The 56155-nt window shown below is 60.8% G+C and carries 51 protein-coding genes and 7 tRNA genes; 36 read left to right on the top strand and 22 right to left on the bottom strand.

Features of this window, described 5'->3' with window-relative positions; genetic code table 11:
- Positions 1–379: 379 nt before the first annotated feature.
- The 5 genes from ACSSNI_RS17890 (at position 380) to ACSSNI_RS17870 (ending at position 4634) form a co-directional block, all read left to right on the top strand.
- Positions 380–952 carry a GNAT family N-acetyltransferase gene (locus ACSSNI_RS17890; RefSeq protein WP_448259853.1) on the top strand — a complete coding sequence of 191 codons (573 nt, stop codon included), beginning with the start codon at positions 380–382 and terminating at the stop codon, positions 950–952.
- Between the two features lie 214 nt (positions 953–1166).
- A complete protein-coding gene (locus ACSSNI_RS17885; RefSeq protein ID WP_200637864.1) occupies positions 1167–1880 on the top strand; it encodes an AzlC family ABC transporter permease in 714 nt (237 codons plus the stop codon).
- Positions 1880–2206: an AzlD domain-containing protein gene (locus ACSSNI_RS17880; RefSeq protein ID WP_102834717.1), complete on the top strand. Its 327-nt coding sequence runs from the start codon at positions 1880–1882 to the stop codon at positions 2204–2206. The genes ACSSNI_RS17885 and ACSSNI_RS17880 overlap by 1 nt, the downstream gene beginning before the upstream one ends.
- A 97-nt stretch (positions 2207–2303) precedes the next feature.
- Positions 2304–4181 (top strand): MFS transporter, encoded by a 1878-nt coding sequence (locus ACSSNI_RS17875; protein ID WP_448259850.1) that lies wholly within the window; start codon positions 2304–2306, stop codon positions 4179–4181.
- 126 nt (positions 4182–4307) lie between these two features.
- Complete coding sequence (locus tag ACSSNI_RS17870; RefSeq protein ID WP_102834715.1) at positions 4308–4634, top strand: thioredoxin family protein; 327 nt, start codon at positions 4308–4310, stop codon at positions 4632–4634.
- Between the two features lie 85 nt (positions 4635–4719).
- Here the strand turns inward: ACSSNI_RS17870 and ACSSNI_RS17865 are convergent, their stop codons facing one another.
- The 3 genes from ACSSNI_RS17865 to rdgC form a co-directional block, all read right to left on the bottom strand.
- Positions 4720–5997, bottom strand: a complete 1278-nt coding sequence (locus ACSSNI_RS17865) for a hypothetical protein (protein ID WP_102834714.1) — start codon at positions 5995–5997, stop codon at positions 4720–4722.
- Positions 5998–6423: 426 nt separating this feature from the next.
- Positions 6424–6738 (bottom strand): quaternary ammonium compound efflux SMR transporter SugE, encoded by a 315-nt coding sequence (sugE, locus tag ACSSNI_RS17860; RefSeq protein WP_102834713.1) that lies wholly within the window; start codon positions 6736–6738, stop codon positions 6424–6426.
- A gap of 179 nt (positions 6739–6917) precedes the next feature.
- Entirely contained in the window at positions 6918–7838 is a 921-nt protein-coding gene (gene rdgC, locus ACSSNI_RS17855) for a recombination-associated protein RdgC (protein ID WP_102834712.1), read from the bottom strand.
- A gap of 213 nt (positions 7839–8051) precedes the next feature.
- Here rdgC and ACSSNI_RS17850 point away from each other — a divergent pair.
- From ACSSNI_RS17850 to ACSSNI_RS17840, 3 genes are all read left to right on the top strand, one after another.
- Positions 8052–8127 (top strand) — tRNA-Val (locus tag ACSSNI_RS17850).
- A 13-nt stretch (positions 8128–8140) separates the two neighbouring features.
- Positions 8141–8217, top strand: a tRNA-Asp gene (locus ACSSNI_RS17845).
- A 232-nt stretch (positions 8218–8449) separates the two neighbouring features.
- The gene (locus tag ACSSNI_RS17840) at positions 8450–9202 is read left to right on the top strand and encodes an FKBP-type peptidyl-prolyl cis-trans isomerase (protein WP_178114585.1); all 753 of its coding nucleotides are present in this window, start codon (positions 8450–8452) and stop codon (positions 9200–9202) included.
- A gap of 534 nt (positions 9203–9736) precedes the next feature.
- Here the strand turns inward: ACSSNI_RS17840 and ACSSNI_RS17835 are convergent.
- A tRNA-Asn gene (locus ACSSNI_RS17835) sits at positions 9737–9812 on the bottom strand.
- A 51-nt stretch (positions 9813–9863) separates the two neighbouring features.
- Positions 9864–11060: an amino acid aminotransferase gene (locus tag ACSSNI_RS17830; RefSeq protein WP_448259846.1), complete on the bottom strand. Its 1197-nt coding sequence runs from the start codon at positions 11058–11060 to the stop codon at positions 9864–9866.
- Positions 11061–11396: 336 nt separating this feature from the next.
- Here ACSSNI_RS17830 and uvrB point away from each other — a divergent pair, with 336 nt between their 5' ends.
- On the top strand, positions 11397–13412 hold the full coding sequence (gene uvrB / locus ACSSNI_RS17825) for an excinuclease ABC subunit UvrB (protein ID WP_448259844.1): 2016 nt from the start codon (positions 11397–11399) through the stop codon (positions 13410–13412).
- Positions 13413–13520: 108 nt separating this feature from the next.
- On the opposite strand, the gene ACSSNI_RS17820 is transcribed toward uvrB, so the two are convergent.
- Positions 13521–15071, bottom strand: coding sequence for an MDR family MFS transporter (locus ACSSNI_RS17820; protein WP_448259842.1), 1551 nt, complete (start codon positions 15069–15071; stop codon positions 13521–13523).
- Positions 15061–16095, bottom strand: a complete 1035-nt coding sequence (locus ACSSNI_RS17815; RefSeq protein WP_448259841.1) for an HlyD family secretion protein — start codon at positions 16093–16095, stop codon at positions 15061–15063. Before ACSSNI_RS17815 ends, ACSSNI_RS17820 begins: the two co-directional genes overlap by 11 nt.
- 103 nt (positions 16096–16198) lie before the next feature.
- Here ACSSNI_RS17815 and ACSSNI_RS17810 point away from each other — a divergent pair, with 103 nt between their 5' ends.
- From ACSSNI_RS17810 to ACSSNI_RS17780, 7 genes are all read left to right on the top strand, one after another.
- Positions 16199–17128, top strand: coding sequence for a LysR family transcriptional regulator (locus ACSSNI_RS17810; RefSeq protein WP_448259839.1), 930 nt, complete (start codon positions 16199–16201; stop codon positions 17126–17128).
- Between the two features lie 63 nt (positions 17129–17191).
- Positions 17192–18673: a glutamate--tRNA ligase gene (gltX, locus tag ACSSNI_RS17805; protein ID WP_319297926.1), complete on the top strand. Its 1482-nt coding sequence runs from the start codon at positions 17192–17194 to the stop codon at positions 18671–18673.
- Between the two features lie 168 nt (positions 18674–18841).
- A tRNA-Ala gene (locus ACSSNI_RS17800) sits at positions 18842–18917 on the top strand.
- A gap of 49 nt (positions 18918–18966) precedes the next feature.
- Positions 18967–19042: transfer RNA gene (locus ACSSNI_RS17795), tRNA-Glu, on the top strand.
- A 50-nt stretch (positions 19043–19092) separates the two neighbouring features.
- Positions 19093–19168 (top strand) — tRNA-Ala (locus ACSSNI_RS17790).
- Positions 19169–19217: 49 nt separating this feature from the next.
- A tRNA-Glu gene (locus ACSSNI_RS17785) sits at positions 19218–19293 on the top strand.
- A gap of 214 nt (positions 19294–19507) precedes the next feature.
- Positions 19508–19957, top strand: coding sequence for an acyl-CoA thioesterase (locus ACSSNI_RS17780; RefSeq protein ID WP_319297924.1), 450 nt, complete (start codon positions 19508–19510; stop codon positions 19955–19957).
- A 12-nt stretch (positions 19958–19969) separates the two neighbouring features.
- On the opposite strand, the gene ACSSNI_RS17775 is transcribed toward ACSSNI_RS17780, so the two are convergent.
- Positions 19970–20245 carry a hypothetical protein gene (locus ACSSNI_RS17775; RefSeq protein WP_319297922.1) on the bottom strand — a complete coding sequence of 92 codons (276 nt, stop codon included), beginning with the start codon at positions 20243–20245 and terminating at the stop codon, positions 19970–19972.
- Positions 20246–20642: 397 nt separating this feature from the next.
- On the opposite strand from ACSSNI_RS17775, the gene dinB reads away from it, so the two are divergent.
- The 4 genes from dinB to gspM all read left to right on the top strand — a co-directional run bounded on the left by dinB (position 20643) and on the right by gspM (position 24217).
- Positions 20643–21683, top strand: coding sequence for a DNA polymerase IV (gene dinB, locus ACSSNI_RS17770; protein WP_448259880.1), 1041 nt, complete (start codon positions 20643–20645; stop codon positions 21681–21683).
- A gap of 350 nt (positions 21684–22033) precedes the next feature.
- Positions 22034–22954, top strand: a complete 921-nt coding sequence (locus ACSSNI_RS17765) for an MSHA biogenesis protein MshI (RefSeq protein WP_448259837.1) — start codon at positions 22034–22036, stop codon at positions 22952–22954.
- Positions 22954–23559, top strand: a complete 606-nt coding sequence (locus ACSSNI_RS17760) for a PilN domain-containing protein (protein WP_448259835.1) — start codon at positions 22954–22956, stop codon at positions 23557–23559. Before ACSSNI_RS17765 ends, ACSSNI_RS17760 begins: the two co-directional genes overlap by 1 nt.
- On the top strand, positions 23552–24217 hold the full coding sequence (gspM, locus tag ACSSNI_RS17755) for a type II secretion system protein GspM (RefSeq protein WP_448259833.1): 666 nt from the start codon (positions 23552–23554) through the stop codon (positions 24215–24217). Before ACSSNI_RS17760 ends, gspM begins: the two co-directional genes overlap by 8 nt.
- A gap of 52 nt (positions 24218–24269) precedes the next feature.
- Here the strand turns inward: gspM and ACSSNI_RS17750 are convergent, their stop codons facing one another.
- On the bottom strand, positions 24270–24491 hold the full coding sequence (locus tag ACSSNI_RS17750; RefSeq protein ID WP_159968619.1) for a hypothetical protein: 222 nt from the start codon (positions 24489–24491) through the stop codon (positions 24270–24272).
- Positions 24492–24538: 47 nt separating this feature from the next.
- Here ACSSNI_RS17750 and mshL point away from each other — a divergent pair, with 47 nt between their 5' ends.
- The 12 genes from mshL to ACSSNI_RS17690 all read left to right on the top strand — a co-directional run bounded on the left by mshL (position 24539) and on the right by ACSSNI_RS17690 (position 39601).
- The gene (gene mshL / locus ACSSNI_RS17745; RefSeq protein WP_448259830.1) at positions 24539–26137 is read left to right on the top strand and encodes a pilus (MSHA type) biogenesis protein MshL; all 1599 of its coding nucleotides are present in this window, start codon (positions 24539–24541) and stop codon (positions 26135–26137) included.
- A gap of 8 nt (positions 26138–26145) precedes the next feature.
- On the top strand, positions 26146–27078 hold the full coding sequence (locus ACSSNI_RS17740) for an ExeA family protein (RefSeq protein ID WP_448259828.1): 933 nt from the start codon (positions 26146–26148) through the stop codon (positions 27076–27078).
- Entirely contained in the window at positions 27075–28481 is a 1407-nt protein-coding gene (locus ACSSNI_RS17735; RefSeq protein WP_448259826.1) for a tetratricopeptide repeat protein, read from the top strand. Before ACSSNI_RS17740 ends, ACSSNI_RS17735 begins: the two co-directional genes overlap by 4 nt.
- Complete coding sequence (locus ACSSNI_RS17730) at positions 28478–30202, top strand: GspE/PulE family protein (protein WP_448259824.1); 1725 nt, start codon at positions 28478–28480, stop codon at positions 30200–30202. The genes ACSSNI_RS17735 and ACSSNI_RS17730 overlap by 4 nt, the downstream gene beginning before the upstream one ends.
- Before the next feature lie 313 nt (positions 30203–30515).
- On the top strand, positions 30516–31754 hold the full coding sequence (locus ACSSNI_RS17725; RefSeq protein WP_448259822.1) for a type II secretion system F family protein: 1239 nt from the start codon (positions 30516–30518) through the stop codon (positions 31752–31754).
- Positions 31755–31919: 165 nt separating this feature from the next.
- Positions 31920–32423, top strand: a complete 504-nt coding sequence (locus ACSSNI_RS17720) for a type II secretion system protein (protein WP_448259820.1) — start codon at positions 31920–31922, stop codon at positions 32421–32423.
- Positions 32424–32448: 25 nt separating this feature from the next.
- Positions 32449–32922, top strand: coding sequence for a pilin (locus ACSSNI_RS17715; protein ID WP_448259818.1), 474 nt, complete (start codon positions 32449–32451; stop codon positions 32920–32922).
- Between the two features lie 13 nt (positions 32923–32935).
- On the top strand, positions 32936–33379 hold the full coding sequence (locus ACSSNI_RS17710; RefSeq protein ID WP_448259816.1) for a pilus assembly FimT family protein: 444 nt from the start codon (positions 32936–32938) through the stop codon (positions 33377–33379).
- Positions 33376–33849, top strand: a complete 474-nt coding sequence (locus ACSSNI_RS17705; protein WP_448259814.1) for a prepilin-type N-terminal cleavage/methylation domain-containing protein — start codon at positions 33376–33378, stop codon at positions 33847–33849. Before ACSSNI_RS17710 ends, ACSSNI_RS17705 begins: the two co-directional genes overlap by 4 nt.
- The gene (locus ACSSNI_RS17700) at positions 33840–34721 is read left to right on the top strand and encodes a PulJ/GspJ family protein (protein WP_448259812.1); all 882 of its coding nucleotides are present in this window, start codon (positions 33840–33842) and stop codon (positions 34719–34721) included. The genes ACSSNI_RS17705 and ACSSNI_RS17700 overlap by 10 nt, the downstream gene beginning before the upstream one ends.
- Positions 34711–35124 (top strand): hypothetical protein, encoded by a 414-nt coding sequence (locus ACSSNI_RS17695; protein WP_200637909.1) that lies wholly within the window; start codon positions 34711–34713, stop codon positions 35122–35124. The genes ACSSNI_RS17700 and ACSSNI_RS17695 overlap by 11 nt, the downstream gene beginning before the upstream one ends.
- 88 nt (positions 35125–35212) lie before the next feature.
- Entirely contained in the window at positions 35213–39601 is a 4389-nt protein-coding gene (locus ACSSNI_RS17690) for a DUF6701 domain-containing protein (RefSeq protein ID WP_448259810.1), read from the top strand.
- Between the two features lie 355 nt (positions 39602–39956).
- Here ACSSNI_RS17690 and ACSSNI_RS17685 read toward each other — a convergent pair whose 3' ends face one another.
- The 8 genes from ACSSNI_RS17685 to ACSSNI_RS17650 form a co-directional block, all read right to left on the bottom strand.
- Positions 39957–40358, bottom strand: coding sequence for an META domain-containing protein (locus ACSSNI_RS17685; protein ID WP_448259808.1), 402 nt, complete (start codon positions 40356–40358; stop codon positions 39957–39959).
- Positions 40355–40792: a hypothetical protein gene (locus ACSSNI_RS17680; protein ID WP_448259806.1), complete on the bottom strand. Its 438-nt coding sequence runs from the start codon at positions 40790–40792 to the stop codon at positions 40355–40357. Before ACSSNI_RS17680 ends, ACSSNI_RS17685 begins: the two co-directional genes overlap by 4 nt.
- Positions 40793–41239: 447 nt before the next feature.
- The gene (locus tag ACSSNI_RS17675) at positions 41240–42037 is read right to left on the bottom strand and encodes a dienelactone hydrolase family protein (RefSeq protein WP_448259804.1); all 798 of its coding nucleotides are present in this window, start codon (positions 42035–42037) and stop codon (positions 41240–41242) included.
- A 169-nt stretch (positions 42038–42206) separates the two neighbouring features.
- Complete coding sequence (locus ACSSNI_RS17670; RefSeq protein ID WP_019341552.1) at positions 42207–42803, bottom strand: cytochrome c3 family protein; 597 nt, start codon at positions 42801–42803, stop codon at positions 42207–42209.
- A 10-nt stretch (positions 42804–42813) separates the two neighbouring features.
- On the bottom strand, positions 42814–43296 hold the full coding sequence (locus ACSSNI_RS17665; RefSeq protein WP_102834686.1) for a nitrate reductase cytochrome c-type subunit: 483 nt from the start codon (positions 43294–43296) through the stop codon (positions 42814–42816).
- An 11-nt stretch (positions 43297–43307) separates the two neighbouring features.
- Positions 43308–45812 carry a nitrate reductase catalytic subunit NapA gene (napA, locus tag ACSSNI_RS17660; protein ID WP_148924828.1) on the bottom strand — a complete coding sequence of 835 codons (2505 nt, stop codon included), beginning with the start codon at positions 45810–45812 and terminating at the stop codon, positions 43308–43310.
- Complete coding sequence (locus ACSSNI_RS17655; RefSeq protein WP_102834684.1) at positions 45809–46069, bottom strand: chaperone NapD; 261 nt, start codon at positions 46067–46069, stop codon at positions 45809–45811. Before ACSSNI_RS17655 ends, napA begins: the two co-directional genes overlap by 4 nt.
- 73 nt (positions 46070–46142) lie before the next feature.
- Complete coding sequence (locus ACSSNI_RS17650; RefSeq protein WP_187433523.1) at positions 46143–46313, bottom strand: nitrate reductase; 171 nt, start codon at positions 46311–46313, stop codon at positions 46143–46145.
- A 285-nt stretch (positions 46314–46598) separates the two neighbouring features.
- Between ACSSNI_RS17650 and ACSSNI_RS17645 the strand changes: the two genes are divergently transcribed.
- Positions 46599–47783, top strand: a complete 1185-nt coding sequence (locus ACSSNI_RS17645) for an MFS transporter (RefSeq protein ID WP_200637915.1) — start codon at positions 46599–46601, stop codon at positions 47781–47783.
- Between the two features lie 12 nt (positions 47784–47795).
- Here the strand turns inward: ACSSNI_RS17645 and ACSSNI_RS17640 are convergent, their stop codons facing one another.
- The 4 genes from ACSSNI_RS17640 to ACSSNI_RS17625 form a co-directional block, all read right to left on the bottom strand.
- Positions 47796–48290 carry a SprT family zinc-dependent metalloprotease gene (locus ACSSNI_RS17640; RefSeq protein WP_148924831.1) on the bottom strand — a complete coding sequence of 165 codons (495 nt, stop codon included), beginning with the start codon at positions 48288–48290 and terminating at the stop codon, positions 47796–47798.
- A 54-nt stretch (positions 48291–48344) separates the two neighbouring features.
- Positions 48345–49010, bottom strand: a complete 666-nt coding sequence (locus ACSSNI_RS17635; RefSeq protein ID WP_102834681.1) for a Yip1 family protein — start codon at positions 49008–49010, stop codon at positions 48345–48347.
- A 138-nt stretch (positions 49011–49148) separates the two neighbouring features.
- Positions 49149–49748 (bottom strand): Yip1 family protein, encoded by a 600-nt coding sequence (locus ACSSNI_RS17630; protein WP_102834680.1) that lies wholly within the window; start codon positions 49746–49748, stop codon positions 49149–49151.
- Positions 49749–49886: 138 nt separating this feature from the next.
- On the bottom strand, positions 49887–50516 hold the full coding sequence (locus ACSSNI_RS17625; protein WP_159968606.1) for a DNA-J related domain-containing protein: 630 nt from the start codon (positions 50514–50516) through the stop codon (positions 49887–49889).
- Positions 50517–50629: 113 nt separating this feature from the next.
- Between ACSSNI_RS17625 and ttcA the strand changes: the two genes are divergently transcribed.
- Entirely contained in the window at positions 50630–51454 is an 825-nt protein-coding gene (gene ttcA, locus ACSSNI_RS17620; protein ID WP_448259798.1) for a tRNA 2-thiocytidine(32) synthetase TtcA, read from the top strand.
- A 216-nt stretch (positions 51455–51670) separates the two neighbouring features.
- Here the strand turns inward: ttcA and ACSSNI_RS17615 are convergent, their stop codons facing one another.
- A complete protein-coding gene (locus ACSSNI_RS17615; RefSeq protein ID WP_159968605.1) occupies positions 51671–53020 on the bottom strand; it encodes a class II 3-deoxy-7-phosphoheptulonate synthase in 1350 nt (449 codons plus the stop codon).
- A gap of 119 nt (positions 53021–53139) precedes the next feature.
- On the opposite strand from ACSSNI_RS17615, the gene ACSSNI_RS17610 reads away from it, so the two are divergent.
- Positions 53140–53889 carry a spermidine synthase gene (locus ACSSNI_RS17610; protein ID WP_448259796.1) on the top strand — a complete coding sequence of 250 codons (750 nt, stop codon included), beginning with the start codon at positions 53140–53142 and terminating at the stop codon, positions 53887–53889.
- 456 nt (positions 53890–54345) lie between these two features.
- Positions 54346–56007: a DEAD/DEAH box helicase gene (locus tag ACSSNI_RS17605; RefSeq protein ID WP_448259794.1), complete on the top strand. Its 1662-nt coding sequence runs from the start codon at positions 54346–54348 to the stop codon at positions 56005–56007.
- Positions 56008–56155 lie beyond the last annotated feature (148 nt).

Here is a 56155-nt window from a genome sequence, read left to right as displayed (position 1 = left end):
TAGATGGGAGGCTACCGGGATAGTGCTTGGGTGCTGCTCAAACTCTGCAGGTTTCGGATGGCCGGAATTACCGCTCGTTGATAGTTGAATGGGTAAAGTTTCGCAGTAAAACGGGGCGGCGTGTTGCGGCTGCGACCATGGTCGCATGAGCGCGGCAGGTATGGCTGGATCCGGCGCAAAGCCCTGCGATAGACAACCTGCTTGGTCATAGTGGCAATTTGCAGAGTCAGTACCGCGTGATTGCCGTTGAGCAGGAGCGAGCCACCGAGGTGCACGTCCGCTTGGTCGCGCCGCGCTGGTCATTCATGCCCCGGCACACTTACCGTCGCCGCTGAGATAACAGCAGCGCCTCATTCCATCCATGTCAGGAGAAACCGCGATGTTCATGCCAGGGCCAGTCACCTTGCAGCGGGGAGCGCTGCGGTTGGAGCCGCTGGTGGACGCCGATATCCCGGCCCTGGTCGAACTGGCCAACCACAACCGCGACGAACTGATCTACCTGAGCGGGCCTTTGCGCCCCGACTGGTATCGCCTGGCGCTCGCCGATCAGGATCAGGGTCGTGCCGTGGTCTTCACCCTGCGCATGGCCGGACGCATTGTTGGCACCACCCGCTTTGCTGATTTCAATCCTTCGCTGCCAGCCGCAGAACTGGGTTGGACCTGGCTGGACAAGGTCGAGCATGGCAGCGGGCTCAATGCTGCGATCAAATACCTGTTGCTCAGGCATGCCTTCGAGGACTGGCAGCTGGTGCGTCTGCAGCTGAAAACCGCGGTGAGCAATCTGCGCTCCCAGCGCGCCATCGAAAAGCTCGGAGCCCAGCGGGAGGGGCTTTTGCGCAATCACCGCCGCCTCGCCGACGGCCGCCTGGATGACACCGCGCTGTACAGCATCACCGACCGCGAGTGGCCGGCCGTCAAGCGTTTGCTGGAGAACACATGCGCTGAACCCTAGCTGGCCGCCCGAGTTCGGTTCGACTTTTTGGATTTCGGCCGGTATCAACACCTCAGGTGCCGGCCATCGCCCTCGGGCCTCGACTTGGGGTAATGTTGGGCCCCTCCAGCGCTGCTTCAGCGTTCATCCGCCTGTCTTCAACCTTCCCTATGCTCCGGCCACGACGGCGGTGCGTAGCTCATCATCGTTTGCGGTGCATACCTAAGGAGCCCCGATGTCCCGCTCGCAAGAGTTCTTGCACGGTTGCCGCGATATTCTGCCGCTTATCGTCGGCGCGATTCCGTTCGGCATCATTTTCGGAACCCTGGCCATAGGTGCTGGGCTGTCCGGCTGGCAGGCCATGGGCATGTCTGCCCTGGTCTTCGCCGGCTCGGCGCAGTTCATTGCCATCACCTTGATCACCGGTGGCGTTGGGGCAGCGGTGGTGCTGCTCACGACCTTCGTCGTCAATCTGCGCCACGCGCTCTACAGCGCCTCGATGCAGCCCTTCGTTCGGCACCTTCCTGGCCGTTGGCGTGTGCCGCTGGCGTTCTGGCTGACCGATGAAGCTTTCGCCGTGATCCAGCATCGATATGCGCGCGATGACGCATCGCCGCACAAGCACTGGTTCTTCCTCGGTGCTGCGCTGACCATGTACCTGAGCTGGCAGCTGGCGACACTGGCTGGTATCGCCTTTGGTCAAGCTGTGCCAAACGTTGCCAGTTGGGGCTTGGACTTCGCCATGATTGCCACCTTTATCGGCATCGCCGTACCCATGATGCGCACCCGCCCGCAGGTGGCATCAGCGCTGGTGGCAGCGGTCGTCGCGCTGTTGACCTGGGAACTGCCCTACAAGCTCGGTCTGATCGCCGCCGCGCTGGCCGGCATTGTCGTGGGTGTCTGGTTGGAGCGCCGGGCCGAGAGGCAGCTTCAAACGGAGGTGTGCTGATGCAGATCTGGCTACTTATTCTCGGAATGTTGGCGATCACCTTTCTGACTCGATTCAGCTTCTTCGCCTGGCCCAACCTGCGCTTTCCACGCCTGGTGGAGCAGGGGCTGCATTACGTGCCGGTCGCGGTGCTGACCGCCATCGTGGTGCCAGGAATGCTGATGCCAGCAGGCGAATGGTGGCTGGACTGGCGTAACGCCTATCTGCTGGCGGGCGTGCTGTCGATCCTGATCGCGGCCTTCAGCCGAAACCTGCTGGCAACTATCGCGGGCGGGTTGCTGGCCTTCTTTCTGTTGCGCTGGGCGTTCGGGCAGTTGCCGCTGTGACGTATCGCCCAGTCCGCGACACGCGCGTGGCAGTGCTGTGCTTTTGCCGGACCCTGGAGGCTCAAAGAACCAACATGTTTTCCATGGAAGCGGATCGATGACCAAGCCTCATTCCCAGTTCACTCTGTTCGGTAAGCGGCGCTTCTTGCCGTTCTTCCTGACGCAACTGTCAGGGGCCTTCAACGACAATCTGTTCAAGCAGGCGCTGATCCTGGCGATCCTCTACAAGATCGGCACGAATGCCGACAGCAGCCTGCTGATCAACCTGTGCGCGCTGTTGTTCATCCTGCCGTTCTTCCTGTTCTCGGCGCTGGGTGGCCAGCTTGGCGAGAAGTACGCCAAGGAGCGACTGATCCGGGCAATCAAAGCCGGTGAGATTTTCATCATGCTCGCTGGCGGCGCGGGCATGCTGCTCGGCAACCTGCCGTTGCTGCTGGCCGTGCTGTTCTGCATGGGCACCCAGTCCGCGCTGTTCGGGCCGGTCAAATATTCCGTATTGCCCAAGCTGCTCGAGGATCACGAGCTGGTCGGTGGCAACGCGCTGGTGGAGATGGGGACTTTTCTGGCCATTCTTGCTGGCACCATCACGGCTGGCGTCATGATGGCCACTGACGGGTATGCGCAGCTGATAGCAGGCAGCGTGGTACTGGTAGCGGTTGCCGGCTATCTCGCCAGCCGAGCCGTGCCTGCGACCGGTGCGTCCTTACCGACACTCGAGATGGACTGGAATCTGTTTCGTCAGACCGGCGCGATCCTGCGCATGGGCCTGGGACAGCGCCTCTCGGTGTCGCGCTCGCTGATTGGTAACTCCTGGTTCTGGTTTCTCGGCGCGACCTATCTCACGCAGATCCCGGCCTATTCGAAGGATCTGCTGCACGGCGATGAAACCGTCGTCACGCTGATCCTGACGGTTTTCTCAGTGGGCATCGCCCTCGGATCGCTGCTCTGCGAACGGCTCTCAGGACACAAGGTTGAAATCGGCCTGGTGCCGTTCGGTTCCTTTGGCCTGACGCTGTTCGGTCTGCTGCTGTGGTGGTGTTCGGGCGACTTTCCGCAGGCTGCAGTGCCTCACGACTGGCAAACGCTGCTGAGTATCGGGCAGGCCTGGTGGATTCTCGCCTCGGTGCTGGGGATCGGTGTATTCGGCGGGTTTTATATTGTGCCGCTGTATGCGCTCATTCAGTCGCGCACCGCTGAGCACGAGCGGGCGCGGGTGGTGGCGGCAAACAATATTCTCAATGCGCTGCTGATGGTCATTTCTGCGATTGTGGCGATCTTGCTGCTGAGTGTCGTGGGACTGTCGATTCCGCAGCTGTTTCTCGTGGTGTCGCTGATGAACGTGGCCGTGAGCGCCTATATCTTCAGCATCGTGCCGGAATTCAGCATGCGCTTCCTGGTCTGGTTGCTCGGCCACTCCATGTATAGGGTGCGCCAGCAAGGACTTGATGCGATCCCGGATGAGGGGCCGGCGGTACTGGTCTGCAACCACGTGTCCTTCGTTGATGCGCTGTTGATTGCCGGAGCGGTGCGCCGACCCGTTCGCTTCGTCATGTACTACAAGATCTTCCGCATCCCGGTGTTGAACTTCATCTTTCGCACGGCAGGCGCAGTGCCCATCGCTGCGCGACACGAAGACGAGGCGATCTACACCCAGGCGTTCGAGCGCGTCAGCCGCTACCTCAGCGATGGCGAAGTGGTGTGCATCTTCCCCGAAGGCAAGCTCACCACCGACGGCGACATCAACGAGTTCAAGGCGGGAGTCGAGCGCATCCTCGAGGCCAATCCTGTGCCCGTGGTGCCGATGGCCCTGCGAGGGCTGTGGGGCAGCTTTTTCAGTCGCGATCCGGATAAAGGCTTCTTCCGGCGGATCTGGTCGCAGGTAGATCTAGTCGCCAGTTCGCCTGTCGTCGCCAGCGAAGCCAGTCGTGAGCAGCTACAGGCGCAAGTCAGTCTGTTACGTGGCGACCGGCGCTAGGCAGCAAGTGTCTGCATTCAGGGCACCAAGGGTTAAGGCGTCATGCATCTCAGCGTGCTCAAGCAAGGGCATGGATCGCTCGCGTCGAGTCGGGGTCGATTAAGAGAACAGGACCGGAGATGAAGCATGGCCGACTTATACAAGACAGAAACCATCACACGTTCCGAGGTCGATTCGCTGGACGGGATAACAGTGCTCGACTTTGGCACCAATTGGTGCGGCCATTGCCGTTCCGCGGAGCCGCATGTCGAGCGGGCTTTGGCTGATTTTCCGCAGATCAACCACATCAAGATCGAAGATGGCCAGGGGCGGCCGCTCGGGCGCAGCTACCGCGTCAAATTGTGGCCAACGCTGGTATTCGTCCGCCTTGGGCAGGAATTGTCGCGGGTGGTGCGACCGACCAGTGCCGATGCGGTAAGGGAAGCCGCAGCCAAGGCTGCCGATCAGAGTTGATCTGAACCGGCATGTTAGGCATGGCAGCGGTTGATGGCGTATTGAAGATGTATGGCAGCCGACCGGAGGCCGGCTGCCATACGCATTACTGCTGAGTCACGGTGGCCATGTTGCCCGAACCCATCTGCGACACGATTGCAGAGTCGCCCATGCCGCTCTGGGTCAGCATCGCGTGGTTGCCGGCACCGCCTTGCATGACTTGCGCGAGATTGGCTTCGCCAGTCTGTGTCAGGCTGACCTCGTTGTCTGAGCCGTAGATCTGCTGAATGTCGGCCACGTTGAGGTCGCCGCCCTGCAGTACATCCACACGGTTGTTGTCGCCGTAGCTGGAGCCGGTCAGCTCGTTGCCATTTCCGGTTTGGGTCACCGTGAGCAGGTTGTCGGTGCCGTCCTGGGCGAAATCGATCAGATGATCGGTGCCTTCCTGAGTGACATAGGCCTCGTTGTATTCACCTGCCTGTCGCAGCGAAGCGGTTTGCATGCTGCCGTCTTGATCGACGATGGCATAGTTGTTGTTCCCGGTTTGCTCGGTGCTGGCGGTGTTGCCATCGCCTACCTGGAAGATGTCGGCGCTGTTGGCGGTGCCGTCCTGGTAGATCGATGCGGTCTGCAGCGAGCCGCTCTGGTCTATATAGGCTTCGTTCTGCAGTCCGTTGGACTCGATATCTGCGCTGTGATCGGTGCCTCCCTGCGTAACGGACGCGACCTGCAGATCACCTTGCTGGTCGATATCGGCGATGGAGTCCAAGACGTTCATCTGATAGACGGTCGCTTCGTTGCCGTTGCCTTCCTGATTGACCACGCCATCATTGCGCGCGCCGCCTTCCTGCCAGACCAGCGAGACGTTGTCATTGCCGACCTGGCGCTGCTCCGAAACGCTCAGCTCTGTGCTGCTCTGAATGGACTCGGCAAAGTTGTCGCTGCCGTCCTGGTCGATCACGGCGGTGCTCAGGTCAGCGGCGGTCTGTTCGGTGTATGCCGTGTTGAAGCTGCCCTGCTGGTACTGGCGGGCGGTGGCGCCGAAGGAGTCGCTCTGAACGATGCTCGCGTCATGGTTCTCGCCGTCCTGCAGCTGGATCGCTTCGGTTTGCTCGGTCGTGGTCTGGACGATGTCAGCGAAGTTCTGGTTGCCAGTCTGGGTTTGCACGGCATCGGACATCGTGGCCCCGGTCTGGGTCACCATGCCATCGTTGCCTGCCCCTGTCTGGGCCTGATAAGAAAGGTTGTCCTGACCGCCAGTCTGGGTGACTTCCACAATGTTGTCCGCACCGGACTGATTCTGTTCTGCGCTGTTGTCTGCGGCGTGTGCCTGGGTGGCCAGAATCGCGATGATGGCGGCTGCGAGGGGCTTGCACTTGAACATTTAATCTCTCCATGGATTTTGTATGCGTGTCGCTCCTGACTGGGCGGCTGCGCAGGTCTGCTAGGCGGCAGCTACTGCGAATCAGTCCTGGAACTTCATCAATCCTAGAAGTTGGTCGTGACAGATAAATGTCGATTCGCTTGTTTATCGACGCTTTTATGACGAGCGGTATGGTTGGGAGCTCGTGCAGAGGCTTGTTCCTAAGCTCTCTGTGGTGGACGGCCTCTATGCTTGGGCATCTGCCTCGGTATTACGCGGCGGGGAGTGGGTTGCGATTCGCTAGCGGCAGCGTCATGTCGCAACGCTTCAGCCGCGGCATTGGGTGGCTGGGAAGCGGCCGTATTGACTGGCCCTGCCCGCGGGGGGCATATCCCGCCAGTGCTGTTTGTATCCGACCGGTCTCTGTCGCCAGTCGTCCTGGTGCATTCAATGACTGAGCTTCAGGCCAAGCAGGCCAATGCAGATCAGCAGCACGCTACCCAGGCGAAGCAGGCTCATCGATTCGCCGAACAGGATGATGCCGGCGATCACCGTTCCCACTGCGCCCACCCCGGTCCACACGGCATAGGCGGTGCCCAGTGGCAACGTTTTCATGGCGAGCCCGAGCAGGCCCAGACTAGCGGCCATTGCCGCAATGGTCAGCAGCGTGGGAAGGGGACGGGTGAAGCCATCGGTGTATTTCAGCCCGACAGCCCAGCCGATTTCGAACAGGCCGGCAAGAAACAGAATGATCCAGGACATATGCACCTCGGCAGGACGGTGATTGGGTGGGGCCGTCCCCGGTGAGTGGTGCAGCCTGAGGTCGTCCTCAGCTGGCGCTATTGTCCACGATGCGATGGTCCGGGCAATGGGCCCGGCCCGGTTCGGCATATCAACGTGCGTCTAAGCCGCCAGTCTCAACCGGCGGCGCACAAGGCCGATCAGATGCCCTGCGGAATCTCCTCACCACCCAGCGCTTCGAACAGCGCCGGGAGGAACTCCTTGAAGGTCAGCATCATCAGCAAGAAGCTGGCGTCCTGCTGGCCGAGGTCGTCGTCGCCACCGTCCTGCTCGGCCTGATCCTGCAGCAGCTCTTCGAAGCGCAGACGCTTGATCACCATCTTGTCATCCAGCACGAAGGACAGCTTGTCCTGCCAGCCCAGCGACAGCTGCGTCACCTGCTTGCCGACTTCCAGGTGCTGTTGGATTTCATCGCTGGTGAGGTCCTGACGCTTGCAGCGCACCACGCCGCCATCTTCATGGGTATCGCGCAGCTCGCACTCGTCGAGGACAAAGAAGTCGTCCGCGGCTTTCTGCGTCTTGACCCAGTCGGTCATGGTGGCCGATGGGGCAATTTTCACGGTCAGCGGGCGAACCGGTAGCGAACCAATGGCTTCACGCAGCGTGGAAAGCAGATCTTCGGCGCGCTTCGGGCTGGAAGCATCCACCAGGATCAGACCTTGCTCCGGCGCGATGGCCGCGAATGTGCCGGACTTGCGAATAAATGCACGAGGCAGGAAGGCCTGGATGATGTCGTCCTTGAGCTGCTCGCGCTCTTTCTTGTAGACCTTGCGCATCTGCTCGTTTTCGATCTCGTCTACCTTTTCCTTCAGCGCGTCCTTGACCACGCTGCCGGGCAGGATGCGTTCTTCCTTGCGGGTGGAGATCAGCAGGAACCCCTGGCTGGCATGCACCAGCGGTGCATCCTCTCCCTTGCCGAAGGGGGCGACGAAACCGTAGGTACTGAGTTCCTGGCTGGCGCAGGGGCGGGCGGGCTTGGCGGCCAATGCGGTTTCAAGTGTCTCGACATCGAAAGGGATGTTCTGAGTGAGACGGTAGACGAGCAGGTTGCGAAACCACATGCGATGGAAACTCCGGTAAAAGCAAAGCGCGCATTATTCCCCTCTGGCGAACGCAGGCCAACCCTGCGCGGGAGCAATGCCGATGGAAACCACAAAAATGGCTCTTAAACAGAGTGTTTCCTAAGTCTTTGTAAGTTCTTCAATTTTTTTTTCAAAAGGGGGTTGCCAAGGTCCAGATCCATCTCTAGAATGCGCCCCACTTCGAGAGCAAACGGGTGATTAGCTCAGCTGGGAGAGCATCTGCCTTACAAGCAGAGGGTCGGCGGTTCGATCCCGTCATCACCCACCACTCGAGGTTTAGCGCAGCGGTAGTTCAGTCGGTTAGAATACCGGCCTGTCACGCCGGGGGTCGCGGGTTCGAGTCCCGTCCGCTGCGCCAAATTTGCCATCAAGGACCACTGAACGCCTTGATAGCTCAAAAAAAGCGACCTTAGGGTCGCTTTTTTTTGTCCTCGATTTTTCCCTTCATCTGTTTCGTCGTTTCGTGCGGCACTTCTGTGCTTTTCACTGTCTTTACCTATTAGCGCGGTGTGCTCGGTAGCCACTGCCCGAGCTCGCTGCTAAGCTCCGGCAATGTTTTTGCACCACTTCTTGGGTAATAAGGAAACAGAATGAGACCTCAACGTTTGGCGTCGGCGATAGCCCTGGTTGGCCTGGTCCTGGCGGGCTGTGATTCGGAAACCAGCGCTAAGCTGGAAACGCCGGCGCAGAAAGCCTCCTACGGCATCGGCCTGAATATGGGCAAGAGCCTGGCGCAGGAAGGCCTGGCTGATCTGGATTCGACAGCCGTCGCGCAAGGCATCGATGATGCGCTCGGCAAGAAAGACCAGCAGCTGACCGATGAAGAACTGATGGAAGCCTTCGCTTACCTGCAGACTCGTGCCGAAGAGCGCATGGTCGAGATGAACAAGGAGGCGGTTAGCGCCGGCAAGAAGTTCCTCGAAGAAAATGCCAAGCGTGAAGGCGTGAAGACCACTGAGTCTGGCCTGCAGTATGAAGTGATCAAAGAATCCGACGGCGCCCAGCCGGGTCCGGACGATGTCGTCACTGTTCACTACGAAGGCACCCTGACTGACGGTACGGTCTTCGACAGCTCCATCAAGCGTGGCACGCCGATCGATCTGCCTGTTGGTGGCGTGATTCCAGGTTGGGTCGAAGGACTGCAACTGATGCACGTAGGTGAGAAGTACAAGCTGTATATTCCGAGCGAACTTGCCTATGGCGAGCAGAGCCCGAGCCCGCTGATCCCGGCCAACTCCGTTCTGGTCTTCGACCTGGAGCTGCTGGGTATCAAAGACGAGAAGGCTGAGGCAACGCCTCCGCCGGAAGCGGTCGAAGAAGCTATCGAGGCGACCAAGGAGTAACTGCTCCGCGCCAACCAAACGCCCCGCAGATGCGGGGTGTTTTTGTTTTCAGAGTTGTCATGGTGTTCGAAATGGTTTGCGGGGCATGCCCTTTGTAGGGGCGAGCGTACCTGCGGTCAGTGTCTATGCCGTCGCGAAGCAAGCGTTGAGCTCGGTTCGCCAGCAAGCTGGCTCCTGTAGGCTGTTCTCGTACCGCATTACTGTCCTCTGAGGGCAAAATCTCCTGATGCTTTGAGGTCGACTCCGCGGCGTATATGGCCTGCCAGCAGAACGCGCTTCAGCGCCGCCCTGTAGGGGGAGCGAAGCGAATAACCTGGGACAGCGTCCCTGGTGAAAGTCCCGTGGATACCAAAAAGCCCCAGACAATCGTCTGAGGCTTTGATTTGGCTCCGCGACTTGGACTCGACTGCGCAGCAGAACGCGCTTCAGCGCGGCCCCGTAGGGGTGAGCGAAGCGAATAACCTGGGACAGCGTCCCTGGTGAGAGTCCCGTGGATACAAAAAAGCCCCAGACAATCGTCTGAGGCTTTGAAGTTGGCTCCGCGACCTGGACTCGAACCAGGGACCCAATGATTAACAGTCATTTGCTCTACCGACTGAGCTATCGCGGAACAGCGGTGCGTATCCTAATGATAACTAAGGGGAAGTCAACCCCTCGGCAGTTACAGGACCTGCACGATGGCGTCGGTTACATGGTCCAGATTGCCATGGTTCAGTGCTGCGGCGCAGATGCGGCCGGTGCCGATCGCGTATACGCCGAATTCGACGCGCAGCCGCTCGACCTGAGCGGCCGTGAGTCCTGAGTAAGAGAACATTCCGCGTTGTTTGGCGACAAAGCTGAAATCCTGCTTGGCGCCTTTTCCAGCCAGCTGGCGCACCATGGTCAGGCGCATGTCCTGGATTCGGGTGCGCATCTCGCCGAGTTCGGTCTCCCACATGGCCCGCAATTCCGGGCTGTTGAGCACGGCGGACACCACCGTGGCGCCATGGGTCGGCGGGTTGGAGTAGTTGGTGCGGATCACACGCTTGATCTGCGAGAGCACGCGGGCTGATTCGTCGCGGCTCTGAGTCACCATCGACAGCGCGCCGACGCGTTCTCCATACAGCGAGAACGACTTGGAGAAGGAGCTGGAGACGAAGAAGCTCATGCCTGATTCGGCGAACAGGCGCACTGCAGCAGCGTCCTCTTCGATATTGTCACCGAAGCCCTGATAGGCGATGTCGATAAAGGGTACATGGTCGTTGGCGCGGAGTACTTCGAGGATCTGCTTCCAGTCTTCCGGCTGCAGATCGACACCGGTCGGGTTGTGGCAGCAGGCATGCAGAACGACGATGGAGCGGGGCGGCAGGTTGTTCAGATCTTCGAGCATGCCGGCCCGGTCGATGCCATGGCTGGCCGCGTCGTAATAGCTGTAATTCTGCACAGGAAAGCCGGCGGCCTCGAACAGTGCGCGATGATTTTCCCAGCTTGGGTTTGTAATGGCCACGACCGCATCGGGCAACATGCGCTTGAGGAAGTCCGCGCCGATCTTGAGTGCGCCGGTGCCGCCCAGTGCCTGGGTGGTGACCACGCGGCCATCGGCAACCAACGTCGAGTCGGCACCGAACAACAGGCCTTGCACGGCCATGTCGTAGCTGGCGATACCTTCGATCGGCAGGTAGCCGCGTGGCGCGTTCAGCTCCAGCCGCGCCATCTCGGCGGCAGCGACAGCGCGCAGCAGGGGAATCCGACCTTCTTCGTTGTAGTAGACGCCCACCCCCAGGTTGACCTTGTTCTGCCGCGTGTCGGCATTGAAGGCTTCATTGAGGCCGAGGATCGGATCGCGCGGCGCCATTTCGACAGCGGAGAACAAACTCATGATGGGGAGGCTCGAAGAGAGGAGGTGACTGATGCAGCACCCTCGCTTCGCGCTGAGGGCGGTGCGCAAACGGGGCAAGAGTATAACGGGACTAGGCTTGCGTCGCGATATGCTAGGGCGGTTTTTCTGTCGGTTTAAGCCCAGCGGAGGCCGCGATTTTTCATGGCCTTGCCTGCTCGTCGCCCGAGCACTTGATATCGCTGGGCGAGCCCGCATTGAAAGGGGTTGTGGTTGCTGCGCGCCGCGTCGCCAGCAGCACGTTGCACGTCTGGAAACACCGTCCTAGCGGCTCGAATATTCATGTTTCGAGTCGTCTCGCTATCTGAAGAGGTCGATATGTCGCAGTTCGAATTGGTCACGCGCTTCAAGCCAGCCGGAGACCAGCCTGAAGCCATTCGGCAGATGATCGAAGGCATCGAGGCCGGCTTGTCGCACCAGACGTTGCTGGGTGTAACGGGGTCCGGCAAGACCTTCAGCATCGCCAACGTGATCGCCCACGTGCAGCGGCCCACGCTGGTGCTTGCGCCAAACAAGACGTTGGCAGCCCAGCTCTATGGGGAGTTCAAGGCCTTCTTCCCGAACAATGCGGTGGAGTATTTCGTCTCCTACTACGATTACTACCAGCCGGAAGCCTATGTACCGTCGTCCGATACCTTCATCGAGAAGGATGCGTCGATCAACGACCATATCGAGCAGATGCGTTTATCAGCGACCAAGGCGCTGCTGGAGCGGTCGGACGCGATCATTGTGACCACAGTGTCCTGCATTTACGGTCTGGGTAGCCCCGAAACCTACCTGAAAATGGTGCTCCACATCGATCGAGGCGATCATCTGGATCAGCGTGAGCTGCTGCGCAGACTCACCGGTCTGCAGTACACCCGCAATGAAATGGATTTCGCCCGTGCGACCTTTCGCGTGCGCGGCGATGTGATTGATGTCTATCCAGCCGAATCGGATCTGGAAGCGGTGCGTATCGAGCTGTTCGACGATGAGGTGGAGAGCCTGTCTGCGTTCGACCCGCTGACTGGCGAGGTCATCCGCAAGCTGCCGCGCTTCACTTTTTACCCCAAGAGCCACTACGTCACGCCGCGGGAAACGCTGCTGGACGCCATCGAGAACATCAAGGCGGAGCTGAAAGATCGCCTCGACTACCTGCGTAGCAACAACAAGCTGGTAGAGGCGCAGCGGCTGGAGCAACGCACCCGTTTCGATCTGGAAATGATCATGGAGCTGGGCTACTGCAACGGCATCGAGAACTACTCTCGCTATCTGTCGGGTCGAGCCTCCGGCGAAGCGCCACCGACCCTCTACGATTACCTGCCGGCCGATGCGTTGCTCGTGATCGACGAGTCCCACGTCAGCGTGCCGCAGGTCGGCGCCATGTACAAAGGCGACCGTTCGCGCAAGGAAACGCTGGTCGAGTACGGGTTTCGGTTGCCGTCGGCTCTTGATAATCGGCCGATGCGTTTCGATGAGTGGGAGGCAATAAGCCCGCAGACGATTTTCGTCTCCGCTACTCCGGGGCCCTATGAGGCGGAACATGCCGGTCGGGTGATCGAGCAGGTGGTGCGTCCTACGGGCCTGGTGGACCCGCAGATCGAGGTGCGGCCGGCCCTGACTCAGGTCGACGATCTGCTCTCGGAAATCAACAAGTGTGTGGTCAAGGAAGAGCGGGTGCTGGTCACGACGCTGACCAAGCGCATGGCTGAAGACCTCACTGATTACCTCGGCGACCACGGCGTGCGGGTGCGTTATCTGCACTCGGACATCGACACGGTGGAGCGGGTTGAGATCATCCGCGACCTGCGCCTGGGAGTGTTCGATGTGTTGGTGGGCATCAACCTGCTGCGCGAAGGCTTGGACATGCCCGAGGTGTCGCTGGTGGCGATCCTCGACGCCGACAAAGAGGGCTTTCTGCGTTCCGAGCGCTCTTTGATCCAGACCATCGGCCGCGCGGCCCGTAACCTCAATGGGCGCGCCATTCTTTATGCCGACAATATGACCGGCTCCATGGAGCGAGCCATTGGCGAAACCGAGCGCCGACGCAACAAGCAGATCGCGTTCAACGAGGCGCATGGCATCGTCCCGCAAGGGGTTTTCAAGGATGTGAAGGACATTCTCGAAGGCGCCACTGTGCCAGGCTCGCGCAGTAAAAAACGCCGTGGCGAGGCGAAGGCAGCAGAGGAAGCGGCGCGCTACGAAAACGAGCTACGCTCGCCGAGCGAAATCACCAAGCGGATTCGCCAGCTGGAAGAAAAGATGCTCGCCTATGCGCGCGACCTGGAATTCGAGGCCGCCGCGCAGACCCGCGACGAAATCCACAAGCTGCGTGAGCGCTTGCTGCAGGTTTGATGGCTGGCGCTCAGCGCATGTTCTGATGTGCCTAAGCCGGCGCCGCGGTGCGGGCTTGCAGTCCTGCTGCGTCAAGTTTATCTGCTCCTTTCCATGGCGCCCCCGAGGTCAGTGCGCGGCGCCACCCTTCATGTTCTCGGGCAGATGACGCGTCAGCAGTACCGCGACCATGCTGACCGCCAAGGCAATACCGACGAAGTGGAAGGCATCGTTGTACGCCATGATCATGGCTTGCTGATGCACGATCTCGCTGATTCGTCCCAACGCCGCCTGCTCGCTCCCCAACTGCTGGGTCAGCGCAGTCAGGCGTTCAGCCACCGCCGGGTTGTTCGGCACGATGGATTCTCGCAGGTAGTCAAAGTAAACCTTGCCGCGGCTGTCCAGCAGGGTGGCGAGCAGGGCGATGCCGATGGCGCCGCCGAGGTTGCGCAGGATGTTGAACAGGCTGGAGGCGGAGCCGGCATCCTGCGGCTGGATGTAGGCGGTGGCGATCAACGAGATGGTTACCATGATCATTGGCTGGCCGAGCGCGCGAACGATCTGGATCGGGTGGAACTGATCGCCGCCGAAGTCGGGATTGAGCACACCGGAGGCAAAGCTGGATATGCCAAAGAGGGCGAACCCCGCTGCGCAGAGCAGCTTCGGCGGGATGATCTTCATCAGCTTGGGCACCAGCGGAATCAGGAACAGCTGCGGAATGCCCATCCACATGATCACCTGGCCGATCTGCAGCGCGTTGTAGTTCTGAATCTGCGCCAGGTACAGCGGCAGCAGATAGATCGATCCGTAAAGCCCGAGTCCCATGCCCAGGCTGGCGATGCTGGTCAGGCCGAAGTTGCGCTCGCGCAGAATGCCGAGGTTGATCAGCGGGTTGGGGCGCGATAGCTGCAGGATCACAAAAAGGATCAGGCTGACCACGGCCACCGAGCCCAGTTGGACGATCAGGGTCGACTCCAGCCAGTCCTTGCGATGGCCTTCCTCGAGAAATACCTGCAGACAACCCAGCCCCATGGCCAGGGTGACGATGCCTGCGTAGTCCGTGCTCTTGAGCAGCTCCCAGTGCGGTGGCTTCTTTTCCAGGCCGTACAGCAGGCCCGCGATCATCAGCAGGCCGGGCGGCACGTTGATGTAGAAGATGTATTCCCAGCCCCAGCGCTCGGTGAGCCAGCCTCCCAAAGTCGGGCCGATCGAGGGTGCAAAGGTCGCCGTGATGGCGAACAGTGCCATGCCCTTGGCGCGGTGGTGGTCGGGCAGTTTAATCAGCGTCAGGGTGAAGGCCAGCGGAATGAGTGCGCCGCCGGTAAAGCCCTGCATTGCTCGAAACACGATCATGCTCTCGAGGTTCCAGGCGAAGGAGCAGAGCAGGGAGGAGATCAGAAAGCCAATCGACACCCATACCGCCAGCCGGCGTGCCGAGAGCAACTGCACCAGCCAGGCCGTCAGCGGAATCATGATGATTTCCGCGACCAGATAGGACGTCGAGATCCAGGAGCCTTCCTCCAGCGTGGCGGACAACGCGCCTTGGATGTCCTTCAGCGAAGAGTTGGTGATCTGGATATCCAGTACCGCCATGAACGCACCCAGCATGGCGCTCATCACGGCAATCCAGTCACGCCGGCTGGGCTCGCCAACCGGCCGGATCAGCGCATCAGCGGCCACGGATATCGATCTTCACATCCACCGACATGCCGGGGCGGATGCGGCCCTTGAGCGGGTTGTCGCTGGCGAAGGTCACTTTGACGGGGATGCGCTGAACCACTTTGGTGAAGTTACCGGTGGCGTTGTCAGGCGGCAGTAAGCTGAACTGTGCGCCGGAGGCGGGAGACAAGCTTTCGACACGGCCTTCGATAGGCGTATCGGGATAGCTGTCGAAGGTCAGTTCCGCGCGCTGGCCTTCCTGCATGGGGCCGATCTGGGTTTCTTTGAAGTTGGCCTGCACCCAGATCTCCTCGTCGGGAACGATGGACATCAGGTACGCGCCGATAGGCACATACTGGCCGCTGCGCGCCGACCGCTGGCCGACGACGCCGCTGATGGGCGAGCGGATTTCCGTTCGGCTCAGGTTGAGCTCGGCTTGCTCGATTTCAGCTTGAGCGCTGGCGATCTGTGCTTGCAGACGCTTGACGTCGGCTTCCAAAGCTTCCACCTGTTGGCGCTGGGCGGCCAGATCCGCTTCAGCCTTTTGCCGCTGGGAGCGGGCCACCTTTGCGTCTGCAGATAGCGTGCTGACGCGTTCTTCCGAGATGAAGCCGGGCTTACGTAGCGCTTCGACGCGCGACAGGTCCATCTGGCTGCGCTCGAGATTTGCCTGAGCCGCGCCGACCGACGCCTGGCTGGAAACAATCGTGCTGCTCTGCTGTGCCAGTCGGCTTCGCGCTTGGGCGAGTTCTGCCTCACGGATGGCGAGGTTAGCTCGGGCTTGCTCGAGTGCTAGGCGGAAATCGCCCGGTTCCAGCGTCACCAGCAGGTCTCCGGGTTTCACATGCTGATTGTCCTGAACGTGAACCTGTTCGATACGGGCAGGAAGCTGGCTGGAAACACGCGTGATCTCACCTTGCACATAGGCATTGTCGGTGTGCTCGTAGTAGCGGCCAACAAAGTACCAGTGAGCGAAAAAGGCAGCCGCCACCAGCAGGACCAGGGCAATGAAAATGAACAGTCGGCGTTTCAGCTTGGGGGGCATGTCGTCGCTCTTGGCCGGTGAGTGAGCCGGGAATCTATCAGTGTTCCGGTTCTGTAATAAGCCGTTACAATCGCTAAACTTTGTTGCGTATAAGGAACAATGGATGGGCCTGGACGACGCGTTGATTTTCACCCGCGTGGTGGAGTGCCACAGTTTCACTCAAGCGGCCACAAGCCTAGGAATGCAGAAATCCACTGTGAGCCGGCGCATCGTCCAGCTCGAAGAGCGACTCGGTGTTCGGCTTATCCACCGCACCACAAGGCGTTTGCGCCTGACCGAAGTCGGCCAGGCCTACTACGAACGCTGCCGGCAGATCATGCTCGACTTTGCCGAGGCGGAGCAGACGGTGATGCAGCTTCAGCAGGCACCGGCAGGTTTGCTGCGGATCACCGCGCCGATCGAGGTTGGTCAGTGGATTCTAGGACGGGTGCTGGGCGAGTTCATGCGCCTGTATCCGGATATCAACGCCGAGGTCGAGTTGGCGTCAAGGCCGGTGGATCCAGTGGAGGAGGGCGTCGATATCGTCATATCGGTAGGACAACCGCAGGATTCAACGCTGATCGCCCGCAAGCTGTTCGAGACCCGGCGGCGATTTTGCGCAAGTCCGGCGTATCTGGCACAACACGGTGTGCCGATACAGGTAGAGGATCTGGCTCATCATCGTGCGATCACGCTGTCGCGAGACCCGGTTCGCTATTGGCCGATCACCGAGCAAAACATCAGCTGTCGACGCGTGTTGACCTGCAACAACATCACCTTCGCCCGTGAAGCGGCCTTGGCTGGCGCCGGTATCGCGGCATTGCCGACCATGATCACTGATCAGGAGGTGCGTGATGGGCATCTGGTGGAGCTCTTGCCCGACGTCGTATTGCCGACCGGAGAGGTCTATGCGGTGTACCCAACGCGTCGGTTCCAGGCGATGAAGGTCAAGGCCTTTCTCGACTTTTTGATGCAATCGCTGCCGGTTGTCGAGGGTCGTCTGGTGGAGCCGGTAGAGGCGCGCCTGCTAACATCGCGCCTTTACACGCGCTGACTCAGCCGACCGAGCCGGTTATCGCAGCCGCCGTGTCTTCTTGTGCCTTGATTCGAGAACATCATGACCACCGTTCGCACCCGCATCGCACCATCTCCCACCGGCGATCCACACGTTGGCACCGCTTATATCGCGTTGTTCAATCTCTGCTTCGCGCGCCAGCATGGCGGCCAGTTCATCCTGCGCATTGAAGACACCGACCAGTTGCGCTCCACGCGTGAGTCGGAACAACAGATCTATGACGCGCTGCGCTGGTTGGGTATCGAGTGGGACGAAGGCCCGGACGTGGGCGGCCCGCACGGCCCCTATCGGCAGAGCGAGCGCGGCGAGATCTACAAGAAGTACTCCGACGAGCTGGTCGCCAAGGGCCATGCCTTTCCCTGCTTCTGCAGTGCCGAGCGTTTGGATCAGGTTCGTGCCGAGCAGATGGCCAACAAGGAAACGCCGCGCTACGACGGCCACTGCATGAATATTTCGGCCGAGACCTCGCAACAGCGTATCGCGGCGGGCGAGTCGCACGTGATCCGCATGAAGGTCCCGAGCGAGGGCGTGTGCCAGGTCAATGACATGCTGCGCGGGACGGTCGAGATCGGCTGGGATCGCATGGACATGCAGGTGCTGATGAAGGCTGATGGCCTGCCGACCTACTTCCTGGCCAATGTCGTCGACGACCATCTGATGGGCATCACCCATGTGCTACGCGGCGAGGAGTGGCTGCCGTCGGCGCCGAAGCTGATCAAGCTGTACGAGTATTTCGGTTGGGAACAGCCGCAGCTCTGCTATATGCCGCTGCTGCGCAACCCGGACAAGAGCAAGCTTTCCAAGCGCAAGAATCCGACCTCGGTAACCTTCTACGAGCGCATGGGCTTCATGCCCGAAGCGATGCTCAACTACCTGGGCCGCATGGGTTGGTCGATGCCGGACGAGCGCGAAAAATTCACCCTGGCGGAAATGATCGAGCACTTCGACATCAACCGCGTCTCTCTGGGTGGGCCGATCTTCGATGTCGAGAAGCTGTCATGGCTCAATGGTCAGTGGCTGCGCGAGCTACCGGTCGAGCAGTTCGCACACGAGGTGCAGAAGTGGGCATTCAACCCTGACTACATGATGAAGATTGCGCCCCATGTGCAGCAGCGTGTCGAGACCTTCAGTCAGATCGCGCCATTGGCAGGGTTCTTTTTCTCCGGCGCACTGAATCTCGATCCGGCCTTGTTCGAGCACAAGAAGCTCGTCAGCACCCAGGTCCGTCAGGTGCTGCAGCTGACGCTGTGGAAGCTGGAAGCGCTGCGTCAGTGGGACAAAGAGCGCATTACCGAGTGCATCCAGGCGGTTGGGGGGCATCTCGAATTGAAGCTGCGCGATGTCATGCCCTTGATGTTCGCCTCTATCACTGGCCAGGCCAGCTCCGTGTCGGTACTCGACGCCATGGAAATCATCGGGCCAGACCTGACCCGCTTCCGCCTACGTCAGGCGCTGGAGTTGTTGGGCGGCGCCTCGAAGAAGGAAGTGAAGGAGTGGGAGAAGCTCTTCGCTGCGATGGGCTGACCCGCGATTGCTTCATGGGCGGCGGTTGGCGCTGCGCCGCAGTTGTCCGTCGCTTGCCACTCGTTGCCGGTAAGTATTTGTTCTGATGCCAAAAAATCTTCGGGGTCAGGCAAAAATATCGTTGACACTCCGAGAGGCCGCACCTAATATGCGCCCCGTCCTCGAGATGGGGCTATAGCTCAGCTGGGAGAGCGCTTGCATGGCATGCAAGAGGTCGACGGTTCGATCCCGTCTAGCTCCACCAATCTCGATTGCCACACCGGTTCACGCCGGTTGCCTTTGAAGGGCTTTGCGTCCCCTTCGTCTAGTGGCCTAGGACACCGCCCTTTCACGGCGGTAACAGGGGTTCGAGTCCCCTAGGGGACGCCATTATTAAAATCGCAACGCGAAAGCGGGGCGAGTCGAGAGACGTTAAATCCGGGGCTATAGCTCAGCTGGGAGAGCGCTTGCATGGCATGCAAGAGGTCGACGGTTCGATCCCGTCTAGCTCCACCAATCTCGATTGCCACACCGGTTCACGCCGGTTGCCTTTGAAGGGCTTTGCGTCCCCTTCGTCTAGTGGCCTAGGACACCGCCCTTTCACGGCGGTAACAGGGGTTCGAGTCCCCTAGGGGACGCCATTTTTTTGCCCGGTTTGGGCACCGAAGGGTCATTTCTCACGAAATGACCCTTTTTGTTTTGCCTGTAATTCAGCGCGGCGTCATCAATCTGAAGTGAACCGTCATGCTGGATGGCTCGTCATAGATGTCCGCAGTACGCGTGACAATCATCCGTACGTGGCTTCCAATAGGCGATACGGCCGCATAGGCGGCGCACGGTACAGCGAGGGTATGCATGATCTGGGACCAGGCGGACGCATTCGTCATCGACATTGAGGTGCAATCCGAGCACATCGACGAGCTCGGCCACGCTAACAATGCGGTGTATGTGACCTGGCTGGAAACGTGCGCCTGGCGCCATTCACAGAGTCTAGGGCTGGGGTTGGAGGATTATCGCCGACTGGATCGCGCGATGGCCGTGCTACGGCACGAGATCGACTATCTGGCTGCTGCGTATAAGGGCGATCAATTGCAGCTCGGCACCTGGATCGTGGACTCTGATCAGCGCCTGAAGATGAAGCGTAATTTCCAGTTGATCAGACCAGTTGACCAAGTGACGCTGCTGCGTGCGCAAACCACGTTCGTCTGCATCCAGCTGTCCACCGGCAAGCCCAAGCGCATGCCTGGTGAGTTCGTCGAGGGGTACGGCAAGGCATTGGTTCAGCCTTATCCCCTCGAACTCTGATGCCTGTACCGGTCAGCGCTGTTCTGGCTTGCTGACGTCTGCCTCGCGACGTTCCTCGGCATCGCCGCGCCAGTCGTCCTGCACCTCGTTTTCCATTTTCTGCTCGAGGGTCTTGGGATCATTCTTGATGTTCGCCGTATCGGCGCGCTGGTGGTTTTCGTTCATCGCGCTGCCCTGCGCGGTGCTGGATAAGCCAAGGTCGTCATCCTGCATGGCTTCCTGATTTGCCATGGCGCCGGTCGCAAGCAGGCTGGTGAAAACGGCAGTGGCAATACTCAAGGTCTTCATCGGTCATCCTCCGGGTAGCTTGGAAGTTTTTGCTGCTCTACCTCTTAAAATCCGACTCGGTAGCCCGGAAATTGTTCGTGGATAGCCCCAGCCGCCGGGCGTGCAAGCGTTGGCGTAGCCTCTAGCGCAGCGCTTTCGTGCGTCTTACCTCTGGTCGGTTTGCCGTGTGAGTGGCTTGCTCAGTTGGGTAATTACTCTGTTTGAAGGGCAAGCAGCTAATTTTTCTGGACGGTTCTCAGGTTGACGCCTCGCTTATCCGCTCATCCCCGCCATATCCTCGTGGCCACCCGGATCGGCCATAATGTCGCGCGGCGCGCTTCGCTCTTGATGGCCTTGTGCAAGAGGCGCAGCGTTTCAGTCCACTCACGAGTTTCCTACCGTTAGCCCGTCCAGAAAAATTATCCATGTCGATTGCGATTGCTTCTATGCCGCGATCGAAATGCGCGACGATCCCAGCCTCGCCAACCGGCCCATAGCGGTCGGTGGCTTGGCTGATCGGCGCGGCGTGATTGCAACGTGCAACTACGAAGCTCGCGCATACGGCGTTCGCTCGGCCATGGCCTCTGGACATGCGCTGAAGCTCTGTCCGGATCTGCTGATCGTGCGGCCGCGGATGGATGCCTATAAGGAAGCGTCCCGCGAAATCCACGGGATCTTTCGAACCTACACCGATCTCATCGAACCCCTGTCGCTCGACGAGGCTTTTCTCGATGTGAGTGGCTGCGAGCATTTTGCCGGCAGTGCCACGCGTATCGCTCAGGACATCCGCCGGCGAGTCTGGCAGCAGCTGCGCATCACGGTGTCGGCAGGCGTCGCGCCCAACAAGTTTCTGGCGAAGATCGCCAGCGATTGGAACAAGCCGGACGGACTGTTCGTGATTACCCCGGATCAGGTGGACGACTTCGTACTCGCACTGCCGGTCACCAAACTCCATGGTGTCGGCCGAGTGACGGCGGAGAAGCTGAAGCGCATGGGTATTCACACCTGCGCTGACCTGCGCAGCTGGAGGCGCCTTGATCTGGTTCGGGATTTCGGCTCGTTCGGTGAGCGGCTCTGGGGGCTGGCGCATGGCGTCGACGAGCGCCTGGTTCAGGTCGAGAGCCGGCGCCAATCGGTCAGCGTCGAGAACACGTACGAGCGCGACTTGCCTGACCTCGCCGCCTGCCTTGAGTGCCTCCCGGAGCTGCTCGAGCAGCTCGCCGGCAGAATGGCCCGACTCGATAGTGGCTACCGTCCCGGCAAGCCTTTCGTGAAGCTGAAGTTCCATGACTTCACTCAGACGACGCTCGAGCAGTCCGGGGCCGGACTGGAGCTTGAAGACTATTCCGATCTTCTGGCAGGCGCCTTCGCCCGTGGCAAGCGACCGGTGCGGCTGATTGGCGTGGGAGTTCGTCTAGTTGATCTGCGCAGCGGTTTCGAGCAGTTGCGGTTGTTTTAGGTCACCACCCGTCGGTCAATCACATCTGTCAGATTTCACCCTGCTTTCTGGTACGTCTGTTGCTGCAGGCGTTGCGGCGTTGCCGAAAAGGTCACTTTTCCGGCGCGGCTCCATCTGAAGCGTGCACGGGTGAAGGCGGTTCTCCTAAAGCGTAGCGGTTGATGATAAATCGCAAGTTTCTTGACGCGCCTCCGCCGTGAAGAGGCGCCGGTGACGGTGATTGGACTGGGCCACGCATTTTGTTAGGCTTCCCGCGGCAAGGGTGGCAATCTGATATCAGGCTGGGTGAGTGTGTTCCGTCTCGTGTTTACAGTTGTGCAAGTCGCGAAGCGGCAGGAGTGCCTTCCCTGATGGGGCTATTTTTCAAACGTCGCAAAGCCGCTGCAGCTGGGCTGCTGGGCCTCGAATTTGCGCCGCAAGGCGTCGCGCTTGCGCAGGTCCAGCGCGCTGACGGCGAGGCACCACAGTTGCTGCGTTGCGACTACCTCGAAGGTCAGCCGGAGGCGCAAGCCGAGTTGCTCAGGCAGGTCGTTGCCGACTATGGCCTGAGCGGTATGCCGGTCAATCTCCTGCTCCACCCTTCGGCTTATCAAATGTTCCTGCTGGAAGCGCCAGAGGTTCCGGCCGAAGAGCTGCGTGACGCCATGCGCTGGCGCGTCAAGGATTTGCTCAGCGAACCGCTTGAAGACGTTGTCATCGATTGCTTCAGCCTTCCTGAGGATGCCTACCGTGGCCGCACGCGCATGGTCTATTGCGTGGTGCTGAAAAAGTCCCGGATGAACGAGTTTCGCTCGCTCGTTCAGCAGGCCGGCCTGACCCTGGCAAGCATCGATATCACCGAGATGGCCTTTCGCAACCTAGGGCTGCTGGCCGGCGCCGATGCCATCAATCTGGCGCTGTTGCGCCTGCGCACCAGCGAAGGCTTGATCAGTGTGCAGAATGGCGCCGATCTTTATATGGCGCGTCGCATTGAGCATGGCCTGGCGCGTGCCGAGCAGGACCTGTCCAGCATGACCCTGGAAATCCAGCGCTCGCTTGATTATTACGAAAGCCAACTGGGCAAAGGCTATATCAGCCGCCTGCTGCTGCTGCCGATGAAACAGGACGGTGAGCGGACCCACCAGGCGCTGGCGGCTGGGTTGGCAGTCAATCTGCAACGGATGGACCTGCGCGAGCTGTTCCCGGGTCAACCGGCGGCCGACCTCTCGGAATCGAGCCAGGCCTTCTGTATCGGCGCGGTCGGCGCCGCCCTGCGTCAGGATGAAGTCTGATGCAGAACATCAACCTCTATCAGCGCGAGCGCCGTACCGGCGGCGGACCACGGCCCAGGCATATGCTGCTTGGCGCCATAACGGTTATCGCAGTGCTGGCGATCCATGGCGCATGGCAGGGTTGGCAGCTGCATGCCGCCAGCCAAGCGGCCGTAGCTGCCGAACAACAGGCCGCGCAGGCTGAGGCCCGGCTAGACGTGGTCAAAGCGGATTTCCGCGAGCCGACACTCGATCCGCGGCTTCCGCTGCAGCTGGCCGCGCGCGAAGCCGAGAACCGCGAACTGCAACGACTGGCCGACCACCTCAAAACGCTTGATGCGCAGCGCAGCAGCGGCTTCTCGGCGTTGCTGCAGGGTTTGGCTGATCGCCACCCGCCGCACGGGCTGTGGCTGACGCAGATTCGCCTGCAGGCGGGAGGGGATGAGATGGCACTGCTGGGGCTGACGCAGGATCAGGAACTTCTTCCGCTCTATTTGCAGAGTCTGGGCCAAAGCAGCGCGTTTAGCGGGCGAGCGTTTGCCCGGTTCGAGATTCAGCGCGACGACAGCGATCTGCTGCAATTCCGCTTGTCCTCGCAAGCCGTGACGGAGCAGGACGATGAATAAGCTCATCCAGCATTGGCAGGCCCTGGCGCCGCGTGAGCAATGGCTGACCTACGGCGTCGGGTTGGCAGTGCTGATCATGCTCTACGTCCTGCTGATCGCCGAGCCGCTGGGCTTGCGCATCGCGGCCGAAGGCAGTCGGCAAAAGGACGCGCATACCCGTCTCCTCGCGGCCGACAACAGCATGCTCGAAATCCAGGCCAAGCTCGCGGCTGATCCGAACCTAAGCTACCGCCAGGCCCTGGCGGCCGCTCAGACCAGCCACGACAACCTGTTGCAGCGCATTGATCTGGAAACCAGCACGCTGATATCACCGGCACGGATGAAGGCGCTGCTGCAGGATCTCTTGCGCAACCAGGCCAAGCTGAAACTGGTCGCCCTGCAGAGTTCGAGCGGGCCCCTTGCTGTGCCTTCAGCGGTAACGGCTGATAACAAAGAACAGAAGACGCCGCCGGTGGTGTTCTACCGCCACGGCCTGCGCCTGACGCTGGAAGGTGGCTATTCCGATCTGCTGGCGTATCTCAACGCAATCCAGGCGAGTGGCTGGCGCTTGCATTGGGACAGCCTGAATTACGAAGTCGGAGAGGAGGGCGCTAGCCGGGCTCGCGTCATCCTCGACTTGCATACCTTGAGTCGCGATGCGGGGTGGGTTGGTGTTTAAGTCTGCAGTCAACACGATCTGCTTGGCCGCGCTGTGTTTCACCGCGCCGGTCTTAGCCCTGGATCCTACCCAACCGCCGACCGGGCGGCTCGCTGCTGATGCGCCGGCAGAGGCTGCGGCCAGCTTGCATCTGCAGGCGATCCTGCGAGGTCCCGGGCGTGCCAGTGCCGTGATCAACGGAAACATCCTGCGGGTTGGAGATCGAGTGGGGGATGCCCGCATCCTCGCAGTCCACCGGCACGCCGTCGTCATCGATCGCGAGGGTAAGCAGCAAGAGCTGCACCTGAGCACCCCCATCATTCAAACGAGCCGTACCCAGCCATGATGCCGACCCAGATGTCTCGCTTCGGCGTGTTGAGCGTGTTCTGCCTGCTGTCTGCCTGCCAGACCTTTGAAGACGGCGACAAACGCCTGTACGAGCAGAGCAATCGTCTGTTCGAGGAAAGCCTGGAACAGAATCAGCTGAAGGTTGTTCCGCCGGCTTCGGTACAGGCCGGTCTGATACCGCCGCTGGCAGCCGACAACCTGGTCGTGTCGGGGCCTCGTTTCGATGTGGCCGTCAGCGACATGCCGGCCCGCGAATTTTTCCTGAGCCTGATGGAAAGCGCTGGGGAGAATCTGCTGGTGCACCCTGGGGTGACCGGCAACGTGACCTTCAGCCTGCGTAATGTCACCCTCGAAGAAACACTGGCGGCGGTGCGAGATAGCTACGGCTACGATTACCGCCGCACTGCCTACGGCTATCAGATCCAGCCCAATCAGGCGATCACCCGCACCTACGATCTGGACTACCTGAACGTCCAGCGCCAGGGGATGACCGATACCCGCGTGAGCTCCGGTCAGGTCACCAGCAGTGACAGCACCGGCGTTGGCGCGGCAGGCACCACGACCAGCAGCACCTCCTCAACCGTGAACGCCAGCCAATTGCTGACCACCAGCAATGTGGACTTCTGGAGTGAAGTACGCGCGGTGATCGAAATGATGATTGGCGGCGAAGAGGGCAATCAGGTCGTGGTCAATCCGCAAAGCGGCTTGCTCGTGGTGCGCGCCTCCAGCGCAGACCAGCAGGCGGTGGAACGTTTTCTCGCACTGGCGCAGCGCAACCTGCAGCGTCAGGTCATCCTCGAAACCAAGATTCTCGAAGTGAACCTGTCCGCTGGCTTTCAGTCCGGGATTAACTGGGCGCAGCTCGGCAGCATGGGCAATGCCGATTTCAGCCTCGGCGTGCAAGGCGACACCCTGAGCGGACCGAACAGTGTCGGCGGTGTGTTCAGTGCCGCTGTGCAGGTCGGGGATTTCAGCGGTGTGCTGCAGCTATTGGAGACCCAGGGCGAAGTGCGGGTGTTGTCCAGTCCGCGGATTTCCACCCTGAACAACCAGAAGGCGGTCATCAAGGTCGGGACCGACGAATTCTTCGTGACTGATGTGTCGACCACCACCACTTCCCTTGTGGGCGGCACCACCGCGCCGGATCTGGATATCACCCTGACGCCCTTCTTCTCCGGCATCTCGCTGGACGTCACCCCGCAGATCGATGAAAGCGGCCAGGTCACGCTGCATGTGCGGCCTACTGTCAGCCGCGTGCAGGACCAGAACAAGAGCATTCAGTTGGGCGGCTCGGACAACGTCTTCAATCTGCCGCTTGCACTCTCGACCACGCGTCAGTCCGACTCCATCGTGCGCGCTCGCAGCGGTCAGGTTGTAGTGATCGGCGGCCTCTTGGAAAACCGCAACACCAACACTGACGCGAACATTCCTTGGGCGTCGAAGCTGCCGATAGTCGGCACGCTGTTTCAGCAGCAGCGCAAAGCCTTGCTGCAGACCGAGCTGGTGATCCTCATGCGGCCGCAAGTAGTGGACGATCAGGTATGGCTGGATGATCTGCGCAAATCCGCCGAATCCTTCCGGTCGACCAGGTAACGGCTGGTATGTACGAAGCATTTTTCGGCCTGCGCGAGAAGCCCTTCGCGCTGACGCCGAACACCGGCTTCATGGTCCAGCTGGCGCCCTACCAGGCCTGCCTCAATCTGCTGCGGGTGGCATTGGGCGAGGGCGAGGGCTTCATCAAGGTCACCGGTGAGGTGGGCACGGGCAAGACGCTACTGTGCCGCGCCCTGCTCAACGAACTGGACGCTGCCCAGTACCAGGTCGCCTGGCTGCCGAATCCGACGTTGACGCCGATGGCTTTGCGCCAGGCGCTGGCGCAAGAGCTACATATAGCCGGGGCGGCGGAGCTGGATAATCACGGCCTGCTCACCGCGCTCCATGCGCGCCTGATCCAGCTGGCCGGGCAGGGCAAGAGCACTGTGCTGCTGATCGACGAAGCCCAGGCGCTGCCGACAGCGACGCTGGAAGCCTTGCGCCTGCTGACCAACCTCGAGACCGAACAGCGCAAGCTGCTGCAAGTGGTGCTGTTCGGCCAGCCGGAACTGGACGCGACGCTGGCCCGTGAAGACTTCCGCCAGCTGCGTCAGCGCATCACCTTTTCCTACAGCCTGCGGCCGCTGGATGTCAGCGATGCTACTCGCTACCTGCAGGAGCGGCTGGCCGTGGCCGGCTACCGTGGCGAGCCGTTGTTCAAGGCTGCGGCGGTACGTTTGCTGGTGCGCGGCAGTGGCGGCATTCCACGCTTGCTCAACATTCTGGCGAACAAGTGCCTGATGGTGGCGTTCGGCGAAGGGTCTCGTCAGGTCCTGGCCCGCCATGTCCGCCGTGCGTTGCACGATACCGAAGGGGCAAAGCCGTTCTGGCGAAGCGCCTCAAGACTGCTGGGTTGGAAGATCGCTGCTGGCGGCTTGTCACTGGTGCTGATCGTCGGTGCCTGGCCCTGGCTAGCGCACCTCGCCGAGGTGCTGCCGTGAGCCTGGTCAACGACATGTTGCGGGATCTGGAGACCCGCCGCGCCGCGCCGGCCGAACGTGAGCAACTGGGCAGCCTCTACGCCGTGGACGAGGCCGCCGCGGCAAGGCGTGAGCGTCATGGGCGCATGCGTCGTGGCTTGCTGGTCGCCGCGGCCCTCGTGGTAGCGGCCGTTGGGCTGTTCCTGCTTTCAGAACGCCTGCAGCCGGTTGCCAAGCCACCTGTCGTCTCAGCCCCTGTTGTCCCGGCACCTCTCGAAGAGCTTGCACCGCCGCCAGAGGTTGTCGCCACGACCCGGCTGCTGGATGTGTTGCCACAAAACGACGGCCGACGTTTCGTCCTGCAGCTGCTGCTTGATCGATCCGTCAGCTACCAGCGAGTCGATACGACCGGGTCGGTCAGCTTCCGGCTCAACGATGTGCAGTTCACAGGCGAGGCGCGCACCGGGCGCATCGAAAAAGCCGGGCAGACCCTGTCGTGGCGCGTCGAGTCGCAGGACGGCGATGTCAATGTGCTGATCATCGGTTTCGGCGACCAGCTGAACGTCGCTGATCGCCTCGAATCGATTGATGATCGCTCGCAGCTCTGGCTCGATGTGTCGCTTGTCGGTGCCGCTGAAGCCGACCCGCAGACCCTATCGTTGCCAGTTGCCGAATCGCCGGATATGGACGAGGCGCCGTTGCCGGACTGGGTGACCCGTGAAGTAGAGCAGGCTGAGCCGCTCAACGAGCCGGCCCGCGCCAAGCCGTCACCTGAGCCCAAGGCTGTGCTCCGCGCTGCAGTTGCTGCAGAACCCGTTGCTCCCTCAGCGAAAGCAAATCTCACCATCGGTGCGCATCAGCCCGATTCTCTCGCGCAAGCCCGCAGCGCACTGGATCGCGGTGATCATCTAGCGGCTGTTCAGCAATTGCAGGCACTGCATCAGGCACAACCGGACAACCCGGAGATCAGCCGCTGGCTGGCTCGTGCTTACCTCAGTGCCGGCGACACCGCCGCATTGCTCAAGTGGCTGCCGGCTCAGCTGCAGGCGCGTCCGTTCGATGCCGAGCTGCGCGAGCTGCTCGCACGCGGCCAGCTACAGCTCGGAGATCAAGACTCCGCTATCGCGACGCTGCAGCAGAACGCGCCGCCACTGCAGCGTCACACGGCGTATCACGCGCTGCTGGCTGCGCTCTACCAGCAGGTCAACGACTGGTCCGCCAGCGCTGCGACCTACCGCCAGCTGATCGCCGTTCAACCCGGACAAGGCGCTTGGCAGCTCGGCCTGGCTATCGCGCTGGAACAACTCGATCAGCCGGCGCAGGCCGGCCGGCATTACCGGCTCGCTCTTCAAAGGCAGGGGTTGGATGAAAGCGCGCGTCGGTTCGCCACCGAACGCGCCGGTTCACTCGGAGGCACGCAATGACTCAGGATATTCGCCAGCGCAAGATTCGCCTCGGCGATCTCCTGGTTCAGGCCGGGCTGATCAGTGACGCTCAGTTGCAGCTCGCGCTGCAGGACCAGAAGCGGACCGGCTCGAAGCTCGGGCGCACGGTGCTGGACCTTGGCTTTATCGATGAAGGTCGCCTGCTCAGGGCGCTGTCCGAGCAGTTGCAGATTCCCTTCGTCGAGCTCAAACACTACAAGTTCGACAATCAGCTGACGCAGAGCCTGCCCGAGGCGGTGGCGCGACGTTTCCGCGTGATCGTGCTGTCGCGCCAGGCCGAGGGCGTGCTGGTCGGCATGACCGATCCGCTCGACCTGTTCGCTCAGGACGAGATGGAGCGCATGCTGGGCAAGCGGGTATTCCCGGCCGTAGTGCGTGAAAGCGAATTGCTCGGCGCGCTCGACCAGCTCTACCGCCGGACAAGTGAAATCGCCTCGCTGGCCGGTGAGCTGGAAGGCGAACTGCAGGAAAGCGATTTCGACCTCTCGCGCCTTGGTGCCGAAAGCAACAGTGACGCACCCGTGGTGCGGCTGCTGCAGACGCTGTTCGAAGATGCCGTGCAGATGAAGGCCTCGGATATTCACATCGAGCCCGACGAAGGCGTGGTGCGGATCCGTCAGCGTATCGATGGCGTGCTCAATGAGCAGGTGATGAAGGAGCACCGCGTCGCCTCGGCGCTGGTCATGCGCCTGAAGATCATGTCCGGTCTGGATATCTCCGAAAAGCGCCTGCCGCAGGACGGCCGCTTCAATATCCGGGTCAAGAACCGCAACCTCGATGTGCGGGTCTCGACCATGCCCGTGCAATTCGGTGAGTCGGTGGTGATGCGCCTGCTCGACCAGAGCGGGGCGATGTTCCAACTCGACGGCACCGGCATGCCGGCAGCGATGCTCGAACGCTTCCGTCGCTTGCTGCAACGTCCCCACGGCATGGTGCTGGTCACCGGCCCGACCGGCTCGGGCAAGACCACCACGCTCTATGCGGGACTTTCGGAGCTGAACAGCCCGGAAAAGAAGATCATCACCGTGGAAGATCCGGTGGAATACCGCCTGCCACGAATCAACCAGGTGCAGGTCAACGCCAAGATCGACCTGACCTTTGCCCGCGTGTTGCGTGCCGCCCTGCGTCAGGACCCGGACATCGTCCTGGTCGGCGAGATCCGAGACCAGGAAACCGCCGAGATCGGCTTGCGCGCGGCGCTGACCGGCCACCTTGTGCTGTCGACGCTGCACACCAACGACGCCTTGACCTCGGCCATGCGCCTGATCGACATGGGCGTGGAGCCCTTCCTCGTCGCCACGGCGCTCAACGCGGTGCTGGCCCAGCGTTTGATTCGCCGCGTCTGCGAGAACTGCCAGGAAGAACACCAGCCCGATCCGCGCCAGCTGGCTTGGCTGGAGACGCTGCACGGTGGCTCGCTGGCCGGCAAGCGTTTCCATCGCGGCAGCGGCTGCCACCAGTGCCACAACAGTGGGTACAGCGGCCGGATTGGCGTCTACGAACTGCTCGAACTCGACGAGCCAATGATCGCTGCGTTGCGCCGGGGTGATCCGCAAGGTTTTGCCGAAGCGGCACGCCAGCAACCGCACTACCGTCCATTGGCCGAATGCGCGTTGGATTCCGCAATCGCCGGCATCACCAGCGTCGATGAAGTGCTCAAGGTTTGCGCGACCCTAGCGGATGACGAGGTGACGGCGTGAACGCCCAGCATCGGTCTGACCACGCTGCTCTTGTAGGAGCCAGCTTGCTGGCGAACCAAGCGTGCACAGCCAGCCGCCGGATAGCTTTCGTAGGAGTCAGCTTGCTGAAGAATGCGCAATGCACGCTGAACTGCATTCGCGAGCAAGCTCGCTCCCACAGACGCTTGGCTTCCTCGGAATACTTCAGGAAGCTTGATCATCACGTCCGCACCAACGCTCCCTCGCCCCTACGGGGAGAGGGCTCGAGTGAGGAGACGTTTTTTGGTCGTGCACAGAGCCGACCCGGCCTGCGAACAGCTGGAGCACCCATCTAGTGCCCACGTTCCGCTACACCGGCCGCAACGCCCAAGGCGCCAAGATCAGCGGCGCACTCGAAGGCCCCAGCGCCGATTCCGTGGCGGGTGAATTGCTGTCACGCCAAATCACCCCGCTGACCATCGAGGCCAGCGAGAGCCAGACGGGCAGCGGCGATGCGTTGGCGGTGCTGCGCGAAAAGCTGCGGCGCAAGCGCGTCGATCTGGATGAGCTGATTATCTTCAGCCGCCAGATGTACAGCCTGAGCAAGGCAGGCGTGCCGATCATCCGCGCCATTGGCGGTCTGGCAGAGTCGAACCGAAACCTGTTCTTCCGGCAGATTCTGCAGGACGTGCGCGCCAGCCTGGAAAGCGGCCAGTCGATGGCCGTGGCGCTGAACGCCCACCCCAAGGTGTTCAACAACCTGTTCGTCAGCATGGTCAGCGTCGGTGAGAACACCGGCCAGCTCGATCAGGCGTTCAAGCAACTGGCGGCCTACCTTGAGCTGGAGCGTGAAACCCGCAAGCGCATCAAGCAGGCGACTCGATATCCCATCTTCGTCATGGTCGCCATGGGCGTCGCGCTCGCGGTGATCAATCTGCTAGTGATCCCGGCTTTCGCCAAGGTCTTCGCTCAGTTCCACGCCCAGCTGCCCTGGGCCACCCGCGTGCTTATCGGCACCTCGAACTTCATGCGCGACTACTGGTGGCTGTTGCTGCTGGTCATCGTCGGCGGGCTCTACGCCTTCTTCAAATGGATCGAGACCGACCCAGGTCAACTCAAGTGGGACCGGATCAAGTTACGTTTGCCCATCGTCGGCGGCATTTTCGAACGCATCGCCCTGGCGCGCTTCACCCGTACCTTCGCAATGATGTACCGCGCCGGCGTGCCGTTGCTGCAGACGCTCTCGATCAACAGCGCCAGCGTCGGCAACCAGCATATCGGTCAGGCGATTCTCGGCATCCGCGAAAGCGTTGAGCGCGGCGAAGCCCTGACCCGTTCGGCGCACAACTCCGGCCTGTTCACCCCGTTGGTCCTACAGATGATGGCTGTGGGTGAAGAAACCGGCGCACTGGACGACCTCTTCATCGAAGTCGCTGATTTCTACGAGCAGGAAGTCGACTACGACCTCAAGCAATTGGCCGACGCCATCGAACCGATTCTCATCGTCTGCATGGGCGTGATGGTGCTGGTACTGGCGCTGGGCGTATTTCTGCCGATGTGGGAGCTGGGTAGTGCAGCGCAGGGGAGAGGGTAAGGCAACTGGCCGATAGCTTGCTAAGGCCATGCACCGGCGGGATTACCGTCAAGCACATGGCGTGACGTGCAAAAGATTGCTGACAGGTCAGGGAAGACGTGTCGGTACAAACAAAACGGTTCGGCCACGGAAAGGCCGCGTTGACCGGCAAAACGAGGAGCAGCAATGAGTAGGAACAAGGGTTTCACGATGATCGAGCTGGTGGTGGTAATCGCCATCCTCGGCATCTTGGCGGCGGTTGCGCTGCCGCGTTTTATCGATGTTGCAGATGATGCACATGAGGCTTCGGTGCGAGGCGTCGGCGGTGCGCTTGCGTCCGCAGTCATGCTCGCGCGTGCACAGTGGGAAGTTAACCGGGGCAAGGGCATAACGTCGAACGATAACGTTGTGGGCTTTGGCGCCGGCAACGTCGACGTCAACACCAGTGGCTGGCCGGTAGGTATCGATGGCGGTAACACCCTTGGCTCGGTTGCTGACTGTCAGGCGCTCTGGACCAACCTGCTGCAGGGCTCCGCACCGACCATCACGGGAACCAACACGGACTATGTCGCCACTCTGGCTGGCGGCACTGGCCAGGCCTGCACCTATACCTATCAAGGGCAGGGCAACAACGACACGATCGTCTACGACTCGGCACTCGGTACTGTCGTCACCACTTTCAAACCGTAATACCAACTGCCTCGGGGGCATCGATATGAAGAAACAACAAAGCGGTTTCACTCTAATTGAACTGATCATGGTGATTGTGATTCTGGGGATTCTGGCGGCGTTTGCGTTGCCGCGATTTGCGAACTTGGGCGGCGACGCTAGGGCTTCGACAATCAATGCATTAGGAGGAACAGTTCGTTCCGCTGCAGCAATCGCGCACTCGGCGCAGCTGGCGGCGGGCGGGGCTCACAATGCTGCTGTCAACCTAGAGGGTGCCGCCGGTGTGACGATGGTTGGAGGCTATCCGACTGCTGACGCCGGCGGGATTGGTGCAGCCATCCAGCTTGATGGTTTTGATCCTGACTATACGGGAGGAGTGGCAACCTTTACTCCAAATGGCTTCACTGGAACAGATTGTTTCGTGACCTACACCCCAGCCGTAGTTGCGGATGCCGGTCCGCCTGTAGTGGCTGCCGCAGCGCATGATGTCGAAGTTGAGGCTGATGGTTGCGACGGCTAATTGTGAGCCGGTCATGACCCATATACGCGGCTTCACCCTCGTCGAGCTGGTGCTGACCCTGGTCATCATCGGCATCCTCGCCGCTGTGGTGGGGCCGCGATTCTTCGATCGAAAGGTGTTCGACGAGCGACTTTTCTTTGAAGAGACGGTATCGGCTGTGCGCTATGCACAGAAGCTGGCGCTGGCCAGCGGTTGCTTGACCGAGTTTAGCCTGGGAACGGGCGGCTACCATCTGCGCCGTGCGGCGAACTGCACCTCGGGCGCGTTCAGCGCCGAGGTGCAGGGACCGGACGGCCAGACTCCTTTCGCCAATACCGAGGTCCCCACGGGCGTGTCGGTGTCGGCTACCAACTTTTCCGTGGTGTTCGATTCGCTCGGGCGCCCCTCCAGCGCGGCGAGCGCCACCATCGGCGCGTTCACATTCAGCGTGACCGCCGAAACCGGGCTGGTGCAATGAAACGCCAGCGCGGCATGACACTGGTCGAGCTGGTGATCACCATCGTGATCATCGGTATTGCGGCCGCGGCACTGTTTACTGCCATGGCCTCGATAACGGCACGTTCCGCCGATCCGCTGCTGCGTCAGCAGAGCCTTGCGATCGCTGAGGCATATCTCGAGGAAATCGAGTTGCAGGCGTTTGCCACGCAGGCCAACGCCGCGTGCAGCCCTGCGCGCGCCTGCTTCAACGACGTTCGTGACTACGCGGGGATATCCGAGGCGCCGCATGATGCCTTCGGTACTGCGATTGCTGGCTTGGCCGCCTATAACGTGGCCGTTACGGTCAACGGCCCAGACGCTTGGAGCGGCGTTCAGGCCCTGCATATTGACGTCCGCGTCACCGATCCGGCTGGTGCCACGTTGCAGCTGAGCGGCTATCGCACCTGCTACGGCGAAACGGACACCTCGGGGGCAAGCCTATGCCCCTGAAGTTGCGCGGCTTCACTTTGGTCGAGCTGGTTATGGTCATCGCACTGGCCGGCTTGGTGGCTGTCATGATTTCGACGGTGTTGGGTCGGCCGATGGAAAGCTTCGCAGCGCAGAGTCGTCGTGCTGAGCTGGTCGATCTTGGCGCGGGTGCCCTTCAGCGGATGACGCGGGACGTCAGGCTTGCGGTCCCCAACTCCCTGCGCGTGTCCGCTGACGGCCAGGCGCTCGAATTGCTGTTGATCCACAGCGCCGGTCGATACCGTCCGAACCGCAACGACAGCGATGGACTACGTTTCGGCGAAGCCGCGACCAACTGCGGAAGTACGACAGTTGACCTGAGCTGCGATAGCGTCCAGCTGCTTGCCCCGTCGATGGATCCCTCGGGGGCGCGTTGGATGGTGCTGTACAACGTTGGTGCCGAGTCTGGCGGCGTACCGCTTGCCGGCGCTAACGTCTGGAAGTTTGCCAATCCGGGTGTAATTACGCCGAGCGGGACGACCTTCTCGCTGCGGGCCGGTGCGCCGGCAGACGAGTCGCTCATTGCGCTTGGCAATCTGCCTGCCGGTGGGTTCCGCTTCGCTCTGGCCTCACCCCAGCGTCGGGTGTATTTGGCCGAGCGCGTGGTGGGGTATCGCTGCCAGAACGGCGAACTGGTGCGCTATAGCTACAACCAGTTACTTGAGAGCCTGCCGCTATCGGCACCGTCCGGTTCCAACCCGCGAAAACTCACCGGTGATGTCAGTCAGTGCCGCTTCAGCTACCGAGCCGGCACCGCGCAGCGGGGAGGGCTGTTGAGCCTTGCGCTCGGTATAGCTCAGGACGGTGAGACCCTTCGCCTCACCCAACAGGTTCATGTCGACAATGCGCCCTGATTTCCGAGCACCGCGACTTTCGGCCGGGTTCGGCCTTGTTGCGGCCTTGTTCCTGATGATTGTGGTAACCGTCATCATCATGACCATGGCGCATCTGTCTGCGATCCAGCACGGGACCAGCAGCCTTGCTATTCAGCAGGCACGCGCGTACCAGGCCGCACGAGCGGGGCTTGAGTGGAGCATCGCTCGAACTCTGGACAACGGAACCTGCCCAGCGGGTTCACCCGGACTGAGCGGCAGTCTGTCGGAGTACAGCGTGGCCGTAACCTGCGTCTCGAGTGTTTACACGGAAGACACGTCCACCGTCGCCATCTACCGGCTGACCGCCACTGCACAGAACGGCACGCCAGGCAGTCGACCGGATTATGCCTATCGCCAGTTGACCGCCGTCGTGGAGCGTTGAGTTGAAAGAGGCAAGCGTAATAGGGCGTCTATCAATGGTTGTTTGCCGGCTCTTGACGCTGGGGACGCTGCTCCTGACGGGGCAGGTGATGGCCGAGAGTTATGCGCTGGAGACAAACCAGAAGAATCTGCCCCCATGCAGCGGTGACTGGAGCAGGAGCAACGGCAATAGTGTCTACACCTGCTCGGGTCAGGTGACGCTCAGCGCTGGTGACATGCTTGCTGCAAGCGGTGCTGTAACGCTACGGGCTGCCGGTTTCACAATTGCCAGCGCCAAGGTCGGCAGCGGCAGCGGACCGATCTCCATCGAGGCTGACTGGGGTGGCATCACGGCGACTGGCTCGTCCAGTTTCAGTGGGGCGGTGTCGTCCAACGGCAATATCTCGTTGGACAATGCGACCATCGCTGGCAGCCTGACTGGGAGAAGCCCAATCGCCATGAGCGGTGGCAGCGTCGGAGGGGATGTCAGCTCGGTATCGGGCTCGATTCGGCTGACCGGGGTTTCGGTAACAGGCGCGGTAATTGCCAATAGCGGATCTATTACGCTCAGTGGCGGCAGCGTGGCAGGGCTGGTCAACAGCGACTGCTGTAACGTGGTGACCACTGGAACCAATCTTCAAGGCGGAGCCCGTTCGGGGTCGTCTTCGCTGTCGATCACCGGTGGGGCCATCCAGGGCGATTTCTCCTCGAATAACGCTGCCACCTTTAACACCGTGACGATGGTATCCGGCACGGTCTTGGCTGGATCGATTTCATTCACTGACAGTACGGTTGGCTCTTCCACGGCGTCAGTGACCATGACGTCGCGCAATAACGCGATCACTTTGTCCGGGTCGCTGGTGTACGGCGATCTCACTGCCCCTAATTACTCGACGGTGAATGTGAGCAATGGCAGTGCCGTCTATGGCACCTGCCGGCCAAACTCTACGCCGGCTAACGCCTGCAAGGGCAAGACGTTGCTGCTTAGCTGGTGGCTGAACGAGGGGAGTTGGAGTGGTGCCGCTGGCGAAGTGCTGGATCGCTCCGGCAACAACCTGAACGGTCAGGCTTATAACGGTGCTTCGACCGCTGCTACGACGCCGGCTCTCGCCACGGTAGGCGGGCAGGGCACCTGCCGCTATGGCAGTTTTACTGCGGCGTCCCGACAGTATGTTCAGGCCGCGCATAGTGACCTGCTGAGCCTGCAGCAGGAATTCACCATTGGCGTATGGATCAGACCGCGGACGCTACCAGCAAGCGGCCTCATGAGCATTCTGTCCAAGGACGAAAACTACGAGTTCCATCTGCGCCCGGACGGCACGGTCAACTGGTGGTGGCAAACCTCCGGCCCGAGCGCCACACGAGAGTTCAGCAGTACTGGCAAGGTTACGGTTGGCCAATGGAACCATGTGGTCATCCGATATACCGCAGCCCAACAGTCCATCTACATAAACGGAGCGGTGGCAGGCCAAGCGAGCCTGAGTGGTACGCCGCGCTCCAACAACGACCCACTGCAATTGGGCTGGGACCAGCTCGCCGGTCGCTATTTCGACGGCGATCTGGACGAGTTGCGCATCTATCAAGGGGCGCTCAGCAACTCGGATATCGCTGCGCTGGCGACTGAGCGCCACGCCTGTAGCCAGGCACTGCAGTGCGTCAGCGATGATTTCGACAGGTCGCTGTTGGGCACCGACTGGGTCGTATCCAGTCGAGGCCTCACGGGGTTCACGCCAGCCATCATCGGCAACCGACTGCGCCTGACCAGCAATCAGGGCAACGTGGCCACGGCGAGTGCCTTGCAACGACTGTTTCCGGGAGAGGGCAATTTCATCCAGGCCCAGTTCAAGTACTACGCCTACAACGGCAATGGGGCTGACGGCATCGCGCTGATCCTGTCGGATGCCACGCAGACGCCACAGCCAGGTGGATACGGCGGCTCGTTGGGCTATGCGCAGCTCAATTCCACCAGCGGCTTCGCGGGTGGCTGGTTGGGTATCGCGCTGGACGAATACGGTAACTTTTCCAACCCGACGGAAAATCGCCAGGGCGGGCCAGGATTGCGGCAGGACTCGGTTTCGATACGCGGCCCAGGCTCCGGCACATCCGGTTATCGCTACCTTGCAGGCACCCCCGCAGGGCTGAATCCTGGGGTAGACAGCGCCACCAGCAGCAGCGCTGCGCCTGGGCACACCTACCGCATCACCATCGATGCGCGGACGGCGGGCAAGGCGTTGGTTACCGTCGAACGCGACAACGGTTCAGGGTTCGTGGTGCTTCCGGGGTTGGAAAGTTTCGATGCCCTGGCCGCTTCAGGCCAGACATCAATCCCGGAAAACCTCTACCTGTCCCTGACGGGGTCCACCGGTGGCTCGAACAACGTCCATGAGATCGATGACCTGCAAGTCTGCGCCAGCGAGATCAAGCCAATCGGCCAGCAGATACATCATTTCGACCTGAATTACTCGACCCCTGTCCTTACCTGCAACCCACAGGAGGTCATCGTGACGGCGTGCCTGAACGCCGACTGCTCGCAGCGCTATACGGATCCAGTGAAGGTCACGTTGACCGCCACTGACGGCGCAGTCTGGCAGAACGGGAATGCCGTCAGCTTCACTGGCGGCCAAGGCAGGGCGAGTGTCCAGGTCACCAAAGTGGGCGAAGCCGTGATTGGCGTCGGCGGATCGACTCCGTCCGCGCTGTCATTCAACACCACGACCTGTTCCACCGCTGGGTGCAAGCTGATGGGCGTCGAAAGCGGCTTTATATTCGATGTGCCTACGCTTACTGCTGCCAAGCCTCAAGAGCAGATTGCCTTCCGTGCGGTTAAGGCCGATCCAAACGATCCCTTGCAGTGCATACCTGGGTTCGATGGCGGTACGCGAAACGTTGCGTTCAGTTCAACCTATGCCAACCCGGCCACTGGCACTCAGCCTGTGATTGTCAACGGCCAGGCCATTGGCGCGAACGCGACCGAGGTCCCCCTCAGTTTCGACAGTCAGGCGGTGGCTCGGCTTTCGGTGCGCTACGACGACGCCGGCCTGATGACCCTAGCGGCACGATATGCGCCCACATCGGGCAACGAGGCAGGGCTGCTGATGCACGGCAGCGACCAGTTCGTCAGCAAGCCCTACGGTCTCTGCATCCAGACGATTCCCGCGGCGGAACAGGCGTGTACCCGTGACGACACCACGTGCCCGTTGTTCAGCAACAATGGGACGATCATCCGGGCCGGCGATCCTTTCCCGGTCTCGGTTCGGGCAGTGGGTTGGCAGAGTGACGGCGAGGCGCTCACCGCTGATCAACTGTGTGTCGGGAATATTACGACGCCGAACTTTGAGCTGGCCGGAGTCGCACTGACCAGCGAGTTGCTCGCTCCTGCATCCGGTGAGACCGGGACGCTCTCGTTGACTGCTTACTCCCATGATCTGGGTGTAGAGACAAAGCTGGTCGATGCCGCACAGCGGAACGTAATGTCTGTATCGGAAGTCGGCATCTTTCGCTTGGTTGCTGCACCGCCGGAATATTTCGATGAGTCAATAAACGGTGGAACGAGCAACCGGCTCGGACGGTTCTCGCCGGCCTTTCTCGGCGCGACCGGCAGCGCCAGCCTGACGCCCAGTTGCGGCCCTGGATTCAGCTATCAAGGCCAGCCGATGGAATTCGCGGCTGGCCGGGAGCCGACCCTGACGGTTACCGGATACAACCGGCAGGGTGGCGTCACGCGAAACTATGACCGGGGGGGGTTCTGGCGGTTGAGTCCGCCGGCGGCAGGCAGTTACAGCTCGGCAGTAGGGCGCTCTGGACTCGACACACGGTTGACCACGATTGGAAATGCCACGACTGCCATTGAAGGCGCGGGCGATGGTGACGGCAGCCGGACCTACCGCTGGAGCGGGCAATCCCTCGTCTATGACCCGGCGGCCAGGCCGTCAGCCGATGACTTACCGTTCAAGACGAAGATCAATCAAGTGTTCAACGCTGCCAGTCTGACCGACGCCGATGCTGCATGCCTGATGGGGGCCACCCTGTGCCAGTCGTACAGCTACGATTTCGTCGACCAGCCGGGCAGTGTGGTGCGCCTGGGTCGATTGAGCATCGGCAATGGCCACGGCTCGGAACTGCAGTCACTGGTGCTGCCGTTAACGGTGGAATCCTGGCAGGCGACGCCGGCCGGTCCCGGCTTTCGCGCTGAGCCCGAGGACTCGTGCAGCAATTCAGCTTCGCTCGGCAGCGCGCTGCTGGACAGTTTCACCGGGCGGTTGGCTGATGGCGAAACCTCGGCGGTCGTGCCCGGCCTCGGTTTGGGGATGGGGCGCGTCGAACTAAGTGCGCCGGGGCCTGATAACGATGGGTCTGTACAGGTGTCGTTTCCCGGCATCCCTGAATGGCTCCGCTATGACTGGCGCGGAGCGGGGCGTGAACCGGGACGAGGACTTGCTACATTCGGTATCTACGGCGGCTCGAAGCCGCTGATATTCCGCCGCGAACTCTATCGCTAGACAAGCAAAAGGGCCGCAATCAGCGGCCCTTTTGGCGGGTGTAAAAGAGGGGAATCCCTGGCCTGCCTGTACCAGGGTCCCCAAAACTGGTTACCTGGGTTATTGCAGGGCGCGTGCCAATTCTGGCAGCTATAGCTGCGGTCGCGTCTGGTAGCTGTCAAGACGCAGGCGTAAGTTATCGGTGCGTGGCCTGGGCAGCAGTGGCTATGCGGGTTTCAGCGGCTTTTAATGGTGCTGATTACAAACGACCCGAGCGGTATGGCTGGTTGCTGGAGGCTTTGAATGCTCAGCGCCACATCGGATTACGCTTGCTCGAAGGGCACGCCAGTGTCGGCATGCCCATCTTTCGCGCAGTTCAGTTCTGCTCTGGCCATACCCGCAGCGGAGCGCCTTCTGCGGGCCAGAAGCGCAGTTGATCGATCCTGGAAACGTCCCAGCGCTCTATCTGCGAGAGCAGTTCGAAGAAGTGCTGTTCCTGCTTCATGATGTGTTCAGGACACATCTTCCGGGTGCTGCCGATTTCGCTGAAGCGCAGCTTCTGACCGTCGAGCTGGTAGCTGGCGAACCAGTGGTTGCAACCGGCGTTGCCGTAGGCGCGGTCTTCGCTGAAGGTCAGCGAGACAGGGTTACGGCCTACGACGGGTTCGTCACCGATCCATTCGGCGATATAGGTGACTTCGTTCTGCAGGGTCAAGGGTTCAACCGAGCAGCCCGTTACGGACAAGAAGGCCAAGCTGGCAAACAAGGCTTTTCTCACGACTTCGCCCTCTGGCAGGCAGGGCACAGGTGACGGCCGGCGTCGTTCGTCCAGCCCAGTTCGGCGATCCGCGCTTCGGCCGCTGGGGCGCGAGCGGCTTCGCCTTTGGCGGCGTCTACGGCGAACTCGAAATCGAGCTGTTTGCCGCAGCCGTCGCAGTCGACCTGCCAGTTGATGATTGCCAGTTCCTTGAAGACAGGCCCGTTCGCCACGGCCATCCACTGGCCTGGTGGATTGATCAGGTGACGAACCTTGTCCACGGTCAGGCGCTGGTAGAGGTCACGGCTGCCCTTGAGGGTGACGATCAGGACGTCACCGGCGCGCACGTTGCCGCCGTTACCGGTGACCTGGTAACGGCCCGGCGCCAGGGCGCGGCATTCGGTGAGGGTGTGTCCGGGATTGAGCAGGGTGTAGCGGAAATCGTGTTCGGCCATGACTCGCGATCAGTTCGAAATGGGGAGGGGCGATGAGGTCGCAATGCTAGCACGGCATCGGCTCGGTGGGCTGTCGAGACAAGGTTTGGCGGCTCTAGTGGCGAGGTAGATGTCGCGGATTCTTGGTGCCCAGGTGGGTGTGGGCCGGCAGATCACTACCGCGAAACGCAAGCAATGTAATCGCAACCGAGACAGGTTGCGGGCGGGGCCATAGGCAACCGGTATTCGGCGACGCTAGCCCCCACCCCAGCCCTCTCCCCTCAGGGGAGAGGGGGGCAGGCCGTGCAGTAGTTTCGGATGTATTGAAACTGCATCCACTAAGCCATCCTTGGCATTGGCTATCAGGAGTGGTCAACACGTTCAGTACAACCAGAACGCTGAAGAAGAGCGTTCAGTTATTCCAACATCCAACCATTCGCAACGAGTGCCGGTGCGATCCCTGGCAAGTCATGGTCGGCTGCTATCGAATGTTTCGTCGAGAAACCGTTGCATGTCGTTCCACGAGCGTTCGGCTGCGGCTTTGTTGTAAGCCACGTCGACGCCTTTTTCCTGAAACTTGTCAGCGCCTGGATTGGTGAAGCCGTGCTTGGCGCCTGGCAGGTTAACGAATTGATAGTCAGCGCCGGCCTTGACCATTTCCGCGCTCAGGGCCGCGACGTCTTCGGCGCTGACCATGCTGTCTGCGCTGCCGTGTTCGACCAGTACACGCGCCTTGACGCTGCCCGGTGCTGCGCGGGTTTCGGTAGCCAATGCACCGTGGAAACTGACGACAGCCTCTAGCGGGACGCCCTGGCGGGCCATGTCCAGCACGACCTTGCCGCCGAAGCAGTAGCCGACTGCTGCAAGCTTGGCGCTGTCGGTCTGTTGTTGCTGTTTGAGCAGATCCAGGCCGGCGTTGAAGCGGACTTTGGCGGCATCGGCATCGGCCAGTGCGGCTTTCATGAAGCTCATCGCGTCCTTTGGATGCTCGGTGTTCTTGCCCTCGCCGTACATGTCGATCGCCAGAGCGCTGTAACCAAGCCCGGCGAGGTCACGGGCACGGCTTTTGGCATAGTCGTTGAGGCCCCACCATTCATGGACGACCACGACACCCGGGCGCTGGCCTTCGATTGCGTCGTCATAGGCGTAATAGCCGACCATCTTGGTGCCGTCGGCGGCGGTGTAGGGGATTTCCTGAGTCTGAATTTCAGCGTGAGCGAAGGCGCTCACAGCCATCAGGGCTGCACCGAACAGGTGATATCGCATGGGGGACTCCTTGTTGTCGTTGATGTCGAGACGATCCGATAGATAGCTGGAGTTCGACATAGCTGCAACAGGGTTGTTCAGTGGCTTGAGAGAGGGAGGAACCAACTGGTTGGAAGGCCCGAGCCCGTTTCTGGGCTCAGGTTCATCAATGGCGGTCCGGCGCTGTGGGTTACCAGCCAGGCACGCCATGCATATCCGGCAGGCGGTGGGCGATGCCCTTGTGGCAGTCGATACAGGTCGCTTCGCCTTTGCCTAGCGCTGTGGAGTGGAACTCAGCGGCGCGTTTGCTCTGGCGGGTGAAATCCATGAACTCGTAGTTGTGACAGTTGCGGCACTCCAGCGAGTCATTGGCTTTCAGGCGACGCCATTCACGCTCGGCCATTTCCCGGCGCATGCCGAGGAATTTTTCGCGTGTGTTGATGGTGCCGAAGATCTTGCCCCAGACTTCCTTGGAGGCCTGCATCTTGCGCGCGATCTTGTCCGTCCATTCGTGCGGTACATGGCAATCCGGGCAGGTCGCACGCACGCCGGAACGGTTGGTGTAGTGGATGGTGTCCTTGATCTCCATGTACACGTTGTCTTCCATCTCGTGACAGGAAATGCAGAAGGCCTCGGTGTTGGTCGCTTCCAGCGCGGTATTGAAACCGCCCCAGAAGATGATGCCCGCCAGGAAGCCCCCGAGCGTCAGGACGCCCAGGCTGTAGTGCACGCTCGGTCGGCGCAGGACGGTCCAGTAACGTTTGAGAAACGACAGTATCGACTTCATCCAGGCGTCCTCACTGTTCGTTCTGTTTGTTTTCGTGATAGAGCAGCTCGTCGATGTTCTCGAAGTTGTTCTGCACCAACGGTTTCACATCGTGCTGCACCACATGGCACTGGGTGCAAAAGTAGCGACGAGGGGCGACGGCGCCCAGCGTCTGGCTATCGCGATCAGTAAAGTGCGTGATGCTGATCATCGGCGCCTGGGTACGCGCGCTGTTGGCGCGGCTGTGGCAGGACAGGCACTTGTTGCTGTTTTTGTCGACCTGATAACCGCGAATGGTGTGCGGAATGGTCGGTGGCTGCTCCGGATAGTTGCGCTCGCGCTTGAGGTCCTTGTTTTCCTCATCCTTGAGCGGCGGCGGGGTGAACTCCTGGGTGATGGTGCCGCCCGGCCGGCGGCCGTCCGGGGCAGGCGCATCCAGTGGGTAGTCGGGCCCGGCTGCGACGGCCAGGCCAAACACCGCGAGGAGCATCAAAGGCAGTAAACGGTATTTCATGGTGACTCTCCTCAGGCGATGCTGACCACTTCGATCTTCACGGCACACTTCTTGAAGTCGGTTTGCTTGGAGATCGGGTCGGTAGCGTCGAGGGTGACCTTGTTGATCAGTTTGTTGGCATCGAAGAAGGGCACGAAGATCAGCCCCTTCGGTGGCTTGTTGCGACCACGGGTTTCGATGCGGGCCTGCATTTCACCGCGACGACTGATGACCTTGACCACACTGCCGCGGCGGGCCTTGAGGTCACGCGCATCGTCGGGGTGCATGTACACCAGGGCATCGGGTACTGCCTGGTGTAGCTCATCGACACGCTGGGTCATGCTGCCGGTGTGCCAGTGCTCCAGGACGCGGCCGGTGCTGAGCCAGAACGGATACTCTTCGTCCGGCATCTCTGCAGGTGCTTCATAAGGCAGCGCGAAGATGATCGCTTTCTTGTCCGGGTAGCCGTAGAACTGGACGCCTGAGCCTTTCTCGACGTAGGGGTCATGGCCTTCACGATAGCGCCAGAGGGTTTCCTTGCCGTCTACGACGGGCCAGCGCAGGCCGCGCTCCTGGTGATAGCGGTCGAAGTCGGCGAGGTCATGGCCATGGCCGCGGCCGAACTGGGCATATTCCTCGAACAGGCCTTTCTGCACATAGAAACCGTAGTCCTCCGACTCTTGATTTCGATAGCCTTCCTGGATGTCCGACACCGGGAAATTGTCGACCTGACCGTTCTTGAACAGCACCTCGAACAGCGTTTTGCCCTTGAGGTCCGGTGTCTTGGCCAGCAGTTCCGCCGGCCACACTTCCTCAGTGGTGAAACGCTTGGAAAACTCCATCAATTGCCAGAGGTCGGAGCGCGCTTTGCCAGGCGGGCTGACCAGTTGATGCCACAGGTGCGTGCGTCGCTCGGCGTTGCCGTAGGCGCCTTCCTTTTCTACCCACATCGCGGCGGGCAGAATCAGGTCTGCTGCCTGGGCAGATACGGTGGGGTAAACATCGGAAACGATCACGAAGGTTTCCGGGTTCCGCCAGCCCGGCAGCACCTCCTGCATGATGTTCGGCCCGGCCTGCATGTTGTTGGTGGCCTGGGTCCAGTAGACCTTGAGGTTGCCATCCTTCAGCTCGCGGCTTTGCTGCACGGCATGGAAACCGGGCTTTTCCGGGATGGTGCCTTCGGGCAGTTTCCAGATCTTCTCGGTAACGGCCCGATGCTTGGGGTTGGTAACGACCATGTCCGCAGGCAAACGGTGCGAAAAGGTGCCGACTTCACGTGCCGTACCGCAGGCTGACGGCTGTCCGGTCAGCGAGAAGGGGCTGTTGCCGGGCTCGCTGATTTTCCCTGTCAGCAGATGGATGTTGTAGATCATGTTGTTCGCCCAGACCCCGCGTGTGTGCTGGTTGAAACCCATGGTCCAGAACGACATCACTTTCGTTTTCGGATCGGCATAGAGTTCGGCGAGCATCTTCAGCCGTTCTGCCGGAACACCCGATTCGCGAGCCGCACGCTCCAGCGTGTAGGGCTTGAGGAACTCGGCGTAGTCTTCAAAGCTGATGTCGGTCCAACCGCCTGCGGCGGCAGCGTTCTCGGCCTTCATTTCCCGCGCATCGGTTGTGCGCAGGCCATAACCGATGTTGGTATTGCCTTTGGCGAATTTGGTGTGGTTCTTGATGAAGTCCTGATTGACTGCGCCACTCTCGATGATGTGGTTGGCGATGTAGTTGAGGATCACCAGGTCGGTCTGCGGCGTGAACACCATCGGAATATCCGCAAGATCGAAGCTGCGGTGCTCGAAGGTCGACATCACGGCGACTTTCACATGCGGCGCGCTCAGGCGTCGGTCGGTCACACGTGTCCAGAGCACCGGGTGCATCTCGGCCATGTTCGAGCCCCAGAGCACGAACGCGTCGGCAGCCTCGATATCGTCATAGCAACCCATGGGCTCGTCCATGCCGAAGGTACGCATAAAGCCAACGGCGGCGGAAGCCATGCAGTGACGTGCGTTCGGGTCGAGGTTGTTGGAGCGGAAACCGGCCTTCATCAGCTTGCTGGCCGCATAGCCTTCCCAAACGGTCCACTGACCGGAACCGAACATGCCGACGGCGGTGGGGCCGTGGTCCCGCAACGCAGCCTTGTACTTCTCTTCCATGATGTCGAACGCTTGTTCCCAGCTCACTGGCTGGAATTCGCCTTGCTTGTCGTACTTGCCGTCCTTCATTCGCAACAACGGCTCAGTAAGGCGGTCGGCGCCGTACATGATCTTCGACAGGAAATAGCCTTTGACGCAGTTGATGCCGCGGTTGACCTCGGCCTTCACATCGCCATGCGTGGCGACGACGCGGTCGCCGCTGGTGGCGACCATCACACCGCAGCCGGTGCCGCAGAACCGGCACGGCGCCTTGTGCCACTTGAGTGCCGTCGCTTGCGGATCAGTAACGAGATTGCTGGCGCTGGTAGCGATAGGCATGCCTGCCACGCTGGCGGCGATGGCCGCGGCGTTGGCTTTGGCGAATTGACGTCGTGTGAGGCTCATTCAGGCTCTCCTTCGGGGCTGAGGAGTTCGTGGTAAATCAGGGCAGCGTTGAGGACGCCGGGTAATTGTTGGATGTGGCTGATGGTGTCGAGAATGCGGCTTTCATGCTCCGCCTCGAGGACCACCACCACTTTTCCGGCGGCGCTTTCCTGATGCAGCTCTGTGCCAGGCAACAGCATCAGGTTCTGTTTCACTGCATCCATCAGCTCGGGGCGGCAGTGCACGAGCAGGCTCGCGATATGCAAGGCGTTGGTCATTTTTGTTGTGAAGCTCCGCCTGCCCGAAAATGAGCAGGCATACATGGGAGGAGAGTGTTCAGGTCAGCTGCAATCAGCTCGGCGGGCCGGGTGGGCCAAAAAACATCTGGCTTATCCAGACTATGAAGCCGTAGCCGGATACGGTCAGGACGCTTAATAGTGGAAACAGAAAGACCAGCAGAAAGACAAATAGCCGTGTTTCCTCAGGCTTGCCCACTGGTGCGGGATCGGTATGGTGTGGCACTGCGTTCACCTTCAAATCCGAGTGGCGTAGTGGGAGTCTAGTAAGCGTTCCCTGCTTAATCAAAGTCAGCTGTCTATTTGACTAAGGGCTATGGGGGCTAAAACCACTTATATTGATTTGGCGCAATGAACTGGCTCGTGCTGGAGGTGTTTCGTCCGTCGCGCTCGATCGCGATTTGCTGGATACGAGGCTCTGGGACGGTATGTAGGCAGCTTGCTGATAGTAAGGTTGTGCTAGCTTGTGAGGCTTTTTGGGCCCGTGTTGCCCGGGCGTAGAGATTGTTTCATGTCCTGTGACTCGCTTGATTCCCACCTGAAACGCGGCACCGCTGCTTACCGTCGAGCGACCCTGGCGTTGTTCTGCGCCGGGTTCGCAACCTTTGCCATGCTCTATTGCGTGCAGCCACTGCTGCCGCTGCTGGCCTTGCACTTTTCAGTGTCGGCCGCCACCAGCAGCCTGGCCCTTTCATTGACCACGCTGTCACTGGCGCTCTGCCTGTTGATTTCAGGCGGCTTGGCGGAAAGCTGGGGGCGCAAGCATGTCATGGGCGTGGCGCTCCTGTTGGCGGGCTTGCTTGGGCTTGCTTGCGCCCTGGTGGAGTCCTGGACGCTGCTGCTTGTGTTGCGAGCCTTACTGGGGCTCGCACTCAGCGGGCTACCGGCATTGGCGATGGCTTACGTGGGGGAGGAGTTCGATCCCGAATCGTTGCCAGCGGCAATGGGGCTGTATATCGGCGGAACTGCACTAGGTGGCCTCTTGGGCAGGCTCCTGTCGGGCCTGTTAAGCGATCTCGGCGGTTGGCAGCTGGCGCTTGGCGGAATTGCCGGCTTGGGTCTGGTGGCGCTGGGCGCCTTTGTCTGGCTGCTTCCCCCGTCTCGTCATTTCAAGGCTCAACCGCTGTCGCTGCGCGGGTTGCTGAGCAATTTTGCCGAGCACCTGAGCAATCCGACCCTGCGTAATCTCTTCCTTCAGGCTTTTCTGCTGATGGGCGGCTTCGTCGCCTTGTTCAACTACATTGGTTTCCGTCTGGCCGGAGCACCGTTCGGGCTTTCGTCGACCGTTATCGGTCTGCTGTTTACCGTTTACCTAGCCGGAATCTTCAGTGCGGGTTGGGCCGGGCGGCTGGTGCCACGCCTGGGGGCGAGAACGGTGCTGCAAGGCGGTGTCGGGTTGATGCTGCTGGGCGTGGGGTTGTGTTCGACACCCTGGCTGTTCGCGATCGTGGTCGGGCTGGCGCTGTTCACGCTCGGCTTCTTTGCCGCGCACGCCGTGGCCAGCGGACAGGTTGGCGTACATGCCAAGGGCGCCAAGGCGCAGGCCTCGGCGCTCTACCTGTGCGCCTATTATCTGGGTTCGAGTGTGGTGGGTTATGCGGCGGGCTACGTCTGGGAACATGCGGGATGGCTGCCGCTGATGGCGGTGCTGGCTACGCTGTTTCTGATTGCCGCCTGGCGCGCCAGGCGCCTGTAGCGCGCCGTTCGTTCAGTCGATTCGCAGTTCGCCGCTGAAAGCCAGGGTGGCGCGGCAGCTGCGGCAGAAGTAGCGGCGCCCTTTGCGTACCAGGGCATGGCGCTGCGCTGTAAATGGAAAGTCCCGCTCGGGACAGGCGCAGCGGTAGATATAAGCGCTGGTTTGCCGACGGGTGATTGCGTAGCTATGGCAGCGATCAGGCGCCAGTTCATACACGCCGCGCATGATCAATTGCCACTCTTCGCCATGTGGACGAATCCGGCCGCCGAACATTTGATGAGCGATCAGGTGGGCCACTTCGTGAGCCACGGTCTGCTTGAGAAAGTGCTCGCTATTTTCCTGATACAGCTGGGGGTTGAATCGCAGCAAGTTGGTGTTCAGGTGCGCAACACCGGCTTTCTGTCCACGCAGTTTGAAACTGACTTGTGGCCGCTCGAAGCGCTTGTTGAAAAAAGCTTCGGCCTGTTGGTAACAGGCTTCGACTCGAGCGTGTAGCTGATCGGGCATAGGGCCTCCGAGGAAGCCCTGAATTATGCCGCATTCCGCTTGGCTGACAACCACTCACAGCTTAGGGGGAACACGCTCTGGGAGATCATCCTGAGTTCCGTAGGCCTGGTCCTGCTGCACAGTTCGTTCATATGTGGGCGCTAGGGAGAGATTCCAGTACAGGATCGTGGTAACCATCACCGTTACTAGTGTCAGCAACGCTACCCCCCAGATTGAAGCGGCATAGAGGAAGCTCTGTGAGCTGCGTTGACGCATGAATGCAGGCAGTCCGGTAAACAGCAGGTAGGTCGAATAGATGCCGGCGATAAGCAGCACGATGGCGGCAAACCAGCGATTCGGATACAGGCCGGTCAAACCGGCGAGCAAGAACGGCGTGATGACATAGGCAATAAAGCCGATGCACTGGTTGAGGTTAGGACGAACATCAAACGCACGTGCCATCCAGCGTACGAAGAAGCCCATGATCACGGTTCCGATAACGATCGCGAGATACAGCAACAGACAGAGCTGTAGGGCGCTCGCGGTATCGAGCCGAACGCGCTCCTCATCTACCAGACTCCAGCCAACGATGGTGACGCCGATGAAAAGGCACACGGCCGGAACCAGGGCCAGCAGGAGTAGGTGCATCAGGTAGTGCAGCGAGTGAGCATCTTCCTTCTGGCGGATGGTTTCCCAGGCGCGGTCGGGCCGGGTGAACAAACTGATGAATTCTGGGGTCATGAGGCCTCCGATGCTGACGCTTGAGCGGGTCTTGCTGGTTTAGACGCTCGAGCGCGGCAGGGATTCAACGCCATTCTGTCGCAGGCAAAAAAACGGGCCGACGCGGAGGCCATCGCGTCGGCCCGTTTCGTGGTGACGTTAGCGTACGTAGATCGGGCCAACCCCCATGCCCCACATGATCACTGAGAGCGCCAGAATCGCGACCAGGACGACCAGTCCGACAGCCAACACTGAGCTGGAGAACAGGAAGCCCTCATCGGCGTGGATGTTCATGAAGGTCGGCAAGCCGACATAGAGCAGGTAGGTCGTATAGCAGATCGCAGCCGTACCCACGATCATGCCCAGCCAGATATGCGGGTAGAGCGCGGCCAGGCCACCGACGAACAGCGGCGTGGCGGTGTATGCGGCAAACACGATGCATTGAACGAGCGTCGGGCTGGCGTCGTAGGTGCGCGACATCCAATGGATGAAGCCGCCCATGACCGCGACCCCCGCGAGCATCGCCAGGTAAGAGAGGATGGTCAGTTGCAGTGCACTGCTTTCAGTGAGTTTGACTGCTTCGCCTCCGCCAATGCTCCAGCCGACCTGCGTTGTGCCGATGAACGCCGAGATGGCTGGAATCGCGGCCAGTACCGCCACTTCTCCAAGGTGCAGTCGGCCAACGGCGCGTTCTTCTCCGGTTATTTCCTGCCATTCCTGGCCAGGGTGTGCAAACAGTCCCCAAACGTGATTGATCATGCCAGCGTCTCCTCGGTTTTGGAGGGTCGCTTCGCCTGGCGTGCCGTCAGTTGGACGGGCGTGCGACCTTAAGTCGCAGTATAGGAAGAGGACGGTACGGCGCACTGAGCCGGATTAGAGCATTTGGGAGCTATGAGCCTATCGGTAATAGCGTTGCAGTATTTCCATCGCCAGATTGATTGACTGCAGGCGTGTCGTACTGCCGCCCCGGTCCGGATGATGGATGCTGACCAGCTGGCGATAGCGCCGCTTGATAGTGTGCAAGCTCAATGGCGCAGCGTCCTGGTCCAGTTCGAACAGCTCCAGAGCAGCGCGCTTCTGATCTGGGTCCCAGCTTTCGTTGCGCTCACCCAGATGATCGCCGCGCATGCGCGACCAGAAGCTCGCCAGCAGGCGTTCTACTTCAGCCTCATCGGTATCGCGAAGGTTGGTCATGTCGAGGTAGTAATCGCGCAGCGGATCGTTTTCAACAATACCGCTGACCCCTGGGACGTAGGGTTGAAGCTGGACGCACAGCGGCGAGATCTGCACGGTATGGCTCGTCTCGCCCCAGAGCTGGTCGCGCAAGCGATATAGCGCATTGAATACCAGGAAATGGGTACGGAACAGCACGAGCTTGTCGAGCAGCGGAAGGTTGGGGATATGCGTGCTATGGCGGGCCTTGAGCTGTTGAATCAACTCATATTCGCTGCAGCCTTCCGGCTGCTCGCGCAGCAGCACGAGTATCTGCTCGGCCAAGTCCATTTCGGGTTCGAGATCGTCGTTCATGTCGAAAAGCCTAGCACAAGGCCAGCGTTGCAAACGGCTGGATGGATGGGGTGGGGCACTGGTGCCTTTTGCGCGTAAAATGCGCGCCTTTCGCATCTCACCGGACTCCTGAAATGGGCAACCTCTCGGTCAACCGAAACAAACTGCAGAAGCGTCTGCGTCGCCTTGCCGGCGAGGCGGTCACTGATTTCAACATGATCGAGGAAGGCGACAAGGTGATGGTCTGCCTGTCCGGCGGCAAGGACAGCTACACCATGCTCGACGTGCTGCTGTACCTGCAAAAGGTTGCGCCGATCAAGTTCGAGATCGTGGCCGTCAACATGGACCAGAAGCAACCCGGCTTCCCCGAGCACGTGCTGCCCGAATACCTGAAGTCCATCGGCGTTGAGTACCACATCGTCGAGAAAGACACCTATTCGGTGGTCAAGGAGAAGATCCCGGAAGGCAAGACCACCTGCTCGCTGTGCTCGCGCCTGCGTCGCGGCACGCTCTATACCTTTGCCGACGAGATCGGTGCGACCAAGATGGCGCTCGGTCACCACCGTGACGACATCCTCGAGACGTTCTTCCTCAACATGTTCTATGGCGGCACGCTAAAAGCCATGCCGCCCAAGCTACTTTCCGATGATGGCCGCAACGTGGTCATTCGCCCGTTGGCCTATTGCAGCGAGGCGGATATCGAAGCCTATTCCCAGATGAAAGAGTTCCCGATCATCCCGTGCAACCTATGCGGCTCGCAGGAAAACCTGCAGCGCCAGGTGGTCAAGGAGATGCTGCAGGAGTGGGAGCGCAAATCGCCGGGCCGCGTCGAGATCATGTTCCGTGCCTTGCAGAACGTGGTGCCCTCGCAACTGGCCGATCGTAATCTGTTCGATTTCACCAGCCTGCGCATCGACAACGACGCCACGCCACGCTTCCTCGATGTGATGAGCTTGTAACGGCAGCCGCGGGCTTCAAGCCATAAGTCCCAAGCGAACGCTTGTAGGGTGGGCGGTGCACCGCTTCAGCCCACCACGGCAGTGGGGGCTTGGGAACGGTCGGATAGCGCTTCGCTGCAGTCCCGTACACCTGACTCCAGCGACTCGCGCTGTCCTTTAACGTGAGGTTTGCGCCCGGCTCGCCAACCGAGCAGGCGCACGCTATTGCAGGTGATATCAGCTAGGTCGGACCTGCTTCAGCGTCTCAGCGATCATGAACGCCATCTCCAGCGACTGATCGGCGTTCAAGCGGGGATCGCAATGGGTGTGGTAGCGGTCGGAGAGCCCGTCCTCGGTAATCGGGCGTGAGCCGCCGATGCACTCGGTGACGTTCTGCCCAGTCATTTCAATATGAATCCCGCCGGGGTAGCTGCCTTCGGCGCGGTGCACGTCGAAGAACTGCCTCACCTCCGCCAGCACCCGTGCAAAGTCCCGGGTCTTGTAGCCGCTGGAGGCCTTCATGGTGTTGCCGTGCATCGGGTCGGAGCTCCACAGCACCTGACGACCTTCTTGCTGCACAGTCTGAATCAGGCGAGGCAAGCCTTCCTGAACCTTGTCTGCACCCATCCGCACGATAAGGTTCAGGCGGCCGGGATCATTCTCTGGATTGAGGATATCGATAAGGCGAATCAGATCCTCGCTGGCCATGCTTGGCCCCACCTTCACCCCGATGGGGTTGCCCACGCCGCGGAGGAACTCCACATGGGCGCCGTCCAGCTGCCGCGTGCGGTCGCCAATCCAGAGCATGTGCGCAGAGCAGTCGTACCAACCACCGCTGAGGCTGTCCTGGCGCACGAACGCCTGCTCGTAGTTCAGCAGTAATGCCTCATGAGCGGTGAAGAAGCTGGTTTCGCGCAGCTGGGGCGCATTGTCCATTCCACAGGCGCGCATGAACCTCAGCGCTTGATCAATTCGTGCGCCCAAGCGGTGATACTTCTCCGCCATCTGGGAGTTGGCGATGAAATCAAGATTCCACTGATGCACTTGGTGCAGGTCGGCGAAACCGCCTTGGGCGAAGGCGCGCAGCAGGTTCAGGCTGGACGTGGATTGGTGGTATGCCTGCAGCAGGCGCTCCGGGTCCGGCACGCGGCTTTTCTCATCGAAGCCGATACCGTTGACGATGTCGCCGCGGTACGCCGGGAGGGTCACGCCGTCGATAGTCTCGTCGCCGGAAGAGCGCGGTTTGGCGAACTGGCCGGCCATGCGACCAACCTTTACTACAGGGCATCCGGCGGCGAAGGTCATCACGATCGCCATCTGCAGCAGTACTTTGAAGGTGTCGCGGATTTTCGGTGCGGAGAACTCGGCGAAGCTTTCCGCGCAATCACCACCCTGCAGCAGAAACGCGCGGCCTTGGGTGACCTCAGCGAATTGCCGGCGCAGCTCCCGTGCCTCGCCAGCGAACACCAGCGGCGGCAAACTCGCCAGCGTCCTCTCGACGCGCTGCAGATGCGCGGCGTCCGGGTATTCGGGCTGCTGCTGGATAGGTTTGGTTCTCCAGCTGGTGGGGCTCCAGGCGTGGGTCATGGAAATTGATTCCGTCCGCAAAAAAGTGCCCGGATTTTACCTGATGCGACAGCTCAGCGCTGATAGCCCTTGCCAATCGGGCTGGTAAGATGCGCCGACCGGTTTGGGAGTGAACGCAGGTGGACAAGCAGGAAGTGTTGCTGGCTGAAGTGCATGACGCGTTCGGCCTGATCCGTGTGCTGGAAGTGGGCGAGTACCGATTTCTAGAGTTCGGCGCGGCGGTCGAGCAGAGCTGCGTGTTTACCCAAGATCCGAGCTGGTTGGAGTACGACTATACGCGCGCCATGTTGATGGGCGGCTTGCTGCACGCTGCTCCGGAAACCGCGCTTTTTCTCGGGCTGGGCGCTGGCACCCTGACCCAGGCATGCCTCGAATTCCTGCCGCTGGAAGACGTCGAGGCCATCGAACTGCGGCCGGACGTGCCTGAGCTGGCGATGCGTTATATGGGCCTGCAGAACGATTCGCGGCTCTACATCCGCATTGGCGATGCGGTGGAACTGCTGGATTCGGCCGAAACCGCGGACCTGATATTTGTCGACCTTTATACAGACGTAGGCCCGGCGGCGGCGCACCTGGCGTGGCGTTTTCTCCAGAGTTGCCAGCAAAAGCTGAGCCCAGATGGCTGGTTGATCATCAATCAGTGGGGTACCGACGAGGACAAGCCGCTGGGCGCGGCGTTGCTTCGTGGCTTGTTTCACCGCCACTATTGGGAATGCCCGGTGAAGGAGGGCAACGTCATCCTGTTCGTGCCCGCCGAGCTGGAACAGGCGCTCGACGAGGCTGGCCTGCGTGAGCGCGCCGCAGCGCTGGCGCCGCGGCTGGGCTACACGCTGGATTCACTGATCGGCGCACTTCGGCCGGCGAGCTGAGCGCGCGATGAGCTGCTGACCAACGTTATTGATGTCTGTTCGTGCAAACCATGTACAGCACTGTCTCCGGCGGGAGCTAGCTGCGCTCGCGAAGACCGGCGCAAACGCTTCGCCAGCAGCCGAACGCTCTGGTTAGAGCACTCCAGGCTCATTCGCTAGTGCCGGTCCCGCCGGAGATCTGCTGTCCGGAACCTAACTCCAAAGACAAATTACACGCACAGCTTCACAGAATTCCGGTATAGTACGCGCCGGCTGAAACCCAGCCTGCGTTCAGGTACTGCAACACACGAAGCGCTGCTTCGGCTGCTTTCCGCTTCTCGCGGCTGTCCTAGACGATTCATCATTCATTACGTTTTCGCAAACCCCGCCGACCAGGCTGCCAGGGTGACCTTCGGGTTTTGCATGGCATGCGCAGCTTCGGAACATGGGTCTTTGCGGAGCATCAGGAAAAGACCCATGACCCAGGAAATCGGCGGCTTTGCCGCACTCGGTATTCATCCCTCCGTACTCGCTGCTGTCATTGCAGTAGGTTACGAAGAGCCTTCGGCCATTCAGAGCCAGGCTATCCCGGTAATTCTCGGCGGCCACGACATGATCGGCCAGGCCCAGACCGGTACCGGTAAAACCGCAGCCTTCGCGCTGCCTATCCTCTCCAAGATCGATCCGGCCAAGCGTGAGCCACAAGCGCTGATTCTAGCGCCGACTCGTGAACTGGCCCTGCAGGTTGCCACTGCGTTCGAAACGTACTCCAAGCAGATGCCAGGCGTTGGCGTCGTCGCCGTTTACGGTGGCGCTCCGATGGGGCCGCAGCTCAAGGCCATCCGCCAGGGCGCGCAGATCATCGTCGCCACCCCAGGTCGTCTGGTCGACCACCTGAGCCGTAACGGCACGCTGCTGTCGACCATCCAGTACCTCGTTCTCGACGAAGCTGACGAAATGCTCAAGCTTGGCTTCATGGACGACCTCGAAGTCATCTTCGAAGCCATGCCGGAAAGCCGTCAGACTGTGCTGTTCTCCGCGACCCTGCCGCATTCGATTCGCGCAATCGCCGAGAAGCACCTGCGCGAGCCGCAGCACATCAAGGTGGCTACCAAGACCCAGACCGTGACCGCCATCGAGCAGGCGCACCTGATGGTCCATGCTGATCAGAAGATTGCTGCCGTGCTGCGCCTGCTCGAAGTTGAAGACTTCGACGCACTGATCGCCTTCGTGCGCACCAAGCAGGCCACGCTGGATCTCGCCGCCGCGTTGGAAGCCAAGGGCTACAAAGCCGCCGCGCTGAACGGTGACATCGCCCAGAACCAGCGTGAGCGCGTGATCGAGTCGCTCAAGGATGGCCGTCTGGACATCGTTGTCGCCACCGACGTCGCTGCCCGTGGCCTCGACGTATCGCGTATCACCCACGTCTTCAACGTCGACATGCCTTACGACCCGGAATCCTACGTGCACCGTATCGGCCGTACCGGCCGTGCCGGTCGTGAAGGCCGTGCGTTGCTGCTGGTCACCCCGCGTGAGCGCCGCATGCTGCAGGTCATCGAGCGTGTAACCAACCAGAAGGTTGCCGAAGCCCGTCTTCCGAACGGGCAGCAAGTACTTGAGGCGCGCATCAAGAAGCTGACCAACAGCCTGGCTCCGCTCGTGGCCGACGCCGAAGCCAGTCATGGCGAATTGCTCGATAAGCTAGTTGCCGACACCGGCTGCAGCCTGCGTGCACTGGCCGCCGCCTTGTTGCGTAAAGCCACTAATGGTCAGGCGTTGACCTTGGCCGAAGTCGAAAGAGAGCAGCCGCTGGTTCCGACCAGCAGCCCGCGCGAGCGCTCCGATCGTCCTGAGCGTAGCGGTGACCGCGAGCGCCGTGCACCGATCCCGTTGGCCGAAGGTCGCGCCCGCTGCCGTACAGCATTGGGTGCCCGCGACGGCATCGCCGCACGCAACCTGCTCGGCGCCATCCTCAACGAAGGCGGCCTGGCCCGTGAAGACATCGGTCGCATCCAAGTGCGCGACAGCTTCAGCCTGGTCGAACTACCGGAAGAAGGCCTCGAGCGCCTTCTGGGTAAACTCAAGGACACCCGCGTCGGCGGTAAGCAGCTCAAACTGCGTCGCTATCGCGAAGATTGATGCTTGGATGTAGCGGCATGCGATGAGGCTGGGCCTCGTCAGAAATAGAAAGGGTGGACTTCGGTCCACCTTTTTTTTGGTGCGCCAGGCATGGCGCGTTGCGCGCAAGCGCAACCAGCTTGGCTGTGGTGGCCACGCTGGTGACTGG

The organism is Stutzerimonas tianxiuensis (assembly GCF_053470365.1).
The sequence above is the reverse complement of the archived record's forward strand: the minus strand, read 5'-3'. Positions and strand labels throughout refer to the sequence as shown.

Bases quoted from the DNA above. Each gene is read 5' to 3' on its own strand.
- ACSSNI_RS17890 (WP_448259853.1), top strand. From the start codon at position 380: ATGTTCATGCCAGGGCCAGTCACCTTGCAGCGGGGAGCGCTGCGGTTG.
- ACSSNI_RS17885 (WP_200637864.1), top strand. From the start codon at position 1,167: ATGTCCCGCTCGCAAGAGTTCTTGCACGGTTGCCGCGATATTCTGCCG.
- ACSSNI_RS17880 (WP_102834717.1), top strand. From the start codon at position 1,880: ATGCAGATCTGGCTACTTATTCTCGGAATGTTGGCGATCACCTTTCTG.
- ACSSNI_RS17875 (WP_448259850.1), top strand. From the start codon at position 2,304: ATGACCAAGCCTCATTCCCAGTTCACTCTGTTCGGTAAGCGGCGCTTC.
- ACSSNI_RS17870 (WP_102834715.1), top strand. From the start codon at position 4,308: ATGGCCGACTTATACAAGACAGAAACCATCACACGTTCCGAGGTCGAT.
- ACSSNI_RS17865 (WP_102834714.1), bottom strand. From the start codon at position 5,997: ATGTTCAAGTGCAAGCCCCTCGCAGCCGCCATCATCGCGATTCTGGCC.
- sugE (WP_102834713.1), bottom strand. From the start codon at position 6,738: ATGTCCTGGATCATTCTGTTTCTTGCCGGCCTGTTCGAAATCGGCTGG.
- rdgC (WP_102834712.1), bottom strand. From the start codon at position 7,838: ATGTGGTTTCGCAACCTGCTCGTCTACCGTCTCACTCAGAACATCCCT.
- ACSSNI_RS17840 (WP_178114585.1), top strand. From the start codon at position 8,450: ATGAGACCTCAACGTTTGGCGTCGGCGATAGCCCTGGTTGGCCTGGTC.
- ACSSNI_RS17830 (WP_448259846.1), bottom strand. From the start codon at position 11,060: ATGAGTTTGTTCTCCGCTGTCGAAATGGCGCCGCGCGATCCGATCCTC.
- uvrB (WP_448259844.1), top strand. From the start codon at position 11,397: ATGTCGCAGTTCGAATTGGTCACGCGCTTCAAGCCAGCCGGAGACCAG.
- ACSSNI_RS17815 (WP_448259841.1), bottom strand. From the start codon at position 16,095: ATGCCCCCCAAGCTGAAACGCCGACTGTTCATTTTCATTGCCCTGGTC.
- ACSSNI_RS17810 (WP_448259839.1), top strand. From the start codon at position 16,199: ATGGGCCTGGACGACGCGTTGATTTTCACCCGCGTGGTGGAGTGCCAC.
- gltX (WP_319297926.1), top strand. From the start codon at position 17,192: ATGACCACCGTTCGCACCCGCATCGCACCATCTCCCACCGGCGATCCA.
- ACSSNI_RS17780 (WP_319297924.1), top strand. From the start codon at position 19,508: ATGATCTGGGACCAGGCGGACGCATTCGTCATCGACATTGAGGTGCAA.
- ACSSNI_RS17775 (WP_319297922.1), bottom strand. From the start codon at position 20,245: ATGAAGACCTTGAGTATTGCCACTGCCGTTTTCACCAGCCTGCTTGCG.
- ACSSNI_RS17765 (WP_448259837.1), top strand. From the start codon at position 22,034: ATGGGGCTATTTTTCAAACGTCGCAAAGCCGCTGCAGCTGGGCTGCTG.
- ACSSNI_RS17760 (WP_448259835.1), top strand. From the start codon at position 22,954: ATGCAGAACATCAACCTCTATCAGCGCGAGCGCCGTACCGGCGGCGGA.
- gspM (WP_448259833.1), top strand. From the start codon at position 23,552: ATGAATAAGCTCATCCAGCATTGGCAGGCCCTGGCGCCGCGTGAGCAA.
- mshL (WP_448259830.1), top strand. From the start codon at position 24,539: ATGATGCCGACCCAGATGTCTCGCTTCGGCGTGTTGAGCGTGTTCTGC.
- ACSSNI_RS17740 (WP_448259828.1), top strand. From the start codon at position 26,146: ATGTACGAAGCATTTTTCGGCCTGCGCGAGAAGCCCTTCGCGCTGACG.
- ACSSNI_RS17730 (WP_448259824.1), top strand. From the start codon at position 28,478: ATGACTCAGGATATTCGCCAGCGCAAGATTCGCCTCGGCGATCTCCTG.
- ACSSNI_RS17720 (WP_448259820.1), top strand. From the start codon at position 31,920: ATGAGTAGGAACAAGGGTTTCACGATGATCGAGCTGGTGGTGGTAATC.
- ACSSNI_RS17715 (WP_448259818.1), top strand. From the start codon at position 32,449: ATGAAGAAACAACAAAGCGGTTTCACTCTAATTGAACTGATCATGGTG.
- ACSSNI_RS17710 (WP_448259816.1), top strand. From the start codon at position 32,936: ATGACCCATATACGCGGCTTCACCCTCGTCGAGCTGGTGCTGACCCTG.
- ACSSNI_RS17705 (WP_448259814.1), top strand. From the start codon at position 33,376: ATGAAACGCCAGCGCGGCATGACACTGGTCGAGCTGGTGATCACCATC.
- ACSSNI_RS17700 (WP_448259812.1), top strand. From the start codon at position 33,840: ATGCCCCTGAAGTTGCGCGGCTTCACTTTGGTCGAGCTGGTTATGGTC.
- ACSSNI_RS17695 (WP_200637909.1), top strand. From the start codon at position 34,711: ATGCGCCCTGATTTCCGAGCACCGCGACTTTCGGCCGGGTTCGGCCTT.
- ACSSNI_RS17690 (WP_448259810.1), top strand. From the start codon at position 35,213: ATGGCCGAGAGTTATGCGCTGGAGACAAACCAGAAGAATCTGCCCCCA.
- ACSSNI_RS17680 (WP_448259806.1), bottom strand. From the start codon at position 40,792: ATGGCCGAACACGATTTCCGCTACACCCTGCTCAATCCCGGACACACC.
- ACSSNI_RS17675 (WP_448259804.1), bottom strand. From the start codon at position 42,037: ATGCGATATCACCTGTTCGGTGCAGCCCTGATGGCTGTGAGCGCCTTC.
- ACSSNI_RS17670 (WP_019341552.1), bottom strand. From the start codon at position 42,803: ATGAAGTCGATACTGTCGTTTCTCAAACGTTACTGGACCGTCCTGCGC.
- ACSSNI_RS17665 (WP_102834686.1), bottom strand. From the start codon at position 43,296: ATGAAATACCGTTTACTGCCTTTGATGCTCCTCGCGGTGTTTGGCCTG.
- napA (WP_148924828.1), bottom strand. From the start codon at position 45,812: ATGAGCCTCACACGACGTCAATTCGCCAAAGCCAACGCCGCGGCCATC.
- ACSSNI_RS17655 (WP_102834684.1), bottom strand. From the start codon at position 46,069: ATGACCAACGCCTTGCATATCGCGAGCCTGCTCGTGCACTGCCGCCCC.
- ACSSNI_RS17645 (WP_200637915.1), top strand. From the start codon at position 46,599: ATGTCCTGTGACTCGCTTGATTCCCACCTGAAACGCGGCACCGCTGCT.
- ACSSNI_RS17640 (WP_148924831.1), bottom strand. From the start codon at position 48,290: ATGCCCGATCAGCTACACGCTCGAGTCGAAGCCTGTTACCAACAGGCC.
- ACSSNI_RS17635 (WP_102834681.1), bottom strand. From the start codon at position 49,010: ATGACCCCAGAATTCATCAGTTTGTTCACCCGGCCCGACCGCGCCTGG.
- ACSSNI_RS17630 (WP_102834680.1), bottom strand. From the start codon at position 49,748: ATGATCAATCACGTTTGGGGACTGTTTGCACACCCTGGCCAGGAATGG.
- ACSSNI_RS17625 (WP_159968606.1), bottom strand. From the start codon at position 50,516: ATGAACGACGATCTCGAACCCGAAATGGACTTGGCCGAGCAGATACTC.
- ttcA (WP_448259798.1), top strand. From the start codon at position 50,630: ATGGGCAACCTCTCGGTCAACCGAAACAAACTGCAGAAGCGTCTGCGT.
- ACSSNI_RS17615 (WP_159968605.1), bottom strand. From the start codon at position 53,020: ATGACCCACGCCTGGAGCCCCACCAGCTGGAGAACCAAACCTATCCAG.
- ACSSNI_RS17605 (WP_448259794.1), top strand. From the start codon at position 54,346: ATGACCCAGGAAATCGGCGGCTTTGCCGCACTCGGTATTCATCCCTCC.